Origin of the sequence: Streptomyces sp. NPDC006458, assembly GCF_040612135.1 — a bacterium.
Lineage (GTDB): Bacteria > Actinomycetota > Actinomycetes > Streptomycetales > Streptomycetaceae > Streptomyces.
Genome location: NZ_JBEXPR010000006.1, coordinates 168,424 through 223,651 on the forward strand (window position 1 = coordinate 168,424; position 55,228 = coordinate 223,651).

The 55,228-nt window shown below is 74.1% G+C and carries 50 protein-coding genes and 4 pseudogenes (1 of these 54 cut by a window edge); 25 read left to right on the top strand and 29 right to left on the bottom strand.

The window, feature by feature from the left end:
* The first annotated feature begins 161 nt into the window (after positions 1-161).
* From ABZZ79_RS10495 to ABZZ79_RS10510, 4 genes are all read left to right on the top strand, one after another.
* Positions 162-872: a helix-turn-helix transcriptional regulator gene (locus tag ABZZ79_RS10495; protein WP_356688512.1), complete on the top strand. Its 711-nt coding sequence runs from the start codon at positions 162-164 to the stop codon at positions 870-872.
* Positions 869-1,849 (top strand): pyridoxal-phosphate dependent enzyme, encoded by a 981-nt coding sequence (locus ABZZ79_RS10500; protein WP_356688513.1) that lies wholly within the window; start codon positions 869-871, stop codon positions 1,847-1,849. Before ABZZ79_RS10495 ends, ABZZ79_RS10500 begins: the two co-directional genes overlap by 4 nt.
* A gap of 213 nt (positions 1,850-2,062) precedes the next feature.
* The gene (locus ABZZ79_RS10505; protein WP_356688514.1) at positions 2,063-2,428 is read left to right on the top strand and encodes a cupin domain-containing protein; all 366 of its coding nucleotides are present in this window, start codon (positions 2,063-2,065) and stop codon (positions 2,426-2,428) included.
* A gap of 161 nt (positions 2,429-2,589) precedes the next feature.
* Positions 2,590-3,291 (top strand): SDR family oxidoreductase, encoded by a 702-nt coding sequence (locus tag ABZZ79_RS10510; protein ID WP_356688515.1) that lies wholly within the window; start codon positions 2,590-2,592, stop codon positions 3,289-3,291.
* Between the two features lie 93 nt (positions 3,292-3,384).
* Here ABZZ79_RS10510 and ABZZ79_RS10515 read toward each other — a convergent pair whose 3' ends face one another.
* Positions 3,385-4,242: a MoxR family ATPase gene (locus ABZZ79_RS10515; RefSeq protein WP_356688516.1), complete on the bottom strand. Its 858-nt coding sequence runs from the start codon at positions 4,240-4,242 to the stop codon at positions 3,385-3,387.
* A 166-nt stretch (positions 4,243-4,408) separates the two neighbouring features.
* On the opposite strand from ABZZ79_RS10515, the gene ABZZ79_RS10520 reads away from it, so the two are divergent.
* Positions 4,409-4,993: a TetR/AcrR family transcriptional regulator gene (locus tag ABZZ79_RS10520; protein ID WP_356688517.1), complete on the top strand. Its 585-nt coding sequence runs from the start codon at positions 4,409-4,411 to the stop codon at positions 4,991-4,993.
* Positions 4,994-5,053: 60 nt separating this feature from the next.
* On the opposite strand, the gene ABZZ79_RS10525 is transcribed toward ABZZ79_RS10520, so the two are convergent.
* Positions 5,054-5,731, bottom strand: a complete 678-nt coding sequence (locus tag ABZZ79_RS10525) for a VOC family protein (protein ID WP_356688518.1) — start codon at positions 5,729-5,731, stop codon at positions 5,054-5,056.
* A 54-nt stretch (positions 5,732-5,785) separates the two neighbouring features.
* Complete coding sequence (locus ABZZ79_RS10530; RefSeq protein WP_356688519.1) at positions 5,786-6,631, bottom strand: NAD(P)H-binding protein; 846 nt, start codon at positions 6,629-6,631, stop codon at positions 5,786-5,788.
* 131 nt (positions 6,632-6,762) lie between these two features.
* Here ABZZ79_RS10530 and ABZZ79_RS10535 point away from each other — a divergent pair, with 131 nt between their 5' ends.
* Positions 6,763-7,158 carry a helix-turn-helix domain-containing protein gene (locus ABZZ79_RS10535; RefSeq protein ID WP_356688520.1) on the top strand — a complete coding sequence of 132 codons (396 nt, stop codon included), beginning with the start codon at positions 6,763-6,765 and terminating at the stop codon, positions 7,156-7,158.
* Positions 7,159-7,205: 47 nt separating this feature from the next.
* Here ABZZ79_RS10535 and ABZZ79_RS10540 read toward each other — a convergent pair.
* Positions 7,206-7,382: pseudogene (locus ABZZ79_RS10540) on the bottom strand (LUD domain-containing protein); the annotation flags it as partial.
* Between the two features lie 285 nt (positions 7,383-7,667).
* Between ABZZ79_RS10540 and ABZZ79_RS10545 the strand changes: the two are divergent.
* The 3 genes from ABZZ79_RS10545 to ABZZ79_RS10555 all read left to right on the top strand — a co-directional run bounded on the left by ABZZ79_RS10545 (position 7,668) and on the right by ABZZ79_RS10555 (position 10,746).
* On the top strand, positions 7,668-8,969 hold the full coding sequence (locus ABZZ79_RS10545) for an alpha/beta fold hydrolase (RefSeq protein ID WP_356688521.1): 1,302 nt from the start codon (positions 7,668-7,670) through the stop codon (positions 8,967-8,969).
* A gap of 99 nt (positions 8,970-9,068) precedes the next feature.
* Positions 9,069-9,809: a PIG-L deacetylase family protein gene (locus ABZZ79_RS10550; protein WP_356688522.1), complete on the top strand. Its 741-nt coding sequence runs from the start codon at positions 9,069-9,071 to the stop codon at positions 9,807-9,809.
* Between the two features lie 40 nt (positions 9,810-9,849).
* On the top strand, positions 9,850-10,746 hold the full coding sequence (locus ABZZ79_RS10555; RefSeq protein ID WP_356688523.1) for a sigma-70 family RNA polymerase sigma factor: 897 nt from the start codon (positions 9,850-9,852) through the stop codon (positions 10,744-10,746).
* A 44-nt stretch (positions 10,747-10,790) separates the two neighbouring features.
* Here ABZZ79_RS10555 and ABZZ79_RS10560 read toward each other — a convergent pair whose 3' ends face one another.
* Both ABZZ79_RS10560 and ABZZ79_RS10565 read right to left on the bottom strand, forming a co-directional pair.
* The gene (locus ABZZ79_RS10560; protein WP_356688524.1) at positions 10,791-10,991 is read right to left on the bottom strand and encodes a DUF5999 family protein; all 201 of its coding nucleotides are present in this window, start codon (positions 10,989-10,991) and stop codon (positions 10,791-10,793) included.
* A 129-nt stretch (positions 10,992-11,120) separates the two neighbouring features.
* Positions 11,121-11,714: pseudogene (locus tag ABZZ79_RS10565) on the bottom strand (cytochrome P450); the annotation flags it as partial.
* Between ABZZ79_RS10565 and ABZZ79_RS10570 the strand changes: the two are divergent.
* A pseudogene (locus ABZZ79_RS10570) lies at positions 11,707-11,985 on the top strand (DUF2470 domain-containing protein); the annotation flags it as partial. The pseudogenes ABZZ79_RS10565 and ABZZ79_RS10570 overlap by 8 nt on opposite strands.
* Here ABZZ79_RS10570 and ABZZ79_RS10575 read toward each other — a convergent pair.
* From ABZZ79_RS10575 to ABZZ79_RS10585, 3 genes are all read right to left on the bottom strand, one after another.
* Positions 11,953-13,167 carry a lactonase family protein gene (locus ABZZ79_RS10575; RefSeq protein WP_356688525.1) on the bottom strand — a complete coding sequence of 405 codons (1,215 nt, stop codon included), beginning with the start codon at positions 13,165-13,167 and terminating at the stop codon, positions 11,953-11,955. The pseudogene ABZZ79_RS10570 and the gene ABZZ79_RS10575 sit on opposite strands and share 33 nt — an antisense overlap.
* 74 nt (positions 13,168-13,241) lie before the next feature.
* Entirely contained in the window at positions 13,242-14,279 is a 1,038-nt protein-coding gene (locus ABZZ79_RS10580) for a hypothetical protein (RefSeq protein ID WP_356688526.1), read from the bottom strand.
* 61 nt (positions 14,280-14,340) lie between these two features.
* On the bottom strand, positions 14,341-15,603 hold the full coding sequence (locus ABZZ79_RS10585; RefSeq protein ID WP_356688527.1) for an FUSC family protein: 1,263 nt from the start codon (positions 15,601-15,603) through the stop codon (positions 14,341-14,343).
* Here ABZZ79_RS10585 and ABZZ79_RS10590 point away from each other — a divergent pair.
* Positions 15,591-16,391: an ROK family protein gene (locus ABZZ79_RS10590; protein WP_356688528.1), complete on the top strand. Its 801-nt coding sequence runs from the start codon at positions 15,591-15,593 to the stop codon at positions 16,389-16,391. The two genes, ABZZ79_RS10585 and ABZZ79_RS10590, sit on opposite strands and share 13 nt — an antisense overlap.
* A gap of 78 nt (positions 16,392-16,469) precedes the next feature.
* A complete protein-coding gene (locus ABZZ79_RS10595; RefSeq protein WP_356688529.1) occupies positions 16,470-16,703 on the top strand; it encodes a hypothetical protein in 234 nt (77 codons plus the stop codon).
* A 21-nt stretch (positions 16,704-16,724) separates the two neighbouring features.
* Here the strand turns inward: ABZZ79_RS10595 and ABZZ79_RS10600 are convergent, their stop codons facing one another.
* Positions 16,725-17,753, bottom strand: a complete 1,029-nt coding sequence (locus tag ABZZ79_RS10600; RefSeq protein WP_356688530.1) for an SDR family oxidoreductase — start codon at positions 17,751-17,753, stop codon at positions 16,725-16,727.
* A gap of 173 nt (positions 17,754-17,926) precedes the next feature.
* Here ABZZ79_RS10600 and ABZZ79_RS10605 point away from each other — a divergent pair, with 173 nt between their 5' ends.
* Complete coding sequence (locus ABZZ79_RS10605; RefSeq protein ID WP_356688531.1) at positions 17,927-19,537, top strand: helix-turn-helix transcriptional regulator; 1,611 nt, start codon at positions 17,927-17,929, stop codon at positions 19,535-19,537.
* Positions 19,538-19,837: 300 nt separating this feature from the next.
* Here the strand turns inward: ABZZ79_RS10605 and ABZZ79_RS10610 are convergent, their stop codons facing one another.
* Positions 19,838-20,869, bottom strand: a complete 1,032-nt coding sequence (locus tag ABZZ79_RS10610) for a PHP domain-containing protein (protein WP_356688532.1) — start codon at positions 20,867-20,869, stop codon at positions 19,838-19,840.
* Positions 20,870-21,019: 150 nt separating this feature from the next.
* On the opposite strand from ABZZ79_RS10610, the gene ABZZ79_RS10615 reads away from it, so the two are divergent.
* A complete protein-coding gene (locus tag ABZZ79_RS10615; protein WP_356688533.1) occupies positions 21,020-21,256 on the top strand; it encodes a hypothetical protein in 237 nt (78 codons plus the stop codon).
* Here ABZZ79_RS10615 and ABZZ79_RS10620 read toward each other — a convergent pair.
* The 3 genes from ABZZ79_RS10620 to ABZZ79_RS10630 form a co-directional block, all read right to left on the bottom strand.
* A complete protein-coding gene (locus ABZZ79_RS10620; protein WP_356688534.1) occupies positions 21,237-21,815 on the bottom strand; it encodes a VanZ family protein in 579 nt (192 codons plus the stop codon). The two genes, ABZZ79_RS10615 and ABZZ79_RS10620, sit on opposite strands and share 20 nt — an antisense overlap.
* Before the next feature lie 63 nt (positions 21,816-21,878).
* Complete coding sequence (locus ABZZ79_RS10625; RefSeq protein ID WP_356688651.1) at positions 21,879-22,523, bottom strand: DUF4230 domain-containing protein; 645 nt, start codon at positions 22,521-22,523, stop codon at positions 21,879-21,881.
* A 190-nt stretch (positions 22,524-22,713) separates the two neighbouring features.
* Positions 22,714-23,094 (bottom strand): anti-sigma factor antagonist, encoded by a 381-nt coding sequence (locus ABZZ79_RS10630; RefSeq protein ID WP_356688535.1) that lies wholly within the window; start codon positions 23,092-23,094, stop codon positions 22,714-22,716.
* 242 nt (positions 23,095-23,336) lie between these two features.
* Between ABZZ79_RS10630 and ABZZ79_RS10635 the strand changes: the two genes are divergently transcribed.
* Positions 23,337-24,191 (top strand): hypothetical protein, encoded by an 855-nt coding sequence (locus ABZZ79_RS10635; protein WP_356688536.1) that lies wholly within the window; start codon positions 23,337-23,339, stop codon positions 24,189-24,191.
* Between the two features lie 40 nt (positions 24,192-24,231).
* On the opposite strand, the gene ABZZ79_RS10640 is transcribed toward ABZZ79_RS10635, so the two are convergent.
* The 3 genes from ABZZ79_RS10640 to ABZZ79_RS10650 form a co-directional block, all read right to left on the bottom strand.
* Entirely contained in the window at positions 24,232-24,534 is a 303-nt protein-coding gene (locus ABZZ79_RS10640) for a DUF4235 domain-containing protein (RefSeq protein WP_356688537.1), read from the bottom strand.
* Positions 24,535-24,568: 34 nt separating this feature from the next.
* Positions 24,569-25,597, bottom strand: a complete 1,029-nt coding sequence (locus ABZZ79_RS10645; RefSeq protein WP_356688538.1) for a glutathione S-transferase C-terminal domain-containing protein — start codon at positions 25,595-25,597, stop codon at positions 24,569-24,571.
* A 258-nt stretch (positions 25,598-25,855) separates the two neighbouring features.
* Positions 25,856-26,308, bottom strand: a complete 453-nt coding sequence (locus tag ABZZ79_RS10650) for a nitroreductase family deazaflavin-dependent oxidoreductase (protein WP_356688539.1) — start codon at positions 26,306-26,308, stop codon at positions 25,856-25,858.
* A 263-nt stretch (positions 26,309-26,571) separates the two neighbouring features.
* Between ABZZ79_RS10650 and ABZZ79_RS10655 the strand changes: the two genes are divergently transcribed.
* Entirely contained in the window at positions 26,572-27,018 is a 447-nt protein-coding gene (locus ABZZ79_RS10655; RefSeq protein ID WP_356688540.1) for a nuclear transport factor 2 family protein, read from the top strand.
* A gap of 13 nt (positions 27,019-27,031) precedes the next feature.
* Here ABZZ79_RS10655 and ABZZ79_RS10660 read toward each other — a convergent pair whose 3' ends face one another.
* Positions 27,032-27,664, bottom strand: a complete 633-nt coding sequence (locus ABZZ79_RS10660; protein WP_356688541.1) for a LysE family transporter — start codon at positions 27,662-27,664, stop codon at positions 27,032-27,034.
* Between the two features lie 501 nt (positions 27,665-28,165).
* On the opposite strand from ABZZ79_RS10660, the gene ABZZ79_RS10665 reads away from it, so the two are divergent.
* The gene (locus ABZZ79_RS10665) at positions 28,166-28,693 is read left to right on the top strand and encodes a flavoprotein (RefSeq protein ID WP_356688542.1); all 528 of its coding nucleotides are present in this window, start codon (positions 28,166-28,168) and stop codon (positions 28,691-28,693) included.
* Positions 28,694-28,697: 4 nt separating this feature from the next.
* On the opposite strand, the gene ABZZ79_RS10670 is transcribed toward ABZZ79_RS10665, so the two are convergent.
* Both ABZZ79_RS10670 and ABZZ79_RS10675 read right to left on the bottom strand, forming a co-directional pair.
* On the bottom strand, positions 28,698-31,082 hold the full coding sequence (locus ABZZ79_RS10670; RefSeq protein WP_356688543.1) for a SpoIIE family protein phosphatase: 2,385 nt from the start codon (positions 31,080-31,082) through the stop codon (positions 28,698-28,700).
* A 166-nt stretch (positions 31,083-31,248) separates the two neighbouring features.
* A complete protein-coding gene (locus ABZZ79_RS10675) occupies positions 31,249-34,059 on the bottom strand; it encodes a LuxR C-terminal-related transcriptional regulator (RefSeq protein ID WP_356688544.1) in 2,811 nt (936 codons plus the stop codon).
* A gap of 98 nt (positions 34,060-34,157) precedes the next feature.
* On the opposite strand from ABZZ79_RS10675, the gene ABZZ79_RS10680 reads away from it, so the two are divergent.
* The 4 genes from ABZZ79_RS10680 to ABZZ79_RS10695 all read left to right on the top strand — a co-directional run bounded on the left by ABZZ79_RS10680 (position 34,158) and on the right by ABZZ79_RS10695 (position 37,618).
* Complete coding sequence (locus ABZZ79_RS10680) at positions 34,158-34,613, top strand: pyridoxamine 5'-phosphate oxidase family protein (RefSeq protein WP_356688545.1); 456 nt, start codon at positions 34,158-34,160, stop codon at positions 34,611-34,613.
* Between the two features lie 296 nt (positions 34,614-34,909).
* Entirely contained in the window at positions 34,910-35,155 is a 246-nt protein-coding gene (locus ABZZ79_RS10685) for a hypothetical protein (RefSeq protein ID WP_356688546.1), read from the top strand.
* Between the two features lie 3 nt (positions 35,156-35,158).
* Entirely contained in the window at positions 35,159-35,536 is a 378-nt protein-coding gene (locus ABZZ79_RS10690) for a toxin Doc (protein ID WP_356688547.1), read from the top strand.
* 471 nt (positions 35,537-36,007) lie between these two features.
* A complete protein-coding gene (locus ABZZ79_RS10695; RefSeq protein WP_356688548.1) occupies positions 36,008-37,618 on the top strand; it encodes an RICIN domain-containing protein in 1,611 nt (536 codons plus the stop codon).
* 879 nt (positions 37,619-38,497) lie between these two features.
* On the opposite strand, the gene ABZZ79_RS10700 is transcribed toward ABZZ79_RS10695, so the two are convergent.
* Complete coding sequence (locus ABZZ79_RS10700; RefSeq protein WP_356688549.1) at positions 38,498-39,031, bottom strand: hypothetical protein; 534 nt, start codon at positions 39,029-39,031, stop codon at positions 38,498-38,500.
* A gap of 324 nt (positions 39,032-39,355) precedes the next feature.
* On the opposite strand from ABZZ79_RS10700, the gene ABZZ79_RS10705 reads away from it, so the two are divergent.
* Positions 39,356-39,790 (top strand): protease inhibitor, encoded by a 435-nt coding sequence (locus ABZZ79_RS10705; protein WP_356688550.1) that lies wholly within the window; start codon positions 39,356-39,358, stop codon positions 39,788-39,790.
* Between the two features lie 247 nt (positions 39,791-40,037).
* Positions 40,038-40,565: an SRPBCC family protein gene (locus ABZZ79_RS10710; RefSeq protein WP_356688551.1), complete on the top strand. Its 528-nt coding sequence runs from the start codon at positions 40,038-40,040 to the stop codon at positions 40,563-40,565.
* A 29-nt stretch (positions 40,566-40,594) separates the two neighbouring features.
* Here ABZZ79_RS10710 and ABZZ79_RS10715 read toward each other — a convergent pair whose 3' ends face one another.
* The 5 genes from ABZZ79_RS10715 to ABZZ79_RS10735 form a co-directional block, all read right to left on the bottom strand.
* Positions 40,595-43,408, bottom strand: a complete 2,814-nt coding sequence (locus ABZZ79_RS10715) for an NHLP bacteriocin export ABC transporter permease/ATPase subunit (protein ID WP_356688552.1) — start codon at positions 43,406-43,408, stop codon at positions 40,595-40,597.
* 1 nt (position 43,409) lies between these two features.
* Positions 43,410-45,605 (bottom strand): NHLP family bacteriocin export ABC transporter peptidase/permease/ATPase subunit, encoded by a 2,196-nt coding sequence (locus tag ABZZ79_RS10720; RefSeq protein ID WP_356688553.1) that lies wholly within the window; start codon positions 45,603-45,605, stop codon positions 43,410-43,412.
* Positions 45,602-46,408, bottom strand: a complete 807-nt coding sequence (locus tag ABZZ79_RS10725; protein WP_356688554.1) for an HlyD family efflux transporter periplasmic adaptor subunit — start codon at positions 46,406-46,408, stop codon at positions 45,602-45,604. Before ABZZ79_RS10725 ends, ABZZ79_RS10720 begins: the two co-directional genes overlap by 4 nt.
* A 169-nt stretch (positions 46,409-46,577) precedes the next feature.
* Positions 46,578-46,793 carry a type A2 lantipeptide gene (locus tag ABZZ79_RS10730; protein WP_356688555.1) on the bottom strand — a complete coding sequence of 72 codons (216 nt, stop codon included), beginning with the start codon at positions 46,791-46,793 and terminating at the stop codon, positions 46,578-46,580.
* 609 nt (positions 46,794-47,402) lie between these two features.
* Entirely contained in the window at positions 47,403-47,816 is a 414-nt protein-coding gene (locus tag ABZZ79_RS10735) for a PaaI family thioesterase (protein WP_356688556.1), read from the bottom strand.
* 190 nt (positions 47,817-48,006) lie between these two features.
* Between ABZZ79_RS10735 and ABZZ79_RS10740 the strand changes: the two genes are divergently transcribed.
* Positions 48,007-49,377: a S1 family peptidase gene (locus ABZZ79_RS10740; protein WP_356688557.1), complete on the top strand. Its 1,371-nt coding sequence runs from the start codon at positions 48,007-48,009 to the stop codon at positions 49,375-49,377.
* Between the two features lie 204 nt (positions 49,378-49,581).
* Here ABZZ79_RS10740 and ABZZ79_RS10745 read toward each other — a convergent pair whose 3' ends face one another.
* Positions 49,582-51,726 carry a SpoIIE family protein phosphatase gene (locus ABZZ79_RS10745; protein ID WP_356688558.1) on the bottom strand — a complete coding sequence of 715 codons (2,145 nt, stop codon included), beginning with the start codon at positions 51,724-51,726 and terminating at the stop codon, positions 49,582-49,584.
* An 884-nt stretch (positions 51,727-52,610) separates the two neighbouring features.
* Here ABZZ79_RS10745 and ABZZ79_RS10750 point away from each other — a divergent pair.
* Positions 52,611-53,219: a response regulator transcription factor gene (locus ABZZ79_RS10750; RefSeq protein WP_356688559.1), complete on the top strand. Its 609-nt coding sequence runs from the start codon at positions 52,611-52,613 to the stop codon at positions 53,217-53,219.
* Positions 53,220-53,444: 225 nt separating this feature from the next.
* Here the strand turns inward: ABZZ79_RS10750 and ABZZ79_RS10755 are convergent.
* Together ABZZ79_RS10755 and ABZZ79_RS10760 are read right to left on the bottom strand one after the other, a co-directional pair.
* Positions 53,445-55,010, bottom strand: a pseudogene (locus tag ABZZ79_RS10755) (ABC transporter ATP-binding protein); the annotation flags it as partial.
* A protein-coding gene (locus tag ABZZ79_RS10760; protein WP_356688560.1) for an ABC transporter ATP-binding protein crosses the window boundary here: on the bottom strand, positions 54,914-55,228 show its 3' end. Its footprint extends 1,365 nt past the window's final position; only the last 315 of its 1,680 coding nucleotides appear in the window; the start codon falls outside the window, past its right edge; the stop codon is at positions 54,914-54,916. The gene ABZZ79_RS10760 and the pseudogene ABZZ79_RS10755, both read right to left, overlap by 97 nt.

Below are 55,228 nucleotides of genomic sequence, written 5' to 3' on the forward strand. Positions count from 1 at the left end.
CTTCATACAGCCTGCGCCCCGCCGACGGCCCGGTCCAGCCACCCGAACGGAGGACTTGCGCGCCCCGCGTCCCCGGTGCTTAGACTATTCGTACAGCGGCTGGACTGTCAGTCCAGGCAGGAGAGGGAAGCGGAAGAGGGGGCGTGAAGGGGAGTGGACGCATGACCGCCGAAGAGGATCTGGAGCGCGAGCGGGACGCGGTCATCGCCGCGTTCACCCCGGTCGTGGCCGGGATCGCCGCGACCTTCGGACCCGTCTGCGAAGCGGTGCTGCACGACTACCGGCGGCCGGAGGAGTCCGTGGTCGCCGTTGCCGGTTCGGTGACCGGGCGCGCGGTCGGCGGGGCGATGAGCGAGATCGGCCTGCGCGCACTGGCCGGCGGTGACGAAGCGGCCGACGAGCTCAACTACCTCACGCGCACCCGCGACGGACAGCTGGTGAAGTCGTCCACCGTGCTGCTGCGCGACTCCACCGGCGCGGTCTTCGGCGCCCTCTGCCTCAACCTGGACGTCGGTGTGGTCTCCCAGGCCCATGCCCTGCTCGGCGCGCTCGCCGGGCTGGGCGGCACCCCGTCGGCCGGCCTGCCCGTGACCACCTTCGGCAACGACATCGACTCGGTGGTGGACGCGATGGTCGACAGCCACCAGCTCCACCGGCACCAGAACTGGGCCGGGCTGGACCGCGCCGGACGCCTGGAACTGTTCCGCGGCCTGGACGAGCAAGGTGTCTTCGCCGTACGCCGGTCCGTCGAGCAGGTCGCCACCCGCCTCGGCATCTCCCGCGCCTCCGCCTACCACTACCTGTCCCAGGCCAGAGCCTCGGGCCCGGACGGCCCCGGACCCGGCCCGACCCCGAACGGAGACCGCCCGTGACGGCCACCGCCCCCGTCGTGACCCTTGAGGACGTCCGCGCCGCCGCCGCCCGGATCGAGGGGGTCGCCCACCGCACCCCCGTGCTGCGCTCGCGCACCCTCGACGCCCTGGTGGGCGGCGAGGTCTTCCTGAAGTGCGAGAACTTCCAGCGGGTGGGCGCGTTCAAGTTCCGCGGCGCCTACCACGCGGCCTCCCGGCTCACCCCGGAGCGGCTCGCCCGGGGCATCGCCGCCTACTCCTCCGGCAACCACGCCCAGGCCGTGGCGCTCGCCGCCCGCGAGCTGGGCACCACCGCGGTGATCGTCATGCCCGAGGACGCACCCCGCTCCAAGCGGGCGGCGACCGAGGGCTACGGCGCCGAGATCGTCACCTACGACCGCTACACCGGCGACCGGGTCGCCCTCGCCGAGGCGCTCGCGGCGGAGCGCGGCCTGACGCTGATCCCGCCCTACGAGCATCCGGACGTCATCGCAGGGCAGGGCACGGCGGCGCTGGAACTGCTCTCGGAGACGGGCGAGTTGGACACACTGGTGGTGCCGGTCGGGGGCGGCGGGCTGATCGCCGGCAGCGCCACCGCGGCCAAGGGCCTGCAGCCAGGCATACGCGTCGTCGGCGTGGAGCCGGAGGCGGGGGACGACACCAAGCGGTCCCTTGAGGCGGGCCGGCGCGTCAGTATCCCGGTGCCGCACACCATCGCCGACGGACAGGCCCTGCACACGCCCGGCGAGCTGACGTTCTCCGTCAACCGGCGGCTGGTCGACGGCATCGCGCTGGTGAGCGACGACGAGATCCGGGCGGCGATGCGGTTCGCCTTCGAGCGGCTGAAGATCGTGCTGGAGCCGAGTGGCGCGACCCCGCTGGCCGCCCTGCTGGCGGGCCGCGCCGCCGGACCGTCCCGCCGCACCGGCCTCATCCTCTCCGGCGGCAACATCGACGCCGACCGCTTCGCGGAGCTGTGCGCCGGGGGAGGGCGGTAGGGGAGCAGGAGTGAGCGGGCGGGTGAGGGGCGCCGGCGGGCCGATGACGGCCGGTCGTCCGGCAGCGGCCGGGTCACTCGAATGGCGGCCCCCACCTTGACGGGCGGACGATGAGAGGTAGGGCCCGGCCCGCACCGGAGTCCGTTCCCGGCCCGGGAGCGGCAGGCGGGGACCGGACCCGGCCGTCCGGGACGGCCGGAAAGGAGGAGCGTCATGCTGGAAGTGAAGGCGCTCGACAAACCGGACGAGCAGCGTGAGTTTCCCAGTGGCCACCTCGAAGCGGTCCACCTCACCGGGTGCGACTTCTCCGTGGCCACCTTCGAGCCGGGCTGGCGCTGGTCCGAGTCCGTCGGACCGATCGCGGGCACCAAGACCTGCCAGATGAACCACAACGGCTATGTGGTCCAGGGCAGGATCCACATCCTCATGGACGACGGCAGCGAGACCGAGGCCGGCCCGGGCGATGTGTTCGTGTGCTCGCCGGGGCACGACGCCTGGGTCGTCGGAGACGAGGCCTGCGTCGCCTTCGACTTCGAGGGCCAGACGGCCAAGGAGTTCGCGAAGAAGCAGGGGAGCTGACGGCACAGGAGGACCGGGTGTGCGCCCGCCCGGCGGCACACCGCCTTGCACCGTGGAAACCGATCGGTTTACTCTGACGACGTCGGTAAACCGATCGGTTTCCGCCGTGTCCGTGCCCTCGCGCGCCCGCCCCCGGGTGCGCCCGCACCCGGGAGAGACTCATGACGACGATCGAAGGCGCCACCGCCCTGGTCACCGGCGGCAGCCGCGGCATCGGCCGCGCCCTTGTGGCCGCGCTGTACGAGCGTGGAGCGAAGAAGGTGTACGCCACCGCCCGCGACCCGCGCACCGTGACCCATCCCGACGCCGTGCCCCTCGCGCTGGAGGTGAGCGACCCCGCGTCCGTGGCGGCGGCCGCCGAACAGGCCCAGGACGTCACGATCCTGATCAACAACGCGGGCGCGGCGGTGAACGCCTCCTACCTCGACGCTCCCGTGGACGACGTACGCCGCGAGTTCGAGACGAACTTCTACGGTCCGCTCCTGGTCACCCGCGCCTTCGTGCCCGTCGTCGAGCGCAACGGCGGCGGCCATCTCCTCAACGTCCACTCCGTGCTGTCCTGGGTGGCTCTCGGCGGTTCCTACAGCGCCTCCAAGGCCGCCCTGTGGTCGCAGACCAACTCCCTGCGCCTGGATCTCAAGCCGCGCGGCATCGAGGTCACCGGCCTGCACGTCGGGTACGTCGACACCGACATGACCGCCGGCGTCGACGCGCCCAAGTCCACCCCCGAGAGCGTGGCCGCCCAGGCCCTGGACGGCATCGCGGCGAACGCCCCCGAGGTGCTGGCCGACGAGCTGACCCGGCAGGTCAAGGCCGGTCTGTCCGCCGACCTCACCGCGCTGTACCCGCAGCTCGCCGCCTGAACGGCCGGGAGCCCCGGGACGCCGGGCTTCAGACCGGCAGCAGCTTGCCGACGATCTCGCCCAACTGCCGGGTGGTGACATCCGACGGGGCCGTCACACGGCGTCCAGGTCGAGCTTGGCGGCCGCCTTCAGCAGGTCGTCCTGGTGCTTGAGGACCACGCCCAGGGTGTCCCGTACGACGGTCTCGTCCAAGGTGTCGGCGCCCAGCGCGAGCAGCGTCCGCGCCCAGTCGATGGTCTCGGCGACCGACGGCACCTTCCTGAGGTCCATGGCGCGCAGCGCGCCCGCCACCCGCACCACGGACGCCGCCAGTGCCTCCTCCAGCTCGGGCACCTTCAGCCGTACGATGCGCCGCTCCAGCTCCTCCTCGGGGAAGCCGATGTGCAGGAACAGACAGCGGCGGCGCAGGGCCTCCGACAGTTCGCGGCTGGCGTTGGAGGTGAGCACGACGAACGGGCGGCGGGTCGCGCGGACCGTGCCCAGTTCGGGGACGGTCACCTGGAAGTCGCTGAGCACCTCCAGGAGCAGGCCCTCCACCTCGACGTCGGCCTTGTCGGTCTCGTCGATCAGCAGGACCTTGGGGTCGTCGCCGCGGATCGCGGTCAGCAGGGGCCGGGGGAGCAGGAACTCCTCGCTGAAGATGTCCGTGCGGGTCTCGTCCCAGGACTCGTCGCGGCCCGCGCTGATCCGCAGCAGCTGCTTGGCGTGGTTCCACTCGTACAGCGCGCGGGCCTCGTCCACGCCCTCGTAGCACTGGAGCCGGACCAGCCTGGCGTCCGAGACGGCCGCCACGGCCTTGGCGAGTTCGGTCTTGCCGGTGCCCGCCGGGCCCTCGACGAGCAGCGGTTTGCCGAGCCGGTCGGCGAGGAACACGGCCGTGGCCACGGCGGGGGAGGCGAGGTATCCCGCCTCGGCGAGGCGTGCGGAGACGTCGTCGACGGAAGTGAACAACCGGGCCTCCGGCGGTCATGGGCGTACGGGGTTCTGAACTTCTATCTAAGCGCTTGTTCAGTGCTCGTGTCACCAGGTTCCCTGGCGCCCGGCCGTGCGAGGGATGCGGCACCCCGCGTACACCGATCGGTTTCCGTACCGTCCGGCCGCGCGGTAGCCTCGCCGTATGACCACGGACAAGGCCTCTCCCCGGGACCGGCTGCTGGACGCCGCGGGTGCGCTCTCCTACCGTGACGGCGTCTCCGTCGGCGTCGACGCGCTGTGCAAGGAGGCCGGAGTCTCCAAGCGGTCGATGTACCAGCTCTTCGGCGGCAAGGGCGAGGTCCTCGCCGCGAGCCTGGAGCGGCGTCTGCCCGGCTACGAGCAGCGGTTGCGGCCCCCCGCGGAGGAGGCCGGCACACCGCGCGAGCGCATCCTGTACGTCTTCGGGCAACTGGCGAAGGCCTCCGCCGAACCCGGCTACCACGGCTGCCCCTACCTCGCCGCCCTGGTCGAGCTGAAGGATCCCGCCCATCCGGCGAGTCAGGTGGCCGGCGCGGCGAAGGAACGGCTGCTCGCCGCCTTCCGCGCCGAGGCCGAGCGCGGCGGAGCCCGCGACGCGAACCTGCTCGCCCGCCAGCTCGTCCTGGTCTTCGACGGCGCGAGCGCCCGCGCCGGAGCGGGCGTGGAGAACCTTCAGGACGGCCTGGCCGCCGTGACGGCCGCCGCCCTGCTGGACGCGGCCGGGGTCGGGGCCGGCCAGGGACTGTAGCCCGGATCGGGCCGCCGTGAGGGAGGGCACGTCCTCCAGTCCCGAGCGGTGGCCCCCGGCTCACGCCCCGTCGCGGTCGAGGGCCGTGCAGACGCAGACCCGGTTGCCGTCCGGGTCGGCCAGGACCGTGTACGAGGGGGCCTTGGCGGCGTTCACGACGGTGCCGCCCGCCGCGACGGCCGCCTCGATGCGCGCGTCGGCCACCTCGGGCGCGAGCCACACGTCGAGGTGCCAGCGCTGGCGGGGCGTCTCGTGCGGGTCGGTGGACTGGAACCACATCACGGGCACCCGGTCGGTGGGGTCGAGAACCTCGTCGCCCCGCGCGTTGCCGGCGTCCCCGGTGAGCAGCGCCGACCAGAACGGTGTCAGCGCCGAGTGGTCGGCTGTGTCGAGCGCGAGTTCGACCTGGGTGACCTCGCCGGGTGCGGCGGTGAGCCCGTGCTCCCGGGCCAGATCGCTGATCGCGCCCGCCAGCTCCAGGTCCGCCGCGGTGACGCCGCGTCTGCCGGTGGCGTCGTCGACCGTGCAGAGCCTCACGTCGACGCCGCCGCGCCCCCAGCGGATCTCCGGCTCCAGCCCGGCGTCCCCCGCCGCCTTCGCCACGGCGGCCACGAAGACGGCCCCCGCCACCCGGTCGACGGGCCGGAAGCGCGCGGCCATCGGCTGGGCCAGCTTCCGCCAGTCACCGAGGCCGGTGTCGATCGCCTTGACGATGTCGCGATTGCTGAGAGTCTCCATGAGGCCATGCTCCCAGTGCGCCCCGGCCACGGCCCGGCGCAACTCCGAGAACCCTCACCGGAACGCCGGCGCGTTCCGCCGCGCCCACTCCTCGTACGACCCCGCGGGCCGGCCCAGCACCCGCTCCACATCGGGGCCGACCCGCCGCTCCGCCTCGTTCGGCTCGGCCAGGATCGACAGCGTCGTCTCGGCGACCAGCTCCGGCATGAACCGTGTCATCAGGGACAGCGCCTGCGCGCGCGACTGCTCCACGAACCGCACCGGCTCCCCCAGGGCGGCACCGATCGCCGCGGCCTGCTGCCGGGGCGTGACCAGGGCCGGGCCGGTCAACTCGTAGACCTGACCGCCGTGTTCGCCCGAGCGGAGCGCCAACGCGGCCACTTCCGCGATGTCGTCCGGGTCGACCACGGGCAGGGCCTTGTCACCGAAGGGCGCGGCGACCGTCCGCGAGGCGCGCACCGACTCCGCCCAGGCGAAGGTGTTGGACGCGAAGCCACCCGGCCGCAGGATCGTCCACTCCAGCCCGGACGCCCGCACGGCCTCCTCGATCGCGTGCGCCACCCGTCCGTGCGACGCCGAGTCCGGCCGTGTCACCACACCCTGCGAGGACAGCAGCACCACCCGCTTGACGCCACCGGCCGCGGCGGCCTCCAACACCGCCGCCGTGGGCAGCAGATGGGCGCTCGGTCCGCCGTTCTGGAGGAACAGCGCGTCCGCGCCGTCGAACACCGGGCGCAGCCCGGCCACGTCCGTCAGATCCGCGGGCCGCGCCAGGACACCGGCCGGCACATCGCCCTGAGCGACCCCGCGCGAGGTCGCGGTCACCCGCTCCCCGGCCGCCACCAGCGCACGCACCAGCGGCCGTCCCACGTTCCCGGTCGCTCCCGTCACCACGATCATGTCCAACTCCCGTGCTGTCAAAGGTGATTGATGGCCACCCACCGGATGAGAACCGCTCCCCGTGGCGCCGGGGACGACGCTAACAGCGCCGATATAGTAGGTACCTAGAGGAAAGTGACTATCTCGAAGGGATGCGCATGGCCGCCGACCCGATGCCGATCGCGCCCGCCGGCGCCGATCCGCAGCTCGCCTGCCCGATCGCCCCGGTCGTGGACATCGTCTTCAGCCGCTGGACCACCCCGATCCTGTGGGTGCTGCACACCTACGGCGTCCAGCGCTTCGTCCAGATCGAACGCCGGATCGCCGGCATCACCCCGAAGGTGCTCACCCAGCGGCTGCGTCAGCTGGAGCGCGACGGACTGGTCGTACGCACCTACCACCCGGAGGTCCCGCCCCGCGTCGAGTACGAGATCAGCGGACTCGGCCGCAGCCTCGCCCCGCTGTTCGCGCACCTCGCGGACTGGACCACGGAGAACCTGCCGAGGGTCGAGCGGGCCCGCCAGGCGTACGACGACGCCGGCCGGTGACCAGGCAGGCGTGGTCCGCGACGGGGCGGACGTTGCCTGCCGGGTCACTAGCCGCCGACCAGCACGACCTCCAGGGTTCGCGGGCCGTGCACCCCCTCCACCCGGTCCAGTTCGATGTCACTCGTCGCGGACGGCCCGGAGATCCAGCTCGACGGCCGTACGGGATCGAGCCGTTCCAGCGCCTGCGGTACGCACGCGACGACCTTCTCGGGCACCCGGACGACGCGACACTGAGCGGGTGCATGGGCGCCCTGGCCGTCGAACTGCTGCTGGAGGAGACCGAGCCGGAGCCGGACAGCGGCGGCAGGCCGCACGGACACCGGCGGGGTCGAGCTCCGGCCGGAACTCGTGGTGCGCCGCTCCAGTCTGTCGGCCCGCTGAGCGACGGTTCAGTAAAGCTTCATGATCCCCGGGGGTCGGCAACCGCGTTCCCATGTGCTGAACTGGGACGCGTTCCCGGTACCGCCCCCGGGGACGCGACCAGTACTCCGACCGCACCGGGAGCACCGTTGACCGTCAGCTACCGCCAGCCCGGCGTCGTCCTCACCGACCGCCGCTTCACCGTGCCGCTCGACCACGCCGACCCGGCGGGGGAGACGATCGAGCTGTACGCCCGTGAGGTCGTGGCGAGCGACAAGGCGCGGCAGGACCTGCCGTGGCTGGTCTACCTCCAGGGCGGCCCCGGCTTCGGCGCGAACCGTTTCATCGGCAGGCCGGCCTGGCTCGGCCGGGCCCTGAAGGAGTACCGCGTCCTGCTGCTGGACCAGCGCGGCACCGGCCACTCCACGCCCGCCAACCGACAGACGCTCCCGCTGCGCGGCGGCCCCGCCGAGCAGGCCGCCTACCTCACCCACTTCCGCGCCGACTCGATCGTCCGCGACTGCGAGGCCATCCGTCCTCGGGTGACCGGCGGCGCCCCGTGGACCGTCCTCGGCCAGAGCTTCGGCGGCTTCTGCACGGTGAACTACCTGTCGACCGCCCCCGAGGGACTGACGGCCGCCCTGGTCACCGGCGGCCTGCCCGCCCTGCACGCCCACGCCGACGACGTCTACCGCGCCGCCTACCCGCGCATCGAGCGCAAGGTCGCCGCGCACTACGACCGCTACCCCCAGGACGTCGAGCGCGCCCGCCGCATCGCCGACCACCTCCTCCAGCACGAGGTGCGCCTGCCGAACGGCTACCGGTTCACCGCCGAGGCGTTCCAGTCCCTCGGCATCCTGCTCGGCGGCGGCGACGGCAGTCACCGTCTGCACTTCCTCCTGGAACACGCCTTCGTGCCCACCGCGCACGGCCCGGCCCTCTCCGACGCCTTCCAGGAAGAGGTCCAGGGCCTGCTGTCGTACGCCGGCCACCCGCTGTACGCGCTCGTCCACGAGGCCATCTACGGCCAGGACACCCGCCCCACCGCCTGGTCGGCCGAACGGGTGCGGGCCGAGTTCCCCCAGTTCGACGCCGCCAAGACCCTCACCGGCGACGGCCCCCTGCTCTTCACCGGCGAGACCGTCCATCCCTGGATGTTCGACTGCGACCCCGCCCTGCGCCCCCTGCGCGAGACGGCCGGCCTCCTCGCCGCGCGAACCGACTGGAAACCGCTGTACGACCCGGCCCGGCTGGCCGCCAACGAGGTGCCCGTCGCCGCCGCGGTCTACCACGACGACATGTACGTCGACACGGCCCACTCCCTGGAGACGGCTCGTGCGATCAGGGGCCTGCGGACCTGGGTCACGGACGAGTTCGAGCACGACGGGGTGCGGGCGGGCGGCCCGCGTGTCCTGGACCGGCTGCTGTCGCTGGTACGGGACGAGGCGTGACCTCGTAGACCCGCACGGTCGGAGGGAACCTCGCGGCACACCGCCACGAACCGTCGGACAAAAGGTGGCAGTTCGCCCCCCGGGGCTACGCTGCGGGACATGACGGAGATCGCTCAGCTGCGGCCCCTGCCCGAGGACTTCAAGCGCGCCCTGGCAGTCGTGGCCCACCCCGACGACCTCGAGTACGGGTGCTCGGCCGCCATCGCCCGGTGGACCGCCGCCGGACGCGAGGTCGCCTACGTCCTCGCCACGCGCGGCGAGGCCGGCATCGACACCTTGGAGCCGGAGAAGTGCGGCCCGCTGCGCGAACAGGAGCAGCGGGCCGGCGCCGAGGCGGTCGGCGTGTCGACGGTCGAGTTCCTCGGCCACAGGGACGGCGTGATCGAGTACGGCACGGCCCTGCGCCGGGACATCGCCGCGGCGATCCGCCGTCATCGGCCGGAGCTGGTGATCACCCTCAACCACCGGGACACCTGGGGCGGCGTCGCCTGGAACACGCCCGACCACGTGGCCGTCGGCCGGGCCGTGCTGGACGCCGCGGCCGACGCGGGCAACCGCTGGATCTTCCCCGAGCTGATCGCCGAGGGCCTCCAGCCCTGGAACGGCGTCCGCCGGGTGGCCGTCGCCGGCTCCAGCACGCCCACCCACGCCGTGGAGGCCACCGCCGAGGGCCTGGAACACGCGGTGCGCTCACTGCTGGCCCATCGCAGCTATATCGACGCGCTGACGGACGAGGACCCGGAAACCTATGTGCGGGGCTTCCTCACCGGCAACACCCAGGCCGTCGCCGAGCGGTTCGGCGGGCGGCCCGCGGTGGCCTTCGAGGTCTTCGGCCGGTGATAATCGCCGCACAGTCATGATCACGAACGGGGGAACGGGCGTGCACGACAAGGACGTTCTTGCTCAGGTGTTCGAGGAACACCGCGGTCATCTGCGGGCGGTGGCCTACCGCATGCTCGGCTCGCTCGCCGAGGCCGACGACGCCGTGCAGGAGACCTGGCTGAAGTACAGCGGGGCCGACGTCAGCGAGGTGCGCAACCTCGGCGGCTGGCTCACCACGGCGATCAGCCGGGTCTGCCTCAACCTGCTGCGCTCGCGCACCGCGCGGCGCGAGCAGTCCATGGACGAGGCGTTCGTGCCCGACCCCGTGGTGCGCCCGCTGTCGGAGATCGACCCGGAGCAGGAGGTGCTCCAGGCGGACGCGGTCGGGCTCGCCCTGCTGGTGGTGCTGGAGACCCTGGAGCCCGCCGAGCGCCTGGCGTTCGTGCTGCACGACCTGTTCACCGTGCCGTTCGACGAGATCGCGCCCGTCGTGGAGCGCAGCACGGACGCCACCCGGCAGCTCGCCAGCCGGGCCCGGCGACGGGTGCGCGGTGCCACCCCGTCCGCCGACGCCGACCTGGGGCGCCAGCGCAAGGTCCTGGACGCCTTCCTCGCGGCCGCCCGCGGCGGCGACATCGAGGCACTGGTCGCCGTGCTGGACCCGGACGTAGTGCTGCGCGCGGACTCCGGCCCGCTGCTCGGCGGGGCGGCCGCGTCCAAGGTTGTCCGCGGTGCCCGCCGGGTCGCCGAACAGGCCATGACCTTCCGGCGGTTCGTCCCCCACGGCCGGCTCGTGCTGGTCAACGACGGGATCGGGGTGGCGAACCTGGTCGACGGGCGCGTGCAGTCGGTCATGGGGGTCACGGTCACCGGGGGCCGGATCACCGGCATGTACATCCTGGCCGACCCCGAGCGGCTCGCCCGGCTGGACCTGGCCGCGATCGGGGAGGACTGACCCGCCCCGTCGCAAGACGGAAGCCCGGGGCGGGCCGAGGACCGTCAGACGGCCGCGGCCATCGCCCCGGGAGCGCGGTGCGGGTCCACCACCCGTCCGTCCGGCAGGAGTTCACCGGTGTCGTCGAAGACGATCGTCCCGTTGCACAGCAGGCTCCAGCCCTGTTCGGGGCGGGCCGTGACGACGGCCGCGCTCTGATGACGCGGGCTGTCGGCGGTGGGGCACTGCGGCTGGTGGCTGCACATGGCGTCTCTCCTCGATCCGTGGGGTTCCCGCCTCGGCTCGGCCGGCAGGGCCTGTCCGGCAGGCCCTGTCCCCAGTGGTAGCCGACGTTGTTTTCGCCCGGATGAGGAGACCCCCACAAGGCCGGAAACTCAGCGGTGAGTTCGTGCTCCGGCGGGGGCGCGGCCGGCCGCCGGAGCACCGCGCCGCCGCAGACGCATCCGCAGCCCCTCCGGCATCAGGGTGAGCCGCTCGGCCACCCGCAGCCGGTACGCCGGGTCGGGCTCCAACTCGTAGCGGCGCAGCAGCAGTCCGAGCACCAGGGTGGCCTCGTGCAGCGCGAACTGCCGTCCGATGCAGGCCCGCGCGCCGGTGCCGAACGGCTTGAAGGCGTGCGGCGGCCGGGACCGTACGGCGGCCGCGTCGAAGCGGTCCGGGTCGAACCGCTCGGGTCGCGGCCCCCACACCTCGGGGTCGCGGTGCAGGGAGGCGATCAGGATCAGCGCCCAGGCGCCCCGCCGCATCGGATGCGTCCCGCCGAGCACCGTGTCCTCGCGGGCCTCACGGGCGAACGCGGGAGCCGTCGGCCACAGCCGCAGTGACTCGTCCAGCACCCGCCGCACGTACCGGAGTTTGGCCACTTGCTCATATCCCGGGGTGTCCGCGTCGCCCCACACCCGGTCGACCTCGGCGCGGGCGCGGGCGGCGGCCTCGGGGTGCTGGGCCAGGTGGTGCAGGGCGAACGCCCACCCCGACGCCGTCGAACGGCTCACCCGGCTCGTGGAACCCGACAGCCTCCACGGCGCCGTCCGGGTCCGCCCCCTCGCGGTCGACCGGCACGGCCTCACCCTGCGCATCGAACGCGCCCGCGCCCACGGCGACGTACGCCTGTCCTTCCACGCCCCCGCCGACACCGTCGCGCAGCTCACCGAGCGGGTCCATGTACTGCTCGGGCAGGCCGCTGCCGCCGCCTGCCCCCGCGCGCTACAACGGCAGCGCGCAGACCGCGACCGGTGACGCGAACGGCCGTCCCGCGAGCCGCAGTCCACCGCTCGCCGCGTCCACGTGGAACACGCTCACCGTGGACGACCGCTGGTTCGCCGTGAACAGCAGCCGCCCGTCCGGCGACAGGGCGAGGTGCCGCGGGAAGTCCCCGCCCACCGGCACCGTGTCCAGCAGTCTGAGCCGAGCCCCCGCCTCCTCCACGGCGTAGCGGGTCACGCTGTTGTGGCCCCGGTTGGCGAGATAGGCGAAGGCGCCGTCCGCCGTGACCACGAACTGCGCCGGATAGCTCGTGCCCGGCCCCGTCCCCGTGGGCTGCGGATCGCCCACCGTCAGCCTGCCGTCCTTCCGGTCGTAGGCGCACACGGCCACGGTGTTGTCGGCCTCGTTCGCCAAGTAGGCGTACGCGCCGCCGGGATGGAAGGTCAGATGGCGTGGGCCCGCTCCCGGCCGGGTGCGCGCCCGGCCGGACTCCTCCAGCGTGCCCCGGCCAGGATCGAGGCGGTAGCTGTAGACCGTGTCCGTGCCGAGGTCCACGGCCAGCACCGTCGACGGGTCGGGCCCGGCGACGAACTGATGCGCGTGCGGTCCGTCCTGGCCGGGGCCGGGCGGCGGACCGGAGTGGGTGACCACGTCCGTGCGCTCACCGAGCGCGCCCGAGGCGTCGATCGGGTGCACGGCCACGCTGCCCGACGCGTAGTTCGCGCTCAGCAGCCAGCGCCCGCCCGGATGCACCGACACCTGGCACGGCCCCGCCCCGCCCGTGCCGCGACTGCCCAGCACCCTGCGGTCGGCGAGCCGTACGGCCGTCACGGCGCCCTCCTCGCGCTCGCTCACCGCGTACAGCGTCCGCCCGTCGGGATGCACGGCGAGATACGACGGGTCGGCGACCTCCGCGAGCAGACCGACCGGGCCGACCCGGCCGGTGTCCGGGTCGTAGGCGGCCAGGCCGATGCCCCGGCCGCCGCCCTCGGCCGAGGTGTACGTGCCGAGGCAGAGCGGGCGGGGGCCGGTCCCCTCGGCCGACGGACGGGGCGCGGACGTACGGCCCCGGGGCGAGGAGACCCGTGGCGTGCTCGCTGACGGTGCGTCCGACGGCGGCGACCCGGTGCCGCACGCGGCCAGCGGCAGGGCCGCCGCCGCGGTCGCCACGAAACGCCGCCGGCTCCAGCCGCCCCCGGCCCTGCCACTGTCCATGCCCGCACCTCGCCCGCCTCAGAACCTGACAGCCACCCTGGCGTGCCACACGCTCCGGGGCAAAACCGGGTCCGTCACCAGTCGCCGTCCTGCACCTGCTGGCCGGGAGCGTCGCCCAGCGGCTTCACCTGGTGCGGGGCGGGCGGCTGCCAGGGCTCGTGGTCCTCGCCCAGCCAGTCGCCGACCGGCTTGACGGCCGCGAGGGTGTCGGTCGGGGCGAGGTCGTCGGCCTCGTCGTCGTAGTAGTCGAACCAGGGCAGCCCCGCGCGCGTGTAGGCGGCCCGGTCCACGGGGGAGGGCGGCGCTTGCTCGCCGGTGACGCGGCGCCACTCCGGAGGCGTGAGCAGATGCACGAAGACCCGGCCCGAGGCCTCGGTGGACCAGTCCGTCGCCGGACGGCCGTCCTGGTAGACCTCCTGCCGCATCGAACCGCCCACGCCAAGGCCCATCGCCGCCGCGCGGCGCGGCCGGCCCGCCGGGGCCGCCGCGGGGGCCGGTACCGCGCCCGGGGCGGGCGGCGCGCCGAAGGCTGCCGCGCCGTACATCGGCGGCGGGACCGGGGCCCGCTCCGCACAGCGCAGCTCCTCCTCCCGCCACGCGGCCGCCGCCGCGTCGGTCAGCGGGAACGACCGCAGCTGCACCCCGCCCCACGACTCCTCACCGGTGACCTGGCCCTCCACGGTCGCCCCCAGCCCCAGTGGTACGGCCACGAACTGGCGGACCGTGCCCTTGCCGGAGTTGATGCCGTCCAGCCAGGGCTGACGCGGCAGCACGAGGTAGTTCTGCGGGTCCCGGCGCAGCCGGTCGCTCCACGGCTTGCCGGACACCGCGCACACCTTGCCCACCCCGACCTGGAGCGCGGCCGGCTCGGTGGTCCCGGCGAAGCTCAGCCACATCGCCTCGCGCAGATACACCGGCAGCATCACCCCGCCGCGCGCGAGCCACTCGGCGGGCGCGGTGCCGGGATAGTCGGTGACGCGGCGCAGCGGGAACTCGCCGAGCCCCGGAGGCAGCGGATGCGTGCCCTTCTCGGGCAGCCGCAGGGTACGGATGAACCGCACCGCGACCCCGCCCGGCAGCCGCAGTGTGTTCCCGTCGATCCGCACGCTCATGTACGCCCCCTCCTGTGCCGGAACCCCGGTCCGTCCGAGCGCGGGCGGCCGGGCACGTTCCTCAGGAAGAACGCCTGCCGGCCGCCGCCCGGTTCCGCCGCAGCCCGCCCAGCCACTTCCGCCGCAGCAGGCGCCGGCGCTCGCGCAGCCAGGCCAGCCGCTCCCGCTGCTCGGTGGCACAGCGGTCGAGTTCCTCCAGCAGCCGGCGGGAGCGGTGCTCGGTGTCCATCTCGTCGAGGAGGCGGTTGACCTCGGTGAGCACGGCCCCGCGCAGCTGCCACTGCTCGGCGTCCTCGCGCACGTCGTCCAGCAGCAGCGCCGCCAGCTTGTCGCGGGTGGCGCCCGCCTGCCGCAGTTCGGTGGTGAGCCGGGCCTCGGCGGACTCGGCGCTCACGCTCACATGGGTGGTGACCAGCACGGCGAAGCTGACCACCGCGTCGGCGATCTCGGACAGCAACTGCTCCAGGACGGCGCCCGTCTCCTTCGGGAACAGCGGCTCCGGCTCCCGCGCCTTGGCGAGGTCGGTGAACGTGCGGGCCAGCACCCTCAGCACGACCGCGCAGATCTCCAGCGTGTCCAGCCCGGTGCGCAGCACGATCCGGTACAGCAGTCCCTCGCGCACGCGCGGGTTGAGCCGCAGACTGTCCTCGGCCTGCCGCAGGTCCGCGTCCACCCCGACGATGTCGTGGTCCAGCCGCCGCGCCTCGTGCAGCCGGGCCGCCGCGCGGGCGTGCGGGGTGCGGCCCGCGGCCTCCTCGCCGATGCGCAGCAGCAGCTGGCGCAGGCGGCGGGCCAGGCCCTCCAGGGACTGGCCCGCCTCGCCCACCCACACGGGCGGCGGCAGCAGCACATTGATCGCGAGCCCCACCACCGCGCCGATCAGCGTCTCCAGCACCCGCGCCCACGCCGTGTCCCCGACCGCGGTGACGCCCAGCACCAGCATGGCGCTGATCGCCACCTCCGGGACGTACTCGTCGACCCGGACCAGATGCCCGACGGCCAGCGAGGCCACGATCAGCAGCGCCAGACTCCACCAGGTCAGCCCCACCAGCAGGCTGAACGCGATGGCCACCAGCACGCCCGCGACCACGGAGTTCACCCGGCGGATGCCGTTGGTGAGGGTGGCGTAGAGCGTGACCTGGACGACCAGGAGCGCGGTGAGGGGCGCGGTGAGCGGGGGCGCGTCCTCGGGGCTCAGGTGCAGGGCGAGGACGTACGCGATCGTCGCCGCGGCGGTCGACCGCAGCGCCTGTACGACCAGGGGTTGCCTGCACCGCCTCGCCATGCGCACGAGGGGCGCGGGCCACTCACGTGCCACGCGCATCCTTGTGGCTGTTCCCCGTCGGGCGACGTACCGAACGCCTCTCAGGTGTACAGCTTGTCCACGAACGCGGCGAGGTTCCCCGTGGTACGGGCGACGGCGCCCGCACGCTCGGCCAGGCCGAGATGTGGTTCGGCGGCGGCCGTGGCGCCCGCAACGCCGTCGTGGTCCTCTTCGGCTCCGGCGTCGGCGCCTGCATCGTCACCCCCGAGGTGGAACACGGCCGGGCCGTCGAATGGGGGCACCTGACCGTACGGGTCCGGGGCCGCCGCTGCCGCTGCGGAGCACTCGGCTGCCTGGAGGCCTACGCCGGCGCCGAGTCCCTCCTCGAACGCTGGCGCGAGGCGGGCGGGCAGCCGCCCGAGGGCACCGACGAGGAGACCGCCCTCACCGCCATGCTCGCCATCGGCTATCCGCAGGCGGGCGCGGAGCCCGACCCGGTCGCCCTCGCCGTGCTGGAGGAGACCGCCGAGTACCTCGGCGCCGGACTGTCCGACCTGATCAACCTCTTCCAGCCCGAGCGCATCCTCATCGGCGGCTGGGCCGGGCTCCAGCTCGGCCCGCACATCCTGCCCGCGGTACGCCGTCACGCCGTCTCCTACGCCCTGCGCCACCCGGCCGAGAAGGTCACCGTCGAGCTCGGCCGCCTCGGCCCGGACGCGGTCACCGTCGGCGCCGCGATCCTGCCCCTGGCCGACTTCTTCGCCCGCGGCGGCCGCCGCCGGGAGCCCACCCCCGAGGAGCCCGCACCGGCCTGGCGCGCGGCCCTGGAAGAGCGCGCCCTGCACTGAGCCGGCCCGGCGTTTCGCCCGGCACGCGCCGCGGTACCCGCGGGGAACGCACCGAACGCCGGGCGAAAGGAGCACGTCATGGACGACCACCGGGAAGAGATGCCGGGCGGCGACGGTACGCCCACGCCCCGGGACATGCCCGACCAGGAGGCCGGGGACCGGGACCGCTGGGACGCGCCCGTCGACCCCGACGACCCGGACTCCCACGACGACGTGCCCGACACGGACGAGGCGGGCACGGGCCGCCGCGACGGCGCGCGCAGCGCGGGCACCCACCCGGACCAGCCGGTCCCCGACGAACCGTCGGGGTAGCGGCCAGGCCGCGCCCCTCCGTCACCCCACCTTGCGTCCCCGCAACGGCTCCGTGTCCGCCCCCGCCCCCTGCCGGAGCCCCTCCAGGAACTCCTCGACCGCCTCGGTCGCGGAGCGCCGCGGCTGCCAGCCCAGCTCGGTACGCGCCCGCGTGCAGTCCATCAGCGGCAGCCGCAGCACCGCGTCGAACAGATGCGGCGAGGCCGGCAGCAGCCGGATGCCCCAGGCCGCCGCCAGCGCCGTCCGCGCGGCCGCCGGCGACAGCCGCACGGTGCGGGTGCCGGTCATCTCGCCGAGCAGCGCCGCGTCCACGGTCGGCTCCGCGGCCAGGTTGAACGCCCCGCGCACATTCTCGTGGACCGCCAGCCGGTAGGCCTCGGCCGCGTCGTCGGTGTGCAGCACCTGGACCCGCAGCCCGGGGATGTCGGGCAGGAACGGCAGCAGACCGGGGCGGGCCAGCGGACCCGGCAGGAAGCGCCCGCCGAAGATGCGCCGCTGCTCGCTCGCGGACTCCCGCTTGAACAGGAAGGCCGGCCGCATCCGCACCACCCGCACCTCGGGATGCTCCCGTTCGAACGCGTCCAGCGCCCGCTCCAGATACGCCTTCTCCCGGCAGTACGCGGCGTCCGGCCAGCCGTGCGTCGGCCATGACTCGTCGACCGCGAGGTTCTGGGCCCCCGGCGAGTACGCGCCGACCGACGAGGCGTGCACCAGCACCGGCACCCGCGCCGCCGCCACCGCCTCGAACACCCGGATCGACCCCAGGACGTTGGTCCGCCAGGTGGCCGCCGGATCGTGCGTCGGCTGGAACGCCCAGGCCAGATGGACCACCGCGGAGGCGCCCGCGAACTCCTCGGCGAGACCCGCCTGCTCGTCCGCCACGTCCACCGCCGACCACTCGGTCTTCGCGGGCGACCAGGCGGGGCGCCGTCGCGCCAGCCCGCGGATCGACTCGATCCGTGGATCCTCCGAGAGCAGGCGCACCACACTCGTACCGGCGTTTCCGGTCGCCCCGGTGACCACGACCCTGTTGCCCGTTGTGCTGCTCACTGTCGGCTCCTCTCGGCCGTTCGTCGTGGACAGGCCGACCGAGTACCCGGCGGCGGCGGTCCGAACGCGCCAGTGGGTAGGGTGCGTGGCGTGGCACGGAACTTGGGAGCGCGGGTGAGTACGTCGGTCGCCGCGCCGGCACAGGTCGGGCGTGCGTCGCGGGCGGTGGCCCGATGACCGGCTTCGACGCGATCGACGCCCTCCTGGCGAGCGCCCGCCAGGAGGTACCGCTGCCCCCGGCCGGCGAGCGCCGTCCGCTCCGCGAGGGGCTGAACGTCTCCCGCGCCCAGCTGGCCCAGGCCCTCGGCGTGAGCCCGTCCACCGTCGCCGGCTGGGAGACGGGGCGCGACCCGAGCGGGGAGGTGCGCGAGAAGTACGCGTACTTCCTGGAGGGGGCCCGTACGAAGCTGGAGGAGCGGTCCCGGGCGGCCGCCGCGGCGGATGCGGCCGAGGACGCCTCGGACGCCGGTGACACGGAGGTGTCCGAGGGCGGGACGGCCGCCGTGGAAGACGCTTCGCCCGAGGCCGCCACCGCCACCGACCTCGACGACGAGGTGGAAGCCCTCCCCGCTCCCCGTCCCTGCGTGCTCTGCGGCGCCCCCGCCCGGCATCAGGTCGCCGGGTTCCCGCAGCACCTCGACCCCGCCGACTGCGGTGCCCCCGCGCCGCCGGAGCCCGCCCCGGAGCGGACCCCCGCCGCCCCGGCCGCCGAGAGGCCGGCCCCCGCCGCCCCGGAGCGGGCCCCGGCGCCCGGGCGGGCGCAGCCGAAGCCCGTCCGGCTGGTCCCCGTCGGCCGCCGGATGCGCACCGCGGCCAACGACGCGCCCGACCTCGTGGGCGAGGCCGTGACCGCGGCCCTGGCCAAGCACGGCGGCGACCTGGAGGCGGCGACGGCGGCGCTGGTCAAGCGGGCCATCCCGGACGCGATGGCGCTGCTGGACGAGACCCGCAAGGGCGGCCGCTACGACGTCGTGGCGCACCCCTGGATCCCGGAGGTCCTGCGCAAGCAGACCGCGCGCGGCGCGGACCAGGTGTGGGAGGCGCGCCCCAAGTGGGCCCGTCCGGCGCTGCCGTCCGGCGCGCACGAGGTGACGGCGCTCGACGTCAACGGCGCCTATCTGTCGGCGCTGAAGACGCATCTGCCGATCGGCCAGCTGGAGCACTCCACCGGGTTCGAGCACGACCGCCGCCGGGCGGGCGTCCATCTGATCACCCCGCCCGCCTGGGAGCACGGCGACGAACTGCCCAACCCCATCGGCAACCGCGACGAGCCGGGCCCGCTGTGGGTCACCGAGCCCACACTGCGGCTGCTGCTGCGGCTGTCCGGGCCGAAGTACGGTCTGTGCGACCCGCCGGAGATCCACGAGTCGTTCACCTCGGGCGCCACCGAGAACCTCCTGGAGAAGTTCCGGGTCGCCCTGAAGGACGCCCGCGACCGGGCCATCGCCGAGGACGACGAGGTGACGCTGGAATACGTCAAGGCGATGTACTCCAAGTTCGTCTCGACCATGGGTGAGTCGAACTACAACCGCGAGCTGTACCGCCCGGACTGGATGCACATCATCCGCTCCCAGGCCTTCGCGAACCTCTGGATGAAGGCGTACAAGGCGTACGAGGAGGGCCTGCTCGTGGTCCGCGCGATGGGCACCGACGAGCTGCACCTGGTCGGTGACTGGCGGCGGGTCTTCCCCGAGGGCCGGGGCGTCTCCGAGGTGAAGATCAAGGACGTCTACGTCGTCGGAGAGGACCTCGATCCCGCGGCGGCGGGCGATCCGGAGAGCTGACCCGACGGGGCCGGTCGCTGATCCGACCCGGCCGGCCGGCGGGGCGTCGGCGACGCCCGGTCACCGCGGCGCCGGCGGGGTCGGCCACCGGGCACGGGAAAGCCCCGGCCGCGACGGGGGAATCACGGCCGGGGCGGCTCAGTCGTGGGCGCGGACGGCGGTCGCCGCTCGGCGAACGGCTCCACAGGGCTTCAGCCGGACGATCGTCCCTGTGGGCAAGAGGTGAGGCCCGGGGACACTGTCCCGTCCGCACCCACAGTCCGTTCAACGGGCAACCACCCCCGGGTGTTCCATAGGATGTCACCTTTTGGCGTGAGGTGTGTCACCTTGTGTCCATGAGAGGAGTTTCTCCGCGGACCAGGTGGTGACCACCCGCTCCGCGGGCACCCCGCACTCCGCCGCCCGCGCGCAGCCGAAGATCTGCCAGTCCAGCTGGCCCGGCGCGTGGGCGTCGGTGTCGATCGAGAAGAGTGCGCCCGCCGCCACGGCCCGGCGCAGCAGCCGGCGCGGCGGGTCCAGCCGCTCGGGCCTGCTGTTGATCTCCACGGCGGTGCCGGACTCGGCGCACGCGGCGAACACCTCGTCCGCGTCGAACTCCGACTCCGGGCGGCCCCGCTCGGTGATCAGCCGCCCGGTGCAGTGCCCGAGGACGTCCGCGTGCGGATCGCGCACGGCCCGCACCATGCGGCGGGTCATCGCCCGGGCGTCCATGCGCAGCTTGGAGTGCACGGAGACGACGACCACGTCGAGCCGGGCCAGCAGTTCCGGGTCCTGGTCGAGGGAGCCGTCGTCGAGGATGTCGCACTCGATGCCGGTGAGCAGCCGGAAGGGCGCCCAGGTCTCGTTCAGCGCGGCCACCTCGTCCAGTTGCTCGCGCAGCCGCTCGGCGGACAGGCCGCGGGCCACCGTGAGGCGGGGCGAGTGGTCGGTGAGGACGGCCCAGTCGTGGCCGAGCGCGGCAGCGGCCCGGCCCATCTCCTCGATCGGGCTGCCACCGTCCGACCAGTCGGAGTGCAGATGGCAGTCGCCGCGCAGCAGCGCGCGCAGCGCCTCCCCGCCCGCACGGGGTGCCGCGGGGACGACCTCGGACTCCAGCTTCGTCAGATACTCGGGGACCTGCCCGGCCAGCGCCTCCCGCACCACCTGGGCGGTCTTGGGGCCGATGCCCTTGAGCGACTCCAGCGTGCCCGCCCCGGTCCGCCTCCGTACCTCCTGCGGGCCCAGGTCGCGCAGGGTCCGCGCGGCGCTGCGGAAGGCGCGGGCCCGGTAGGCGGGCGCGAGCGAGCGCTCCAGCAGCAGGGCGATCTGCTCCAGTGCCTGCACGGGTTCCATGCGCACCTCCCCCTCCAGGGTTGCCCGCCGCCCGTCCCTCCGCACGACGGGCGGCCGGAGCGCGGCCCCGTGGCGCGGTCCACTGCCGCGGCCCGCTCCCGGCACATCCGATCCAGTCATATCGGCCGATTCCGCTCTACGCTCTATGACATGACCGAAATCGCGAGCCCGTACATCTCCCGTCCACGGATCATGGTGCTCGGCGTCCAGCCGGGTACCCCGCCGTTCCGGATCGTGGAGATCGACGGAGAGGTCGTCGGTGAGGCGAAGGCCGTCACCGACGTGCTGCAGGCGGCCGCCGCCTTCGGCATCACGGTCCACGACCTGGACGACCCGGACGTGGTCCGATGGGTGGGCGGCGACAAGTTCACCTGGCGGCTGCGCTAGGGTCCGCGTCGCCGGACGGTTTCCCGGAGCCCGGCCGGGCGTCCGGTGTCCGGTGCCGGCGCGCGTGCACGGCCCGGCCCAGGCGGCGCCCGAGCAGCAGGTGGCCCAGGAGCGCGCCCGTGGTGTTCAGCAGGACGTCGTCGATGTCGAAGACCCGCCCGGTGACCAGCGCGCCCTGCGTCAGTTCGACCAGCAGCATCACCGTCATGGTGAGGAACAGCACGCGCAGCATCCCGCGCCGGGCCGGCTCCAGCACCGGCACGAGGATCCCGAACGGGACTCCCAGCAGCAGGTTCCCGCCGATCTGGCGGACCGCGTCCACCGGGTCCGGGCCGCCGAGGTAGGCGCGCAGCGAACGGCCGGGGTGGACGTTGCTGTGGGTCAGTGCCTCCGAGGCGGGTGAGGGGTCCAGCGTGAGCCGGGCCAGGACGACCGCGAAGGCCACCATGCACGCGAAGGCGAGCAGCATGGCCAGCAGCCGGACCGGCAGGGGCAGACCCTCGCGGGCGGCGGGGCGGGGGTGGGCCCGCGCACGTGCGGCGGACAGGACACGGACCATGAGTTCCTCCACTCTTCGACTTCCGTGCGGGTCGGGGCGGTTGCCCGGGGCGCGGGCCGGCGGTCAGGTCCCGGGCGTCGTGGTGCCGTAGGTGACGCGGACCGTGGTGAAGCCGAGCGAACGCAGCAGACCCGAGAGCATGCCGGTGGTGTTCCGCTCGGCCCGCGTGGTCAGTTCGCTCTCCTTCGCCGCGTCCGCGATGTGCTTCGCGGCGAGCCGCTGCACGGCCTGTTCGCCGTTGGGGTTGTCGGAGAACAGATCGCCCAGCCGGTCCAGCAGGCCCCGCTGCTTGGAGACGGCGTAGGAGCGGTCGGGGTCGAGCGCGGGCCTGCCGAGGACGGCGTGGGGCAGCCGCAGGGTGGCCGAGGTGCGGTCGTCGTCGACCACGATGTCGTCATCGCCGACCTTGCCGAGGTCGACGTAGGCGTCGACGGTGCCCGCCCCCACGTACAGCGTGCGGGTGCCGCGGATGGCGTCCGGCAGGTACTTCGCGTCCTTCTCCAGGTCGACCACCACCTGGAAGGAGCCGGAGGCGGCGTCGTAGCGGCTGATGTCCTGGATCGACTCCAGCAGGGCGGGACCGGACCGGTCCCGGGTCTCGGTGCCGAAGACGTCCTTCAGCCCCGGCAGCGCGCTCAGGCCGAGCCCGGCGGCCAGCAGCACCAGCACCAGGAGCACGGCGGCGGCCGCCGAGGCCCGGCCGGACAGGCGGCGGGGCGCGCGTTCGCGAGTCGTCCTCACGGGTCCTCCTTCTTCCGGTGCTTTTCCGTCTGCCCGTCAACGGGCGTTCCAGACGGACCAGTTGGAGCAAGGAGGCGGAGCGCGACGTGCGCCCCCGCGGGCGCGGCCCGATGCGCCGTCCTGCGGGCGGAGTCTCAGGCGGCCCGCGCGGTACGGCTCACCACGAGCCCGAGGCGGTCTCGGGCTGTTCCAGGGCGGCGTCCAGCGTCGGCCGCGGCGGCAGGAGCAGACTCATCCCCGTGACCCGCAGGACGCGCAGGGTCAGCGGATGGGTGCACACCAGACGTACCTGCCCGCCGCCCTCCAGCACGCGGGATCTCGCGCGGGCGAGCAGCCGCAGCCCGGAGCAGTCGAAGAACTCCACCCGCCCCAGGTCGAGTACGACCCGTGCGCCGGGCCGCGCCGTGGCGGCGTCCAGGTGCGGCAGGATCTCCGCGGCGGCGGCGATGTCGATCTCGCCCCGGAACTCCAGGACGGTGTGTCCGCGGTCCGACCGGAGGCGAAGATGCCGGGTGAGTGGCGGGGGATCGTGCTGCACGACGACTTCGCCTCCAACGCGGACCGGGCCCAATTCCGTTCTATGTTCTGCAAGTTACCCTCGAACACCGGATCTGCAGCATGTTCGGTTGACATATGTCGTCGAATCGCGGCCGAGATCGTCCCCGGCGTTCATCCCCGGTTCGGCGCCCGAGTGGCCGTGACGGGAACGGGATCGAACGGTTCCGGCCACCGCCACGTCGTAGGAGGGACACACAGGCGTCGGACAGAGGGGGAGCGACCATGCGCCGGGGAATCCTGATGGCGGGTGCGGCACTTGTGGCGGCGGTGACGGCGACAGGATGCGGAGCCGGGGACGAGGACACGGACCGGGTGATCACCGGCACCGCGCCGGCCACGCCCTACCGGGGCCCGCTGTACGTCCCGGCGCAGCACGTGGACGAGGACGGCCCGGAGGCTGCGCGCATCGAGTCGGGGGCGGCCGGGCGCGCCCTGGAGTGCACAGGGGAGATCTTCTCCGGCGGGGGGCCGGGGGAGTGGAGCGAGCGCGACGGAGGGAAGACGCCGGAGGAGGGCCTGGAGACGTACTTCGACATCGAGCAGCCGGACGTGCCGCGCGGCGGCTACCGCGTCGAACGCGGGGAGAAGGACCGCGTGCTGTTCTCCCTGGACGTCGACGGCCGCACCAAGGTCGCGGTCGTGGTCGCCAAGGACCGTGCGAACGCCCCTGGCTGGGGCCCCGAGGCCAGCGCGGCCTGCGATCCCTCGGAGCTGCCCGAGAGTTTCGTGGCGGACCAGCCCTACGAGCTGTGGACCGACGCCGGTGGCAACCGGCTGCCGTACACGCGTATCCACAGCTATCGGGGGCAGGAGCACTGCGACTGGCAGGACGCCGACTTCATCGCCCTCGGCGACGCCTCCTACGGCCGTGACCCGGACGGCGTGCTCCCCGACGGCGCGTTGACCGCCGCGTACGACGGTGCCGCCCGACTGCCCGCCGACGCCCGCGACACCGGCTACCGCCACGGAGACCGCGCCCTGTGGCGCTCGGCGGACGACCCGTCCCGCGTCTACGTCCGCGACGCCGACGGCGTACAGGCCTGGCCCCGCGTCAAGGACGGCTTCGGCTGCCGCTGACGCGGGGCCCTGGTGGTTCCGGTGCCTCGGCGTCCGTCAGTCAGACCCGCCCCTTCTTGTCGGCGGCGGGCCAGGTGCCCGTCGAGCGTTCGATGGCCTTCGCGCCGCCGCGGTCGACGGCGCTGCGGACCGCGGCGAAGATGGCGCCCTGGAGAGCGGCGGCGAAGATGATCTCGCCCCAGCCGCGGTCGCGGTCCAGCGGGTCGGGGGCGTCGTCCTCGTGCCGCAGCGCCCGCCAGGTCCGGCGGAAGGCCACGCCGGACAACGTGCCGCCGGCCCAGCCGAGGGCGAAGCCGATCGGCTTGTAGGCGAGCGGGAGCTTCTGCTTCTTCTTCCTGGCCACGGAGGGCTCCTTCTCGGGATGGACGGGTACGGGATCAGGGCCGGCCGGCCGCCGGGACCACCTCCGCGGACGGGACCGGGCCGGGCGGTGTGCCGTCGCCGAAAGGGTGTCCCCCCAGGATCTCGCGGTGGTGCGGGGCCGACCAGCCGGAGCTGTCCGGGCCGAGGGGGACGATCCGGGTCGGGTTGATGCCGGTGTGGACCCGGTAGTAGTGGCGCTTGATGTGGTCGAAGTCGACCGTGTCGCCGAAGCCCGGGGTCTGGAACAGGTCGCGGGCGTACGCCCACAGCACCGGGTTCTCCGTCAGTTTCCAGCGGTTGCACTTGAAGTGGCCGTGGTAGGCGGCGTCGAACCGGACCAGGGTGGTGAACAGCCGGATGTCCGCCTCGGTGAGGGTCTCGCCGACGAGGTAGCGCTGCCCCCGAAGCCGTTCCGCGAGCTGCTCCAGCCGCCGGAAGACACCGGCGCAGGCCGCCTCGTACTGCTGCTGCCCGGTGGCGAAACCGGCCCGGTACACACCGTTGTTGACGTCCTCGTAGACGCCCGCCATCACCTCGTCGATCTCCCCCCTCAGTCGCTCGGGATACAGATCCGGCGCTCCTTCCCGGTGCAGGTCCTTCCACTCGGTCGCGAGATCCAGGGTGATGCGCTGGAAGTCGTTGGTCACCAGTTGCCCGCTGGGCACGTCCACGATCGCCGGTACGCTCACCCCGCCCGGGTAGTCCGACTCCCGGCGGTCGTAGGCCTCGCTGAGGTAGCGGATCCCGAGGACCGGGTCGCGGTCGTCCTGGTCCAGGGTGAAGCGCCAGCTGCGGTCGTCCTGGAGCGGATCGGCGATCGCCATCGACAGGGCGGGCTCCAGGCCCAGCAACCGCCGCGAGATCACCGCGCGGCTCGCCCACGGGCACGCGCGGCTCACCACCAGCCGGTACCGTCCGGCCTCCACCGGCCAGCCGTCCCGGCCGTCGGCCGTGATCCGGTCCGTGAAATGGCTCCTGGACCGCTGGAACGGCTTTCGGCCGTACCCGCTGTTGCCGTAGGAGCTGTCGTTCATGCCGGTCATCCTCCCCACCGCGCGGCTTCCGCGTCCGGGTACCCCGATCTGGGCGGCGGAACGGTATGACACGCGGCCGGCGGGGCAGCCGGCGGAGATGACCCTCGACGTGACCGACCGGCCCGCCGGGGAGGCATACGGAAGCCCCGCCGCGACGGGGGAACGCGGCGGGGCCTGAGGCTCGCATGCCCGGGTCGGGCGCGTTCATGCGTCCGGGGTGCGGAAAATCCGCGAGGTCGGCGGAATCGGTGCGGTGATCCGGCGCGATCAGTGGGGTCCGTCGACCGGCTCCAGGACGAAGACGGGGATCTCGCGGTCCGTCTTCCGCTGGTAGGAGGCGTACTGCGGGAAGGCCGCGACCGCGCGCTCCCACCACTCGGCCTTCTCCGCGCCGAAGACCTCGCGGGCCTTCATGTCCTGTCGGGCGGGGCCGTCCTGGAGCGCGACGCGCGGGTCGGCCTTGACGTTGAAGTACCAGACCGGGTGCTTGGGGGCGCCGCCGAGGGAGGCGACGGCGGCGTACCGGCCCTCGTGCTCGACCCGCATCAGCGGGGTCTTGCGGATCCTGCCGCTGCGTGCACCCCGGGTGGTGAGGATGACGACCGGGCGACCGGTGTTCCGCAGGGTCGTCCCCTCGGTGCCGCCCGAGCTCTCGTACAACTCCACCTGATCGCGGACCCACTTCGTCGGGCTGGGCTCGTACTCGCCCTCAAGAGGCATGGCAACTCCGTCCGGTCGTGGCGTGCGGGTTTCGTGCCGCGGCTGACGTGCCGCGGGGACTCGCATGCTGCTGCAACAGCGGCCGGTGCCGGATTCATCCCGCGTCGCGGGTCCGCCCCGGCAGCCGGATCCGGCCACCGCCGCGGGCCCCGGACGGCGCGGCCGGGCGGCGTGATTGCCACACGCCTGATCGCGCCGGACGGACCGGTCGGGCACAGTCGTGATCACCGCGTGCGACACCGGCCGAAGGAGAGCGAACGCCCATGAGCGCCACCCCCGACCCGACGACCCGCTTCGTCGTCGAGGAACTGCTGCGCCGCATCGGACAGGGCGACCCGGACCGTATCGCCGAGCTGTACGCCGACCACGTGGACTGGCGTCTGAACTGGCCCGAGGACGAGCACGGCCGGGCCGCGACCCCGTGGATCCGGCCCCGCTCGACCCGCTCGGACGCGGGCGCCCACTACCGGGAGCTGACCGAGCACCATGTCGCCGAGCGGGCGGCCACCCGTGTCGAGCGCATCCTGGTGGACGGCGCCGACGCGGTGGTCGTGGGCGAGATCCGGCAGACGGCCAAGGTCACGGGACGTCCCTATCGCGCCAGATTCGCCCTCCACCTCACCGTCGAGAACGGTCTGGTCGTACGCCACCACGTCTACGAGGACTCCCTCGCCGTGCTGCGGGCCTTCACCGCCGCCGGCGCCGAGTAGGCGGGCCGGGCGCTCAGCCCGGCGCGATCACCATCCGGACCGCCAGCGCCGCCATCACCGCGCTCGACACCAGGGCCGTGACGAGCCGGCCCCGTTGTCCGGTCAGGGCCCGGCCGAGCAGTGCGCCGCCGCCCGCGAGCAGCAGCTGCCAGCTCGCGGACGCGGCGAAGGCGGCGAGCACGAAGGCCGTTCGTTCGGCGGTACCCGTCTCCCCGGTGTCGCCCGCGCCCAGCACCAGGGCGGCGAAGTAGATCACCGTGGTGGGGTTGAGCAGGGTGACTCCCAGGAGTCCCAGGTACGCCCGCCCCGGGCTCGGCGGGGGCGGGTCGGAGCGGGTGGCCGCCCGGTGACCCCGGTGGCGGCGCAGCGCGCCGTACGCGCCCAGCGCCGCGAGGGCCAGCAGTACCAGGACCGAGAGCCAGCGCAGGGGTTCCAGGACCGGGCGCAGCAGGGCGGCCAGCGCGGAGCCGCCGAGTACGGCGCAGAGGGCGTACAGGCCGTCGGCGGAGGCCACGCCGAGTGCGGCGGCGGCGCCGGTGCGGAGAGTGGTGCGGGCGGTGAGGGAGACCAGGTAGGTGCCGACCGCGCCGACCGGGATCGCGATGCCGTAGCCCGCGACGAGGCCGGCGAGCAGGGCGGTGCTCATGAGCGCGGAGGTGTCGGTCCCTCCGGGTGGCCGGCCTGCTGTCGGGTCCGCGGGGTGTGGGGGGTGGGGCGGGGTGCGGGCGGCAGGTGGGTCGTGGTGTTCATGGCGGGATCCTGCGGGGGGTGTGGTGGCGGGGGCAAGTGAATATCGCGGCTGCGTGTGGGGGGTGCCGGGTTTGTCGCCGCTGACCGCGCGTGGCGGTGTTCGCGCAGTTCCCCGCGCCCCTGGGGGGGTGTGTGGCGGTAGGGCGTATGGACCTGGCGTCGTGCTTCTGGGAGGTTGCCGGCGTCTTTCGGCTGGCCGCGCGTGGTGGTTGCTCGCGCAGTTCCCCGCGCCCCTGAGGGGGTTGTGTGGCAGTAGCGCAGGTGGACACGGCTTCTCGCCCCTGGGGGCGTTGTGTGGCGGTAGTGCAGGTGGACACGGCTTGGCGCCTCTGGGGGTGTTGCGTGGGGGGTTGGTTCCGGGCAAGTGGTCTGGTCCGGCTGACAGTAGGGTGCTCGGATGACCGAACAGGCCGTAAAACCCTTCCTCTACGTCGTCGTGTGCGCCGCCGGCATCGCGTCCGGTGTGGGCGAACTCGTCGCCGTGGCCCGGCGGAAGGGCTGGGAGGTCGGAGTCTTCGCCACCCCCGTCGCGATGAACGGGTTCTTCGACACCGCGGCCCTGCAGACGCTGACGGGCCGCCCCATCCGCTCGGCCTGGCGCTCACCCGGCGACCCGCGGCCGTTCCCGCCGCCGGACGCGGTCGTCGTGGCGCCCGCCACGTTCAACACCGTCAACAAGTGGGCGGCCGGCATATCCGACACCCTCGCCCTCGGCACTCTCAACGAGGCCTGCGGACTGGGCGTGCCCATCGCGGTCCTGCCGTGCGTGGCCGACGCCCTGGCCGCGCATCCCGCCTACCAGGAGAGCCTGACCCGCCTGCGCGGCATGGGAGTCCGCTTCGGCGAACCCCGGTCCGGGGAGACCGCCGTCGGACCCGGCTTCGGGTGGGAGCGGGCGCTGGACCTCATCGACGCGAGGCCCTGAACCGCTACGGAGCCCCGTCCTCGTCCAGCACGCCGAGCTCCGCCCAGATCGTCTTCCCGTCGGCCGTGTGCCGGCTCCCCCACCGCTGGGTGAGCTGGGCGACGAGGAGCAGCCCCCGGCCCCCTTCGTCCCAGGTCTTGGCCCGCCGCAGGTGCGGCGCGGTGTGGTTGGTGTCGGAGACCTCGCAGATGAGGGTCTCCGTGTCATGGATGAGACGCAGCCGGATCGGCTGGGCGCCATAGCGGATCGCGTTGGTGACGAGCTCGCTGACCACCAGCTCGGCGGTGAAGGACACCTCGTCCAGCCGCCAGGACGCCAGTTGCTCGCCGACCTGCCTGCGGACCGGCGAGACCAGCGCGGGATCGGCCGGGATGTCCCAGGTGGCGACGCGGCTCGCGGGCAGCCCCCGGGTGCCCGCCAGCAGCAGGGCGACGTCGTCGGCGATGCCGTCCGGCGGCAGCAGCGCGGCGAGGATCCGGTCGCAGGTCGCGTCGAGGGCCCCGGTGTGCTGGTCGAGCGCCTCCCGCAGCAGCCGCCGGCCGTGCTCGGCGTCCCGGTTCCGGGACCAGATCAGACCGTCGGTGTAGAAGGCGAGCAGCGTGCCCTCGGGCAGATACAGCTCGGAGCTCTCGAACGGCAGCCCGCCCAGCCCGAGCGGCGGCCCCGCGGGCACCGCCACCTCGTGCGCCGTCCCGTCCGGCTGGAGCATCACCGGCGCGGGATGCCCGGCCCGCGCCAGCGTGCACCTGCGGGACACCGGGTCGTACACCGCGTACAGACAGGTGGCGCCGACCTCGCCGGGCCGGCCGGCCTCGCCGCCGCCGTCCTCCGAGAGCCGGACGACGAGATCGTCGAGGTGGGTGAGCAGCTCGTCGGGGGCGAGGTCGATGTCGGCGAGCGTACGGACCGCGGTGCGCAGCCGCCCCATGGTGGCCGAGGCCTGCACCCCGTGCCCGACGACATCGCCGACGACCATCGCCACCCGCATGCCCGACAGCGGGATGACGTCGAACCAGTCCCCGCCTACCCCCGCCCGCGCCGCCGGAAGGTAGCGGGAGGCCGCGTCGACCGCGGCCGTGCGGGGCAGGCGGCGGGGGAGCAGGCTGCGTTGCAGCGCGAGGGCCGTCTCCCGTTCCCGGGAGAAGCGACGGGCGTTGTCGATGCACACGGCCGCGCGTGCCGTGACCTCCTCGGCCAGCAGCACGTCGTCGGGGGTGAACGGGTCGGGCCGTCGGAAGCGGGTGAGCACCGCGACGCCCAGTGTGGTGCCCCGGGCCTGGATGGGCACGGACATCGTGGAGTGGATGCCGTACTCCTCGACCCGCTCGCGGCGCGCCCGGGAGCGGGCCAGCCACTGGTCCAGGTTGCCGCCGGCCACCGTGGCGACGGTGGTGCGGCCCGCGACGAGCGAGTCGGCCTGCGGCGAGGAGGCCGGGTAGGTGTCGAACTCCCCGGGCTTGACCACGGCCTCGGGGTTGCCCGGGTTCACCGACTGGTGGGCGATCCGGCGCAGCCCGACGGGCACGGTCACCCGCGTCGGCGGGTCGCCGCTCTGCTCGTCGGCGTCCAGCAGGTCGACGCTGACGAAGTCGGCCAGCGCGGGCACGCACACATCGGCCAGTTCCTGGGCGGTGCGGGTGACGTCGAGAGTGCTGCCGATCCGCACGCTCGCCTCGTTGACCAGCTGGAGCCGCTCGCGGGCGAGATAGCTGTCGGTGAAGTCGTGGGCGGCCATGCACACCCCGCGCACCCGGCCGGTGCCGTCCATGACCGGGGTCATCCGGGCCAGCCAGGCGTGCGCCCGGTCCTCGCCGCCGGTGCGCAGATACGTCTGCACATCGCGGGGCAGGCCGCTGGAGAGCACCTCCAGCGCGTTCTTCTCCAGGTCCTCGCTCTGCGGCTTCCCGCCGATCTCGGACAGCCTCAGCCCCCGGATCTCCTCCTGGGGCAGCCCGAGCGTTCTGGCCATGGCGTCATTGACCGAGTGCAGCCGCAGGTGCTCGTCGTAGACGGCCAGCGCGCACGGGGTCTGGGCCAGCACCGACACCTCCAGCGGGTCGCCGGGCGGGCGCGCGGTGGGGCGTTCCAGCGGGGAGACCACGAGCCAGTGCGCCGGGCCGGTCCTCGGGTGCCACTGATGGTGCGCGAGCAGCCACACCGCGAGCGTACGGCCGTCGCGGTGCCGCAGGGTGACGGACCCGTACCAGCGGTCGCTGCGGACCTGGGGGGCCGCGTCCGCTACGAACTCCCGGGCGGGCCGGCCAAGGACCTCGCCCTCGGTCCAGCCGAGCAGCCGTCGGGCTCCCTCGTTCCACGAGGCCAGCGTGCCGTCCTCGGCGATGACAACCCGGGCCGTCGCGGCCTCGTCGAACGGGTAGACCAGGCTCATCGTCACAGCTCCATCGCGCCCACTCTTGGTCAACGGGTGCGTCTCTTCCGTTCCAGCCTAGTGGTTCCGGCGGTTCCGGCGAACGGGGCAGGGCGCGGTCCGGGCCGGGGGAAGGCGCGTGCCGGGCCGGAGCGGCTCGCCCGGCCGGCACGACTCGTAGCGTGCCTCAGCCAGCCGGGTCGGCGCCAGGCCCGAGACCGAGTCCGGCCAGCGCGGCCCGGCCCGCGGCCCGGTGCGCGCCCCCGGCCAGCAGCAGGGTCCGTGCCGCCTGATAGGGGCTGCCGGCCGCCTCGAAGGCGGCCGCGGCGGCGAGCAGCCGGGGCGGGTTCCCGGTGAGCAGCGCCTCGGCCCGGTCGACCTGGGCGGTGGCGACCGGGTTGCCCGCGACCACCTTCCGGGCCGCGTCGATCCGGGCCCGGGCCGCGGGGTGCCCGGCCAGCACGGCTGCCTCCGCCCGCAGGGCCGCGTACCAGTGCAGCCACACCCAGGACACCCACTTCCACACCTCCTCCGGCTCCGGGGCGACCCGGTCCAGGGCGGCGTCGATCTCGCCCTGGTGCAGCAGGACGAGGGCGTCGAAGACCGCGCCGTAGCCGTGCCGGTGCTCGGGCGCGTTGCCCGCGCGGCCGACCACGGCGAGCCAGGTCGAGCGGGCGTCGTGGTCGCCGCGCAGACCGTGGACCGCCGCGACGGCCGCGGCGGCGGGACCGAGGGAGAAGGACCGCTGCCGTCCGCTGCGCTCCCAGGCGTCCAGGAACCGCACCCCGGCGGCGAGCACCTCCTCGCCGTGTCCGGCGAACGCGTCCGCGACCAGCAGCCACGACGTGGCGTGATGGCCCACCTCGGCCAGCAGCGGATGCTCCGCGAGCCGCCGGCCCCAGCGCCGTGCCTCGGGCAGCCGGCCCGCGCCGACGGCGGTCCCGGCGGCCATGGCCAGGGCGTCCATCAGCTCGTGCGCGGCGGCCGGGCCCGGCGGGGCCGAGGCCAGCACGTCGAGGCGCCGCCGCGCGGCGGACGCGGCGCCGAACGGATCGCCGTCCCAGCTCCGGGCGCCGGACAGCGCGTCGAGCGCGGCCGACTCGGCCACCGGGTCCCCCGTGCGCCGGGCGAGCCGGACGGCGAGCCCGGCCCGCTCGACCGTCTCGCGCACGGTGTTGTCGGTGTCGCCCTGCACCGACCCGAACGCGTCGGTCACCACCGCCGCCTCGGCCAGCGCCACGGCCGCCTCCGCCTGCGGGTCGGCGCCGGACAGCTCGCGGGCCCGCGCCAGCAGGGCCGTCACCTCGTCCCTGGGCGGGACCTGGGCGAACGTACTGGAGAAGCGGTACGCGATGGTGGCGGCCGCCGCCAGATCGCGGCCGGCGCCCGCGGTGTCCCCGGCCCGCCGAGCGGTCTCGGCGGCTGCCCGGTGCAGCCGCAGCATGTCGTCCCCGAGCCTGCGGCACCCGGCGACCGCGGCGGCCAGTCGAAGCGCCTCGGCGCGTTCGCGTGCGGCGCCCCGGGTCCCCGCCTCGTCGTCGGCCGCCACGGCCGCCTGCTCGTACCGTTCCTGCGCCTCGCCGAGCAGCGTCCGGGTGAAGGCGAGCCCGGCCAGGGTGAGGGCGAGGCGGTGGGCCTCGGGACGGCGTTCGGGACGGGCGGCGGCCCAGGCCAGCGCGGCCCGCAGGTCGTCCGCGACGGCGTCGAACCGCGCCCGCCAGTCCGGCCCCTCGCCGTCCCCGAGCGCGGTCGCGGCGGCCAGGCACCAGGCCGCGTGCCGGGACCGGACCCCGTCCCGCTCACCGGCCTCGTCGAGCCTGTGCTCGCCGTACTGGCGGATGGTCTCCAGCGCCTGGTACCGGGTGCCGTCCCCGGACGGCGTCACCGCGAGCAGGCTCTGCTCGGCGAGCCTGCCCAGTCCGTCGGCGACCCGGGCCCGCTCCAGCGGGGTGAAGCCGGCCACCTCGGCGGCCGCGTCCGCGGTGAACGGCACCACGAACACCGACACCCGGCGCAGCAACGCCCGGTCCTCGGGCGCGAGCAGCTCATGACTCCAGTCCAGCACCGCCCGCACCGACCGGTGCCGGTCGTCGGCACGGGAACCGCCGGACAGGATCCGCAGCTGGTCGGAGAGACCTGCGGTGAGCCCGTCGAGACCGAGCGAGGGCAGCCGGGCCGCCGCCAGCTCGATGGCCAGCGCCATGCCCCCGAGGCGGTCGCACAGGGCCACGACCCGGTCCCGTGCCGCCGGGCCGGGCGACAGGCCGACCGCCGCCGCCCGGTCCAGGAACAGCGCGACGGCGTCCGACTCGCCGCCCCCGTCCCGGGACAGCGGCGGCACCGGGAAGACCCGCTCGAACGGCACCGTCAGCCGGGCCCGCGAGGTGATCAGCACCCGCACCTGCGGGCAGGCCGACAGCAGCCGTTCCACGAAGGGCGCCACGCCGTCGCGCACCTGCTCGCAGTTGTCCAGCACCAGCAGCGCCCGCCGGTCCGCGAGCGCCGCCAGTACGGCCTCGTCGACACCGCGTCCGGGCTGCTCGCCGACCCCGACGGCGGCGGCGACCGCCGCCCCCACCCGGCCGGGATCGGTGACCGGGACCAGGTCGACGAACCACACCCCGTCGGTGAACTCACCGGCCGCGTCCGCCGCCACCGCCAGGGCCAGCCGGGTCTTGCCCACCCCGCCCGGACCCACGGCGGTCACCTGGCGGTACGCCTTCAGCGCCGCGGCCAACTCCCCGCGCTCGCGGGCCCGTCCGACGAAGTCGGTCAGCGGCGCGGGCAGGGCGGGTGCCGCGAGCGACCGCCGCACGCCCGCGCGCCGGGACAGCGCCCTGCGGTCCGGCAGCTCCAACTTCCGCAGCAGCGAGGAGACATGGGACTCGACGGTGCGTACGGAGATGAACAGCCGTGCGGCTATCTCCGCGTTGCTCAGATGTTCCCCGAGCAGCGTGAGGACTTCGGCTTCCCGGGCGGAGACGGCAGGCGTGGTCACCTGATCATTATCCGTGGTGTTTTCCGTGGCCGGCACGGAGGCGGCGGCCACCCCGGCGGGGAGAGCCTGTGCACACGAGCCCGGCCGAAGGAGGACCCATGAGCACCGCCGCACCCCGCCCCCGCGCCCAGCGCCGCCGCGACACCGAGCAGCGCCTCGCCCGCGACGTCGACGTCTGGGTGGCCACCGCCTCGCCGGACGGTGTGCCGCATCTGGTCCCGCTGTCCTTCGACTGGGACGGCGAGGCGCTGCTGCTCGCCACCCCCGCGGACAGTCCCACCGGCGCCAACCTGGCCGTCGGCCGGGTCGCCCGGCTGAGCCTGGGCCACACCCGCGACGTGTCCATGATCGAGGGCGAGGTGGAGGTGCTGGCCCTCGACGCCCTGCCGCCGGAGCGAGCCGACCGGTTCGCCGCCCGGACCGGCTTCGACCCGCGCACCCTGACCACGCCGTACCGGTGGTTCCGGGTCACCCCGCGCCGGGTGCAGGCCTGGCGGGAGGTCGAGGAGATGACCGGCCGCGAGCTGATGCGCGACGGCCGCTGGCTGGCCTGAGCGGCGCCCGGACGGCGCAGGCCCGACGCGCCATCGTGTCCGGACGGTTGACGGGGTCTCATGCCAGCCACCAGCATGTGCCCCGTCCGTCACTTTGGGAGCGCTCCCATCATTCGCCGACATCCAGTCGTGGTCGACGAACGAGCACACCATCAACTGGAACGCGGCCCTGACCCGGATGGCGTCCTTCGTCGCCGACCAGGGCTGACCCGCTCCACATGCCGGCCGGTACCGTATCGGAGTGCTTCTGACCTGGGTCTATTTACGGTCGAGTACCTGAGCGGTACCGTGGCGTCATGCCAGCCCTCAATGTGGAGTTCAGTGAGCGCGAGCTGGAGGACCTGCGGCAGATCGCCAAGGAGCGCGGTACGTCGATGAAGGCCCTCGTCCGTGAGGCCGCCGCGGCCGACATCGCCCGGCACCGTGCGCTCAAGGAAGGGGCGGAGGCGTTCCGCCGCTTCTTCTCCTCCCACGCCGACGAGTTCGCCGCCGCCTTCCCCGAGGACGAGGTGCCCGCCGGGGGCCCGCGGCGGGGCTTCTGACCCATGACGCCCGTCGTCCACATCGACGTGCCCTGGCTGCTCCAGCGCCACGAGGAAGTGCTGCCGGAGCAGCCCACGATCAACGACTTCTCCGCGCTGGTGGCCGCCGTCGCCCGGCATCGCGTCGACCCGCCCCGGCTGGGCGTCGACTCCGACCCCGCCTGGCGCGCCGCCGCCCTGCTGCACACCATCGCCCTGCTCAAGCCGCTGCCCTCGGCCAACGCGCGCTTCGCCTGCGCGACCGCGGTGGCCTACATGTTCGTCAGCGGCGTCGGCATCGACCCGCCCTACGGGACCCTGGTCGACCTCGCCCGCGATCTGATCGACGGCAAGACGGACGTCTACGGCGCCGCCGACCGGCTGCGTTCCTGGCAGATCTAGGGGCCGTCGCGCCGGGCCCCGGTGGAGGCTCCGGGCCGCCGGTCCCGTGGAGGCGTGGAGGCCACCGCCCCCGGCCGGGAGCTCGGGGCCGCCGGCCGAGGGCGGGAGAACGGGGCCGGCGGCCGTTTCGCGCGGGAGAGCCGCCGTCCCGCGCGGGGCCTGCCGAGGAGGCCGGTACACAGTCCACTCCTCGCCCTCGGATGCCGGGAGCGTGCGTGACCGGCCGGCGTGTGCGTGTCTTTCACACGGGGCGCTCGGAATGGCGAAAAGCAGTGCGATTCGGCGGGCGTATGTCACACGTAAGTCCGGGGGAAAACGCTTCCTGACTTCCTTTCAGTGATACGGATGTTCCCCAAGTGCCTTGTTGGCCCTGAGTTCGCTGTGCAAGGGTGAAGCGCCCGGTGTCCGGGCTCTTTTTTCAGTCGGCCGAACTCCTCGTGCGTCGCATACGCGTGGGAAGGAATCCGTTCAGTGCCACCCACCCCCCACCCTCCCCGTCCGCCCTACCCGCCGCCCGGCGCGTTTCCCGGAGAATCCGACGAGTTGCTCGCCGGCCGTCTGCGGGGCAGCCCGGACGACGACGTCTCCCGTTCCACCGCCCTGTTGATCGCGCGGCACTGGCGACCCGCGTTCGAGTACGCGGCCATCTGCCTCGCGGACTCGGGGCCGGCCGCGGCCATGGTCACCGGCGCGGCCGTCCATCAGCTCCTCGACCGTCTGACGCTCGGCGAACCCGGTGTCGCCCTGCGCCCCCGGCTGCTCGTCGCCGTACGGGACACCGTGCGGCTGTGGGCCACCGAGGAACGGATATCCGCCGTTCTGCCGGGACTTCGCAAACCGGCCGGAGGCCGCGGCATGCGCACGGCGTCGCCGGGGCCGCCGGAAAACCGCCGGCTCACCGAACGCGCATTCCTGTCCATGCCGCGAGTCGACCAGTGCCTGCTGTGGCACACCGAGGTCGAGGCGGAAGCGGTCGGCGTTCCCGCGGCGCTGCTCGGCATGGACGCCGAAGTCGCCGCGGCCGCCGTCGAACAAGCGCGTGAAAAACTCCGTGAAGGCTTGGTCCGCGCACATCGGGAACTCGCCCCGACAAACGAATGCCGTTTCCACAACCGCCTTCTGGACATCCCGATCCGGCGCGGCGGGTCCTTGCTCCCGGATGTGCGCAGGCATCTCGCGGAGTGCCGCTACTGCCGTGCCGCCGCGGAGCAGCTGAGCCATTTCGAAGGCGGGCTGGGCGACCTGCTCGCCGAGGCGGTGCTCGGCTGGGGCGCCCGCCGCTATGTCGAGTCCCGGCCGGGCCGCGGCGGGCATGTGCCCCGCCAGCGCGGCTCCACCCGGCACGGCGCCGGCCGGACCCGCTCCGGGGCCGCCCGGCATCGGGTGCTGCCCCGCGCGCACGCCCCCGGCCGCCGGGCGGCTCCCGGTGACGGACGCTCACCACGCGCCCTGCTCACCGGAGTCGGGCTCGCGTCCGCGGGCCTCCTGGCGATCCTTCTGGGGGCGGGGCTGTGGGGGAGCGGCGGCGACACCGAGCCGATGGCCTCCACCGGCGCGAGCGACAGCGATCCGTCCGGCGACGACTCCCCGGACCCGTCGGGCGCGCCCACGTCGCCCGACAGCGCGGGCCTCTCTGCCCCCGGCCGCTCCGGTCTGCTCAACGCCGGCGCGGGCCTCTGCCTCGGCATCGAGGGAGAGGCGCGGGCGGGCGCCGGGATCGGGCTGGCGGACTGCTCCACCGCCCGCACCCAACTGTGGTCCTACGCCACCGACGGGCTGCTGCGCAGCGTGGCGGCGCCGGGACTGTGCCTGGACTCGCACATGGACGCGGGCGTGGCCATCCTCGCGCGCTGCGTCGGCGGCGACTCCCCACGCGGGGACGACGTCCGCTACGAGCTCACCGACGAGGGCGAGTTCCTGCCGCTCTGGGACAAGCGCCTGGCCCTGGCGGCGACCACCGCCGACGCGGACGCTGACATCGTAGTCAAGGTCCGGGACGGCTCCCCGTCCCAACGCTGGCTCCCGGCACCCCGCCCGAACCCGGCCACGGCGTCCGTGCGCTCGGCGGGCATGGCGGGCTGAACAGCCACGCGGGGACGCGATTCCGCGTCCCCGCGCGGCGCGGTGTCGCCGCGCGGCGCGGGCGTGCGAAGTCGGCCTGCGGCCGTGCGGAGCGGGTCGGCGGCGGCATGCGATTCCGTCGCGTGGTGCGGGCGGGCGTTCGTGTGCGGCTTGGCTGTCGGTCGGGCTTGGGGTCGTGTGTGGGTCGGCGGTGTGGGGACAGTGGCCGCGTGTGCTTCCGTCGCGTGGCGCGGGCTTGTGTTCGTGTGCGGGTCGGCGGTGTGGGGGCGGTGGCCGCATGCGGTTCTGTCGCGTGGCGCGGGCGGGCGTTATGTGCGGCTTGGCCTTTCGGGCCTGTGGCCGTGTGCGGCTTGGTTGGCCGGCGCGGGCTCGCTGCCGCGCGAGGCATTGCCGTGAGGGGCGGCGGCCCCATGTGCTTCGTCGCGTGGCGCGGGTCTGTGTTCGGGTGGGGCTGGCCGTTCGGTGTGGGGTCTGTGTCCCTGCGGTGCTGGTCGCATGGGCCAGGGCGGTGCTCGTGCGCGGTTCGGTCGCGCCGCGTGGACGTTGTCACTGTGCGGCCCGATCGCGTGACGTGGGGTCGTGGTCCTCACGCCCCGCGACGACGCCACGCGCGGGACCGTGCCGCCCGGCACGACGGAGCCGCGCGGCGGAGGTCCCACGCCGCCGAACCGCGCGGTTCGCGCGGGAACGCCGCCCCACGCCCCACGACCGAACCGCGCACGGACGCCGTCCCGCGCGACACGACGAAGCCGCGCGTGCGGCACGGTCTCGCCCGCGGCCTCGGCGCCGGGCGTCGGGCCCCGCACCGGTGGCGTGTGCCACGGCCGGGGACGGGTGTGCGGTCCTGGTGCGCCCCAGGGGCGGGGCCAGTCGGCGCGTTCAGGCGTCGGCGTCGGCGTCGGGGCCGCGGCCCCGGACCTCCTGCACGTGTTCCAGCGAGTCGCGGAGCTCGGTGAGCCAGTCGTCCGTGTGGCGTCGTACCAGGCGTACGCACCACGCCAGGGCGTCGCTGCGGCTGCGGGCGACGCCGGAGGCGACCAGCGTGTCGAGGACCTGCCGCTCGCTCTGCCGGAGCCGCGTCATCACCGGCACGGCGAGATGCGTGAACAGGGCACGCTCCTCCCCGCACTCCACACCCCAGGACACCTTTCGGCGGAACCGGTGCTCGGCCTCACGGGCGACCGCCATCCGGTCCTCCCTCGTACGCTCCCGGAACTCCTCGATCCGGCCCTGTACGGCCGCCTCCCGCTCCGCGGTCGAGGCGTCCTCCGCCAGCCGGGGCTCGGGGACCCGCCCGATGACGGTGATCTCCTCGCGGTCGACCGAGACCTCGGTCAGCTCCTCGAAGAGGCCGTCGGGCAGACGGCCGGCGAACCAGCCGCGCAGTTCCTCGTGCTGCTGTTTCGTAATCATGTAATGACCATTACTCATGGCTTCCATGAACACAAGGGGTCGCGGAGGGGTCTTTCGGGGGTGGATCCGGAATGTTTCCAGCCGATTACCCAGAGTAAAAATACCGGTCATTCGGCCACTCCAGATGATCATCGAGCGGACGAATCGGAGGTTTGGAACGTTCGATTCCGTCACTTCACGCCACTGTTTCAACACGCAAGGTTACCGAAACCCGTGGGTTCGATGTGAATTCCGGCTGCGTTCTCGGCAGAGTGGCGCTCGCCGGTTCGGCACCGAACCCGGGGCCGTCCGGCATCCCCCGAATCGAGCGGAAGGATGCACACAATGCGGAACACCGCGCGCTGGGCAGCAACCCTCGGCCTCACCGCCGGCGCCCTCTGCGGACCCCTGACCGGGGCCGGCCAGGCCGCCCCCGGCAGCGCTCCAGCGTCGCTGTACGCCCCGTCGGCCCTCGTGCTCACGATGGGCCACGGCGAGACGGCGCTCGGCGTCACCCCGGAACGGGCCGTCACGCTCACCTGCGCCCCGACGCCCTCCGGCACCCATCCGGCGGCCGCCCCGGCCTGCTCCGAACTGCGCGCGGCAGGCGGCGACCTCAACGCGCTGCGCGGCACCGAGGGCGTGATGTGTACCCGGGAATGGGACCCGGTGGTGATCACCGTCGACGGCGTCTGGCAGGGACAGCGCGTCTCCTACGAGCGCACCTTCGCCAATGAATGCGTGAAGACCCTCTACGGCCCGAGCGTCTTCGCGTTCTAGAGACCGGGACCGCACGGAACGCGTGACACGCGACCGGACCGCCGATGGGGAGTGCGGGCACGGGCGCGGGATTCCTTGCGGTACCCGCACCGGGGACCGGCCGGGCGGAGTGGGGCCGCCCGGCCGGACCCCGGCTTTCCACGTTTCACGGCGACCGCACCCCCTGCCTCGACGGGCAGGGGGTGTACTCATGCCGCCTTCGCGGGAGGTATGGGGGCACAGCACGGCTCCTAAGGAGTGATCCAGCATGCCCGCCGATCTCACCGGAAGCTTTCTCGCCCTGGACGACGGCCGCCCGGCCGTCGTCCTCGGCCGCGTCTACGCCCGTCCCGCCGAGCGCGTCTGGTCCCTGGTGACCGACCCCGGCGAGCTCGCCCGATGGTTCCCCTCCCGGGCCGAGTTCGAGCTGCGGCCCGGCGGCACCGCCCGGTTCAGCGGCGACCCGAACCAGCCCGACTCCACCGGCCTCGTCCTGGCCGTCGACGCGCCCCGCCGTCTGGCCTTCGAGTGGGGCGGCGACGAGATCCGCCTCGCCCTGGCCGCACAGGACGACGGCCGCACCCGGCTCACCCTCACCGACGTCCTCGCCGACCCGGAGTCCGCCGCGCGCAACGCGGCCGGCTGGGAGGTCTGCCTGACCGCGCTGGACGCCGTGGCCCGCGGTGAGACCCCCGCGGGTCCGCACACCGGAGCGGGCGCCCTGTGGCGCGAGGCGTACGAGGGCTACATCGAGGCCGGGTTCCCCTCCGGCGCACCCGTCCCCGGAGTGGACTGACCTCGCCCCGGCCCGCGGCGGCGGCACCGTCAGGCCAGCTGCCGCCGCACCAGCTCGTGCAGCCGCCCGCCCGTGTCCGCGAGCAGCCGCGCCGGCGGCCCCTGCTGGACGACCTTGCCGTTCTCCATGACGATCACCCGGTCGGCGTCCAGCACCGTGGACAGCCGGTGCGCGATCACGACGCGGGTGGCGTCGAGCGCCTTGGTGGACTCGATGACCCGCCGCTGGGTCTCGTTGTCCAGCGCGCTGGTCGCCTCGTCGAAGAAGAGGATGCGCGGGCGGCGGATCAGCGCCTGGGCGATCATCAGCCGCTGACGCTGGCCGCCCGACACCGAGCCCCCGGCGGCGACGATCGTGTGCAGGCCCATCGGCATCCGCCGGATGTCCTCCGCCAGACCCGCCAGCTCGGCCGCCGCCATCGCCTCCTCGGGCGTGTACGGCTCGGTGCCGCAGATGACGTCCAGGACCGAGCCGGTGAACGGCTGCGCGTGCTGGAGCACCACCCCGCACTGCCGCCGTACCGCCGACCGGTCCAGCGCGGCCAGGTCCTGGCCGTCGTACAGGACACTGCCCGACACCGGACGGTCGAAGCCGATGAGCAGCCGCAGCAGCGTCGACTTGCCGCAGCCGCTGGGGCCGACCACCGCCACGAACTCGCCCGGCCGCACCTCGAAGGACACGTCGTCCAGCACCAGCGGCCCGTCGTCGGAGTAGCGGAACGACAGCCGCCGCGCCTCCACCGCCCCGGACAGCGGGCCGGGCCGGGTGCTCGCCGTCCGCACTTCCGGGGCGGCGGCCAGCACCGGCTCGATCTCCTCGAACAGCGGCAGCGCGGCCACCACCGACACGAACGCGCCCGTCAGCTGGGTCACCGAGGTGAGCAGCATGGTCACCGCGGTGTGGAAGGCGAGGAAGTCGGCCGCCGGCATGGCCCCACGCGCCGGACCCGCCAGAAGCATGAACATCAGCAGCGAGCACAGCGGCAGATACACCGCGCCCAGCACCGCCGAGAGGTTCTTGATCCGCCCCACCCGCTGCTGGAGCTCCCGGCTGCGCGCGAACTCGCCCGCCCAGGAGGCGTACGCGTAGTTCTCCGCGGCCGCCACCCGCAGCTTCGGCAGGCCGCGCAGGGTCTGGAACGCCTGGTTGTTCAGCCGGTTGGAGAGCCGCACCAGCCGCCGCTGCCAGCGCACCTGCCACAGCCCGAGGCCGAGGAAGACGGCGGCGACCGCCACCAGCATCCCGACCGCCGCCAGCGCCATCGGCACGCTGTAGTAGAGCAGCAGCGCCAGGTTCATCGCGCCGACCGTCACCGACTGCGCGACCGTCGGGCCGACGCCCGCCAGCAACCGCCGGATCGCGCTCACGCCCATCGCCGCGCTGGCCAGCTCGCCGGTGGACCGCCCCGCGAAGAAGTCCGTCGGCAGCCGCAGCAGCCGGTCCCACACGGCGGGCTGGAGGGTGGCCTCGACCCGCCCCTCCAGCCGCAGGATCGTCAGGTTCTGCACCAGCGTGAACGCGGCCGCGACCACGCTGCTCACCATCACCGCCAGACACACCTGGCCGATCAGCCCGGCCTGGGCCTTCGGGACGTACTCGCCGAGCACCTTGCCGGTCGCCACCGGCACCAGCGCGCCGATCGCCACCGTCACCAGACCGGTCAGCACCAGGGCCGTCACATCGCCCCGCGTGCCGCGCAGCACGAACCGGACCAGCCCCAGCGGGCCGAGCCGGCGCTCGGGCAGCGGACGGTAGAGCATCACCGCGCGCGGTTCGAACTCCGCCGCGTCGGCCTTCTCCACCGGAGTCTCGCGCCCGGTGGCCGGCTGTACGGCGACATAGCCGCCGCGCCGCCACAGCAGCGCCACCGGCGCCCCCGACAGAGCGCGCCGGCCCACCAGCGGGCCCACGTCGTCGCGCCACCAGTGCCCGTCGAGCCGTACCGCCCGGGCGCGCACCCGCGAGCCCAGGGCGATGCGCTCGACCGGGTCGAGACGCTCGCTCTCCGTGCCGCCGTGCGCGGGCTCCGCCAGCGCGATCCCGGCCGCGTCCGCCACCAGCTTGCAGGCGGCGTACGTCGCGTCGGCGTCGGCGGCGGTCCTGCGGCGGAACGAGCCCCTGCCGATGGACGCCAGCAGCGTGCGGTCGGCCTGCGCGCGCACCGCCTCACCGGCCTTGATCCCGGCGGCCGTCCGGGTCTCGTGCGCGTGCTCCAACTGCTCGATCCAGCGGTCCAGCGTGGACAGCAGCCGGTACTGCTGCTCGACCATGCTCTGCCACAGCCCCGGATCCATCAGCAGATCGGCCGCCGCCTCCGCGCCGTACAGCGAGCCGTACCGCACACCGCCGGGCGGCACCCGCATCCAGAACACGTCGTCGTCGGCCGTCGCCGCCGAATCGGCGGCCATGGGCGCCTGGAACAGCACGGACAGCCCGCGTCCCACGCCGAGCGCGAGCGCGTGCTCCAGCGCACTCGCCGAGGGCGGCGCATACCGCGGATTGCCCCACTCGTCGTACGTCCAGCTCTCGGTGTGGGCCGGCTCGTACAGTTCCCGCAGCGCCACCCGGTGCACCACGCAGTCGCGCGACGGCCGTGCGATCAGCGTGTGCCGAGGACCCGTCACCGGGCCGAGCAGCAGCGCGCCCGGCTCCAGACGGCCCACGTGGTGCCAGTGGCCCTGCCGCGAGGCGTCCACCGCGAACAGGTCCAGCTTGCCGGCCGCGACCAGCCACAGCACCTGCGGACCCTCCAGGTCCAGCGTGCCGAAGCCCGCGCAGTCGATCTGGGCACCCAGTCGCCCGAGCGCCGCCAGCACCAGATCGCCTTCGTGTACGGCCGTCATCTCACCGCTCCCCGACCAGCGCCGCGTACGCCCCGCCGCGCGCCACCAGTTCCTCGTGCCGGCCGCGTTCGACGACCGCGCCGTGCTGGAGGACGACGATCTCGTCGCTGTCGCGCACGGTGCTCAGCCGGTGCGCGATCACCACGCACGCGCAGCCGCGCCGCCGCAGGTTGTCCATCACTACCTGCTCGGTCTCCGCGTCGAGCGCGCTGGTCACCTCGTCCAGCACGAGGATGCTCGGTCTGCGCACCAACGCCCTCGCGATCTCCAGGCGTTGACGCTGGCCGCCGGAGAAGTTCCGCCCGTCCTGCCCGACCCGGCTGTGGATGCCGCCGGGCCGGCGCGTCACCACGTCGTACAGCGCCGCGTCCTTCAGCGCCTCCACCACCGCCTCGTCCGGGATCGACGGGTCCCACAGCGCCACGTTGTCCCGCACACTGCCCTCGAACAGGAACACGTCCTGGTCGACGAAGGACACCGACGCCGCCAGCGACCCCCGCGGAATGTCCTCAAGGCGCCGCCCGTCGATGCGGATCACGCCCTCCCAGGGCGTGTAGAGACCCGCGATCAGCCGCGACACCGTGGACTTCCCGCTGCCCGAGCCGCCCACCAGCGCCACCTGCCGCCCCGGCCCCACCGTCAGGTCGAACCCGGTCAGCAGCGGCCTGTCCAGCGGGCTGTAGCCGAAGGTGATGTTCTCCAGCTCCACATGCCCCTGGAGCCGGCGCGTCGACTCACCGCCGCCGCGCGTGTACAGCGGATCGGCCCGGAAGTTCTCCACGTCCTTCAGCCGCGCCACGTCCGCCGCGAAGTCCTGGATCCGGCCGACCACGCCGTTGAGCCGGGTCAGCGGCGCGGTGAACCGGGTCACCAGCGCCTGGAACGCCACCAGCAGACCCACCGAGACATGCCCCTCCACCGCCCGCAGCCCGCCGATCCACAGGATCAGCGCGCTGTTGACCGTCGCGAGCGCCGGAGCCACCACACCCAGCCACGCCCCCGGCACCCCGAGCCGCTGCTGCTCCTCCAGCGTGGTGGCGTGCTGCCCCGCCCACTTGCGGAAGTAGCCGTCCTCCCCGCCGGTGGCCTTCATCGTCTCGATCAACTGCAGCCCGGTGTAAGCGGTGTTGGTCAGCCGCGCGCTGTCCGCCCGCAGCTTCGCGGTCCGCGTCGCCCGCAGCCGTACGACGATCCGCAGCGCGAGGATGTTCAGCAGGGCCACGCCGATGCCGACGAACGTCAGCTGGGGGTCGTAGATGTAGAGCAGGAGCGCGTACAGCACCACGACCACCGCGTCCACACCGGCCGCCGCCAGGTCGCGGGCCAGGGTCTCGGCGACCGCGTCGTTGGACTGCAGGCGCTGCACCAGGTCGGCCGGGCTGCGCTGGGCGAAGAAGGTGACCGGCAGCCGCAGTAGATGCCGCAGGAAGCGGGCGCTGGACAGGGTCGAGGAGATGATCCGGCCGTGGTGGAGGTTCGCCTGCTGGAGCCAGGTCAGCACGACCGTGAGCAGCACGCAGGCGCCCATCGCGGCGAACAGCACGCCCAGCAGCGAGGTCTGGCCGCCGATCAGGAACGTGTCGATGTAGGTGCGGCTGAGCGCGGGCACCGCCGCGCCGACCAGCACCAGCAGCAGGCTCGCCAGCACGGCGGCGGGCAGCGTGCCCGCGGTGCCGCGCAGCCGGGCGGGCATCGCGCCCCACACGCCCGGCCGGCGGCCGCCGCGGGTGAAGTCCTCCGAGGGCTCCATCACCAGCACCACACCGGTGAAACTGCCGTCGAACTCCTCGATCGGCACGAAACGGCGGCCCTTGCCGGGGTCGTTGACGAACACGCCGCGGCGGCCGAAGCGGCGGCCCACGCCGTCGTAGACGACGTAGTGGTTGAACTCCCAGAACAGGATCGCCGGGCCCCGTACGCCCGCGAGCGCGGCCAGGTCCATCTGCATGCCCTTGGCGGTCAGACCGTAACCCCGGGCCGCCTTCAGCAGGTTGGAGGCGCGCGAGCCGTCGCGCGAGACACCGCAGGCGATACGCAGCTCCTCCAGCGGGACATGGCGGCCGTGATGGCCCAGCACCATCGCCAGCGCGGCGGCGCCGCACTCGACCGCCTCCATCTGGAGCACGGTCGGGGTGCGCACGGCCTTCACGCGGCTCTTGGGTACGGCGGTCGCGGCACGGCGCCGGGTGGCGGTCACGGCAGCAGCCAGTCGACGGGACGCTGGTCGGCCAGGTGTATGGAACCGTCCGCCAGGGTCATGGATTCGAGCGGGTGCGGCGGGCCGCCGGAGGTGGACCAGCGGTAGCCGCTCCGGGTGCCGGACGCCCGGTCCAGGCGGACCAGGACCGCCACCGGGCGTCCGTCCCGGGTGAGTTGCTCGCCGAGCTGGGAGTCCCCGAGGAACGCGCCGATCTGCCGCGCCGACTGCGGTGTGCCGTCCACCGACTTCACCCGTCCGCGCAGTACGCCGTAGCTCTGCGCCGGGACCGTCTGCAGGGTCAGGTCCACGACGGCGTCCACGGGGATCGACGCGGCGTTCCTCGCGGGCACGTACACCGTCGCGTACAGCGGTGCGTCGGCGTCGGTGACCTTCTCGACCGCGGCGAGGTCGGTGCCGGTGGCGACGATCTGTCCGACGGAGGCGGCGAGCGCGGTGACCCGGCCCGCGGCGACGGCCCGCACCACGCTCTCGCCCTGGGCGGTACGGACCTTCAGCACCGGTGCGCCGGCGGGCAGTTGCCCGCCCTGCTCGGCCAGGACCCGGGTGACCTGGCCCGCGACCGGGCTCTGCAGGATGTAGCTGCCCCGGCCGTGGGTGAGCACGGCGGGCGCGCTCACGGTGGAGGACACCGAGCCCGTCACCGCCCACACGGACGCGGCCGCCATCGCGACCAGCGTCACGGACAGCACGAGCCAGCCCTGCGGGCGGGCCAGCCGCACCGGTAGGTCCAGCTCCTCCGGTGACTGGAGCCTGGCGAGGGCCTGTTGGCGGAACTGCACGGGATCTTCCTCACCGGGGGACGCGCGTCGGGACAGCGGTTCGGAACCGCGGTTCGGGAAAGCGATTCGGAACCGCTGTTCGGGAAAGCGATTCGGAACAGCGGAGAATCCCGGGGCCGGTCGCCCGGCCCCGGGACTCAGGAGCACTGTCAGGTGTGCTCGGAAGCGGTCAGAGACCGGCGACCAGGCCCGTGATCGGGGCGGTGTTCAGGCCGGTGACACCCTCGACGGTGCCGACGGCGGTGTTCACCAGACCGGAAACCGGGGCGATGCCGTCCACCAGGCCGGTGACGGTGCCGAGCGAGTTCACCTGCAGGCCACCGGAGACGTTGTCGAGGTCGGCGTCAGCGATCTCGACGGTCTCGACCTGGGGGGTGGAGTTCATGATGGAACATCCCTTCATATGGATATCTCACAAGGAGGTGAGCGGCCCTCTCCCCGAACAGGCGGACGGCCGCGACCGCGGGCGCAGGACGCCCGTTTCCGGTGCCCCGAGCGGGCCCCGCGGTGCGATGGATCAAAGCACGCCGCCGCCTCGGGATTCCACCCAAGCAACGCTCTCACCTGCGCACTTGCGACCCAACAGCGGCGTATTGGTGCAGGAGCGCGCACTGCTCGGTGACTGCTTCTTCACAAGCCGGCCGATGCGGGGGTGAGGGGGCCGCGGGGCGGGAACGGTGAATTCCGGCACTCCCGCCTCAAAGGCGTATCCGGCGCGGCGTGCTTGTGCAGATCCGCCGACCGCCGTGCGCCGGTTGGGTATGGGGTGTGCAGATTCGCTGAAGCGGGGATTCCGCCCACCGTCCGCGACCGCCCGCTTCCGCGTGGTCGCTCTCCGTGTCGAACGTGCTTCAGCGGCGCAGGGCCTGTCGTCACCTTCCCGTCCGCCCCGCGACGCCGGCATCCGCGCGGTGCGTGGGCCGCGCTCGCCGGGTCGCTCGGCCTGGCGGCGCGTGGGCCCGGCGGCGCGTGGGCCCGGCCGGGCCGAGGTCGGTCAGCCCAGCAGCGCGTACACCGTGCTCGCCTTCGCCGCGAGTTCGCCGCTCGCCGCGTCCGTCATCGCGATCTCGGCGAACGCCATCCGGCGGCCCAGCTTGGTCAGCACCGCCTCGATCAGGACGTCCGCCCCGGTCACCGCGCGCTGGAAGGACGTCGACTGCTGGACCGTCGTCATCGGCACGAAGCCGCCGCGGGCGGCCGACACCGCGATGACCGTCGCCGTGTCCGCCGCGGCCATCAGCGCCTGCCCGGACAACGCCCCGCCCTCGCGGGCCAGGGCCGTGGACCAGGGCAGCCGCAGCACGGCGCGCCGCTCGCCCAAGGCCTCGACCGTGAGGCCGAGTTCCAGCACCCAGGGAGCGAAGTTGGCGGAGAGGATCTTGTCGGCATCGGCCGTGGTCATCGTCATACGGGGGATTGTGACCGGCCCCCGCCCGCCCGACGAGAGGCATGGCCGGATCGGCGTGGCGGACGGCCCTGCACGGAAACGGAATTGAACGGCCCGGGCGCCCCCTGCGTACCACTGGCCATCCAGGCGCCCCAGACCCGGTCGCCACCCGGCGACCCACGAGACCCCGTCCCCCAGGAGGTCGAGAAGTTTGAGTCACAAGCGAATGCCGAAGCGCAAGGCCGCGATCGCGGCGGGCAGCGTTGCGGCGCTGGGAGCGGCGGCCCTGCTGCTGCCCCACGCCAACGCCTCCCAGGACGGTGCGGCAGACGCGGCGGCGCCCAGGACCCTGAAGGCGGCAGACGCCTCCTCGCTCTCGGAACAGCTCGCCGCCGCTCTGGGCGACGCCTTCGCCGGTTCCTATTACGACGCCGACCGGCAGCAGCTCGTCATCAACGTCGTCGGCGACAACAACCAGCTCGTCGTACAGGCCAAGCGGGCCGGTGCCGCCGTGCGCCAGGTCGACAACAGCACCGCCGAACTGGAGGCGGCCGCGCGGACCCTGAAGACCGAGGCGACCATCCCGGGCACCGCCTGGGCCGTCGACCCGCGCACCAACAAGATCCTCGTCACCGCCGACCGCACGGTCACCGGCGCGAGGTGGAACACCCTGGAGTCGACCGTGGAGGGCCTCGGCTCCGGCATGGCGACCATCCGCAAGTCCAGTGGGACCTTCAAGCCGTTCGTCTCCGGCGGCGACGCCATCTTCGGCGGCGGCTCACGCTGCTCGCTCGGCTTCAACGTCACCGCGGCCGACGGCAGCCCGGCCTTCCTGACGGCCGGTCACTGCGGCGTCGCGGTCGAGCAGTGGTCCGACTCCCAGAACGGCGCCCCGATCGCCACCGTCGACCAGGCCGTGTTCCCCGGCGAGGGCGACTTCGCGCTCGTCAAGTACGACGACCCGGCGACCCAGGCACCCAGCGACGTCAACACAGGCAACGGCCAGACCGTCGCCATCAACCAGGCCGCCGAGGCGGCGGTCGGCCAGCAGGTCTTCCGCATGGGCAGCACCACCGGCCTGAACGACGGCCAGGTCACCGGCCTCAACGCCACGGTCAACTACCCGGAGGGCACCGTCACCGGGCTCATCCAGACCAACGTCTGCGCCGAACCTGGCGACAGCGGCGGCTCCCTGTTCACCCAGGACGGCAACGCGATCGGCCTCACCTCGGGCGGCAGCGGCGACTGCACCTCCGGCGGCGAGACCTTCTTCCAGCCGGTCACCACGGCACTGGAGGCGGTCGGCGCGACGCTCGGAGCGGGCGAGGGCGAGGGCGCGGGCGCTGGCGACGAGGCCGGAGCCGGCGGCGAGGCCGGAGCCGGCGGTGACGCGGTCGGCGGCGGCGCGGAGGCCGGGGCAGGCGGCGAGGCCGGCGAGGAAGCCGGTGGCGAGGCCGCCGGGGAGGCCGGTGGAGAGCAGGCCGGAGCGGGGGACGGCGCCGACGGCGCCATGAACCCCGGTGACGGCGACGGCGCCGACGCGGGCCAGGAGGACGCGCCCGGCCTGGAGGGCGGCCACTGACCCCATCCTCGGCACGCCCGAGCCCCACTGGCCGTACCCACCAGCGGTCAGTGGCCGCGGCCCGGTCCTCCGGCGGGAGGACCGGGCCGCCTCGCGTCTCCACCGAGCCGCTTCGCGTCTCCTCCGGGCCCTCCCGCGCTCCCGCGCTCCCGCCCGGCCGCCCCACGCCCCCGCCCGGCCGTCCCGCGCCCCCGACGAGCGCCCTCACCGCTGCGCCCGCAACAACAGCAGCGCCACGTCGTCCAGCCGCTCCTCCGCCGCGGCCAGGTCTCCGACCAGGATGTCGGCCAGCCGGTCCAACGGCTGTTCCCCGGCGCCCGCGAGACGCTCACCGAGGGCCGCCAGGGCGTCCTCGATGTCGACGCCCGGGGATTCGATGAGGCCGTCGGTGTACAGGACGAGGACGGAGCCTGGAGGCAGCGCGACCTCGGTCGTCGGGTAGACCGCCGAGGCGTCGATGCCCAGCAGGGGCCCGCCCGCAAGGTCCAGCACCCGCACGCGCCCGTCGGGCCGCAGCAGCAGCGGCGGCGGATGCCCGGCCCGCGCCATCACGGCCCGGCCGTTCGCCGGGTCCAGCCGCAGATACAGACAGCTGGCGAACAGGTCGGAGCCGAGGTCGATGAGCAGCCGGTTGGTGCTGCCCATCACCTGCTCCGGCGCCTGGCCGACGGTCGTGTAGGCGCGTACGGCCGTGCGCAGTTGACCCATCAGCCCGGCCGCCGTCACGTTGTGCCCCTGCACGTCCCCGATGACCGCGGCCGCGCCCTCCGGTGTCGGCACCAGGTCGTAGAAGTCGCCGCCGATGTCCATGCCGCGGGTGCCCGCCAGATAGCGCGCGGCCGCCGTCACCCCGGGCAGCGGCGGCAGCGAGTGCGGCAGCAGCGCGGCCTGCAGTCCGTGCGCGAGCTGGTGCTTGGCGTCGTAGAGCAGAGCCCGTTCCAGGGCCAGCGCGATCAGACCGCTGAGGCTGGTGAGCACGGCCCGTTCCTCGGTGGGGAACGTGTGCGGCTCGGTGTACGTGATCACGCAGGTGCCGACCGGCCGGCCCGAGGCGATCAGCGGCAGATAGGCCCAGGCGGCGAAGCCGTCCGGGGTCGCGTGCCGGGCCGGGTACAGGCGTTCCAGGTGCTCGCGTGACTCGAAGAACGCCGGCACCCCGCTGCTCAGCGCGTGCACGCCCGGCGTCTGGGCGGTCAGCGACGTTCCGTCGAAGCGTTCCACGATGTGCGGGTCCGGAAAACCGTGGTGCCCGAGCACACGCAGCCGGCCCGAGCGCGAGGCGAGCAGGACGACCGCGTGGCCGCCGACCGCCGGGACGATCTCGTCCGCCACCAGTTGCACGACGTCCTGCACGCCCACCGCCTCGGTCAGCGCGCCCGCGAGACTCAGCACCTGGGAGATGGTCACCAGCCGGGGCGGGGCGTCGGCGGCGTCCCCGGAGCGCGGCCCGGACCGCCCCATTCGGGCCACCCCCCGCGCGCGCGTGATCCGCACGCTGAGTCCGGTCGTGCTCGGGTACAGCCGGAACGACAGCCAGTCGCCGGGCGGGCGCAGCGCCACGAACGAGGTGACCTGCTGGCTGAACAGCGCGGCCCGGTAGCGGTCCTCGTAGACCGGGTCGTTGAGCCAGGTCACCGACGCCCAGGGCTGGGTGCCCAGCAGCCGGTTGACGGGGACGCCGAGCAACTCGGCCGCCGCCGAGTTGGCGAAGACCACCCGGCCGTGCAGATCGAGCGAGCACAGCCCGTACGGCAGCCGGGCCGCCATCCGCGCCGCCTCGACCGTGCCGAGGGTCGCGGCGACGCCGCCGACGGGCGGGGCACCGACCAGATCCGGCTCGGCGGCGAGCGGCACGCTGTGCTCGGCGGCGCGCTCCAGCCGCACCGCGAGCCGGTGGCAGGCCGCGGTCAGGTGGTCGCGCTCGTGCTCGGACAGCTGCGCCGGATGCGAGCCGGGCCACGTCACGAAGACCGCCCCGTAGACGGTGCCGGCCGTCGCCACGGGCAGCGCGGCGAGCGCGAACGGATAGGGCAGGACGACGGCGATCCGCGGATACAGCCGGGCCATCTCCTCCTCGCCGCCGACCCACACGAGCCTCCGGTCGTTGACCGCGTCGGCCACGGGGACGTGCGCGCTCAGCCCGAGCCGCTCCCAGGGCGCGGCGAACGACCGCGGCAGTCCGGCCATCACCGCCATCTCCAGCAACGGCTGGTCGGGCGAGAGCAGATAGACCGCACCGGAGTGCGCGTGCACCTCGTCCATCATCGCCGCGAGCGACAGCGACAGCAGCGGCCGGCCGACCGGCGCGTGGTGGGCCGCCGGTGCCTGCCCGTCGGACACGCCGACCACCTCCTCGCCCTGCCGTGCGCGAGAACCCGCCCCGCGCGCGCCGCGCGAGGGCCCCGGCATTCAAATCTGCCCCCACCGGGCCCGCGGCGCACGGCGAGGAAGCGACGGGCCCGGCCCGGCGGGCCCCGCTCCGCCCGCTACGTACGGCCACCCGGGCCCGCGAGGCCCAGCGGGGCCAGGCCCGCGCGCGGCCGTACCGAAGTGCGGGTTCCGTCGCGCCGGCCATGCGCGAGGCCGTGCCGGCGTGGAGCGAGGGCGTATCGATGCCCGTGCCCGTGCCCGTGCCCGTGCCCGTGGGTGGCGGTGGGCGGGGTGTGCGTGAGGTGCGTGGGGATTCGGGTGTGCGGGGCCGCGCGGGCGTGCGTGGGGTCGTATCCATGTCCATGTCCATGTCCATGTCCATGTCCATGTCTGTGCCCGTACCCGTACCCGTGCCAGTGTCCGTGGGTGGCGGTGGGCCGGGCACGCGCGAGGCGCCCCGGTCTCCCGGTACGCGGGCCCCGGCGGGGCGGCGTGCGCCGAAGCCGCACGGACACCCCGCTCCCGCATTCGCTCTCCCCAACGGGCGAGCATTCGCCAGGCCGTGCGGGATCCGGCGTTGGCGCGGGCTCACCCGTGCCGGTGTCCGCCGCGCCGCCCGTGCGCGCCGCGTCCAGGCAGTCCAACGGCATACCCGCGGCCGCGCAGCCCTTGCTCCTGCCCGCTCGGTCGCACCGCATTCCGGCCCACCCGTTGCACGCGCGGGAGCGCGGACGCCCTGTGCGCGCCCCCGCGCCTCTCGATGGCCGGATCTCTCGCGCTCATGAACGGCTGGCGGCGCCAAGAATGGGGCACGCGTTCAAAACTGTGAAACCGGCGGGGGACGGCGAGCTGAAGGGGCGGCAGTGATCCGGGTACTTCTGGTGCATGACGCGTGTCTGGTGCGATCGGTCCTCGCGGAGTGGCTGCGGACCGTCCCCGACCTGCGGGTGGACGACACGGCGTGGCACGCGGCGCCCGGCCGGGCGCGGGCGGTGTGCCCCGATGTGTGCGCCGCGGACCTGGAGTGCGACGCCGGCGACGGCGTGCCGCCCCTGGGCGAGCTGTGCCCCCGCGGGACCGAGCCGGGCACGCCGCGATTACTCGTGCTCGCCGCCGCGCACAGACCCGGCCTGCTGCGGCGGGCCTGGGAGGCCGGGGCGACGGGCTATGTCGACAAGGCGGGCTCGCCGCAGCGCCTGGTGGACGGCATCCGGCGGGTCGCCGCGGGGGAGCGGTTCGTCGACAACTCCTTAGGCTTCGGCTTCCTCAAGGCCGCCGAGATGCCGCTGACCCGGCGCGAGCTGAGCGTGCTGACCCTCGCCGCCGAGGGCGCCTCCATCGCCGAGATAGCCGGGAGTCTGCACCTGTCCCACGGGACCGTGCGCAACTACATGGCCGCCATCACCCGCAAGACCGGCGCCCGCAACCGCATCGACGCCATCCGCATCTCGCAGGGCGAGGGCTGGCTGTGACGCCGCCCAGCCGCCGACCAGGCCGCGGTAGAGCGCCGAGCCGGACATCAGCCGCTCGTGCGTGCCGTATGCGGTGCGCGGTCCGTCCATGACCAGCACCCGGTCGGCCCGGCGTGCCGAGCTGATCCGGTGCGCGACGACGACCAGCGTGCCGCCGGGCCGCTCGGCGAAGGCCCGCTCGGCGCGTTCCTCCGCCGCGGGATCGAGATGACAGGTGGCCTCGTCGAGCAGGACCAGCGGGGCGTACGACAGGTAGGCCCGGGTGAGCGCCACGAGCTGTCGCTCGCCCGCCGACAGCGCGGCGGGATCGACCTGCGCCCCGGGCCCGCCGAGCGCCTCCAGCAGCCCGGTCGCCCCGACCGCCTCGGCCGCCGCGCGCAGCTCCGCCTCGGGGACCGGGTCCGGCCGCAGCAGCGCGAGGTTCTCGGCGAGGGTCCCGGTGTGGACGTACGCCTCCTGCGGCACCAGCACCCGCCGCCTCGCCGCCTCCGCTCCCGGCACCGGCCGCCCGCACACCCGGATCTCCCCGCTCCGCGCCTCCAGCAGCCCGGCGGCCAGCGCGGTCAGCGTCGACTTCCCGATCCCGCTCGGGCCTACGACGGCGAGGTGCCCGCCCGGCGGTACGACGAGGTCGAGCCGGTCCAGGACGGGCGTGGCGGCGGCGCCGTAGGCGAAGGAGACGGAGGTGAGGGCGAGAGCGGGCGCTCCCGCCGCGGCGGGGCCGGGCGCGGCGCTCCGGTGCCCCGGCGGCAGCGCCCCCTCGGCGTCGGCCCCCGCGGGGACCAGCCTGCGCAGCACCACCGCCAGCCGGGAGCCGCTCGTGCCCAGGCCGTGGACGAGGTCGCGCAGGGCCGGGAGCAGGGACTGGGTCACGTAGGACACGGCGCCGACGAAGGCACCGGTGGTGACGCCGTGGGACAGGAGCCAGGGCGCGGTGGCGAGCAGCAGGACCAGGGGGAGCTGGCCGCCCACGGTCAGGGACGCGACCCGCAGCACGGACCAGCGGGCGAGCGAGCGGGCGGCGCCCAGCTCGCCGTCGATCAGGGTGCCGGTGTCGGCCGCGATCCGGTCCTCCGCGCCCGCCGCCGTGATGTCCCGCAGGCCCGGACAGACGGCCCCGAGCCGCTCCGCGAGGGCCTCGTCGGCGTGCAGGAACGTCTCCTGGCGGCGGGCCAGCGGGCGCAGGGACGCCGCGAACAGGCCCACTCCGGCGAGCAGCGGCGGCCCGACGACCAGCAGCAGGACCGGGGCGAGCGAACACAGCCCGACGAGCGCGCCGAGGGCCGTGAACACGAACGAGCGCGAGACCAGCACCAGCCCGGCGAAGGTGTCCCGCGCGATCTCCACCTGCTGGGTGAGCCCGGAGAGCGTGCCCCGGTCCGCCGTGCGCACCCCACGCTCGACGACCCGCTCGACGAGCCGGTCCCGCAGCGGCTCCACCAGCTCCGCGACCGCCCGGTAGACCCGTCCCGTGCCGTACGCCCCGGCCACGACCCCCAGCGCGGCCACCCCGAGCCAGAGCAGCCCGGCCTGGGTACGGCCCGCCAGGAAACCGTCGTCCAGGGCGCGGGCGGGCGCGTACCCGGCGAGGAACGCCTGCCCGGCCTCCAGCACCGACCACCCGCAGAGCCGGGCCACGATCCGCCACCGCGCCCGCAGGAACCCGAGCCCCTCCCGCCACGGCGTCGGCCCGCTCACCCGGCCTCCTCCCCGAACACGGCCCGGTACTCCGGATCCCGCCACAGCTCGGCATGCGGCCCGACCGCCCGCAGGTGCCCCCCGTCCAGCCACGCCACCGCGTCCGCGCGGGACGCCGTGGCCGCGCGGTGGGCGATCAGCAGGCGGGTGGCGGTGGGGCCCGCGCCCAGGAGGGCGTCGGTGACCCGGGCCTCGGTGACCGTGTCCAGGCTGGACAGGGCGTCGTCGAGGATCAGCAGCCGGCCACCGTGCGCGAAGGCGCGGGCCAGGCCCAGCCGCTGGGCCTCCCCACCTGAGGTGGGCGTGTCGGC

What these genes read in the sequence shown, in the direction of transcription:
- ABZZ79_RS10710 (WP_356688551.1), top strand. Translation starts at nt 40,038, where the DNA reads ATGCCCGCCGATCTCACCGGAAGCTTTCTCGCCCTGGACGACGGCCGC.
- ABZZ79_RS10605 (WP_356688531.1), top strand. Translation starts at nt 17,927, where the DNA reads ATGACCGGCTTCGACGCGATCGACGCCCTCCTGGCGAGCGCCCGCCAG.
- ABZZ79_RS10505 (WP_356688514.1), top strand. Translation starts at nt 2,063, where the DNA reads ATGCTGGAAGTGAAGGCGCTCGACAAACCGGACGAGCAGCGTGAGTTT.
- ABZZ79_RS10620 (WP_356688534.1), bottom strand. Translation starts at nt 21,815, where the DNA reads ATGGTCCGTGTCCTGTCCGCCGCACGTGCGCGGGCCCACCCCCGCCCC.
- ABZZ79_RS10495 (WP_356688512.1), top strand. Translation starts at nt 162, where the DNA reads ATGACCGCCGAAGAGGATCTGGAGCGCGAGCGGGACGCGGTCATCGCC.
- ABZZ79_RS10715 (WP_356688552.1), bottom strand. Translation starts at nt 43,408, where the DNA reads ATGACGGCCGTACACGAAGGCGATCTGGTGCTGGCGGCGCTCGGGCGA.
- ABZZ79_RS10535 (WP_356688520.1), top strand. Translation starts at nt 6,763, where the DNA reads ATGCGCATGGCCGCCGACCCGATGCCGATCGCGCCCGCCGGCGCCGAT.
- ABZZ79_RS10700 (WP_356688549.1), bottom strand. Translation starts at nt 39,031, where the DNA reads ATGATTACGAAACAGCAGCACGAGGAACTGCGCGGCTGGTTCGCCGGC.
- ABZZ79_RS10735 (WP_356688556.1), bottom strand. Translation starts at nt 47,816, where the DNA reads ATGACGATGACCACGGCCGATGCCGACAAGATCCTCTCCGCCAACTTC.
- ABZZ79_RS10530 (WP_356688519.1), bottom strand. Translation starts at nt 6,631, where the DNA reads ATGATCGTGGTGACGGGAGCGACCGGGAACGTGGGACGGCCGCTGGTG.
- ABZZ79_RS10595 (WP_356688529.1), top strand. Translation starts at nt 16,470, where the DNA reads ATGGACGACCACCGGGAAGAGATGCCGGGCGGCGACGGTACGCCCACG.
- ABZZ79_RS10615 (WP_356688533.1), top strand. Translation starts at nt 21,020, where the DNA reads ATGACCGAAATCGCGAGCCCGTACATCTCCCGTCCACGGATCATGGTG.
- ABZZ79_RS10705 (WP_356688550.1), top strand. Translation starts at nt 39,356, where the DNA reads ATGCGGAACACCGCGCGCTGGGCAGCAACCCTCGGCCTCACCGCCGGC.
- ABZZ79_RS10650 (WP_356688539.1), bottom strand. Translation starts at nt 26,308, where the DNA reads ATGCCTCTTGAGGGCGAGTACGAGCCCAGCCCGACGAAGTGGGTCCGC.
- ABZZ79_RS10580 (WP_356688526.1), bottom strand. Translation starts at nt 14,279, where the DNA reads ATGAGCGTGCGGATCGACGGGAACACACTGCGGCTGCCGGGCGGGGTC.
- ABZZ79_RS10550 (WP_356688522.1), top strand. Translation starts at nt 9,069, where the DNA reads ATGACGGAGATCGCTCAGCTGCGGCCCCTGCCCGAGGACTTCAAGCGC.
- ABZZ79_RS10670 (WP_356688543.1), bottom strand. Translation starts at nt 31,082, where the DNA reads ATGAGCCTGGTCTACCCGTTCGACGAGGCCGCGACGGCCCGGGTTGTC.
- ABZZ79_RS10680 (WP_356688545.1), top strand. Translation starts at nt 34,158, where the DNA reads ATGAGCACCGCCGCACCCCGCCCCCGCGCCCAGCGCCGCCGCGACACC.
- ABZZ79_RS10685 (WP_356688546.1), top strand. Translation starts at nt 34,910, where the DNA reads ATGCCAGCCCTCAATGTGGAGTTCAGTGAGCGCGAGCTGGAGGACCTG.
- ABZZ79_RS10730 (WP_356688555.1), bottom strand. Translation starts at nt 46,793, where the DNA reads ATGAACTCCACCCCCCAGGTCGAGACCGTCGAGATCGCTGACGCCGAC.
- ABZZ79_RS10690 (WP_356688547.1), top strand. Translation starts at nt 35,159, where the DNA reads ATGACGCCCGTCGTCCACATCGACGTGCCCTGGCTGCTCCAGCGCCAC.
- ABZZ79_RS10635 (WP_356688536.1), top strand. Translation starts at nt 23,337, where the DNA reads ATGCGCCGGGGAATCCTGATGGCGGGTGCGGCACTTGTGGCGGCGGTG.
- ABZZ79_RS10525 (WP_356688518.1), bottom strand. Translation starts at nt 5,731, where the DNA reads ATGGAGACTCTCAGCAATCGCGACATCGTCAAGGCGATCGACACCGGC.
- ABZZ79_RS10660 (WP_356688541.1), bottom strand. Translation starts at nt 27,664, where the DNA reads ATGAGCACCGCCCTGCTCGCCGGCCTCGTCGCGGGCTACGGCATCGCG.
- ABZZ79_RS10585 (WP_356688527.1), bottom strand. Translation starts at nt 15,603, where the DNA reads ATGCGCGTGGCACGTGAGTGGCCCGCGCCCCTCGTGCGCATGGCGAGG.
- ABZZ79_RS10645 (WP_356688538.1), bottom strand. Translation starts at nt 25,597, where the DNA reads ATGACCGGCATGAACGACAGCTCCTACGGCAACAGCGGGTACGGCCGA.
- ABZZ79_RS10655 (WP_356688540.1), top strand. Translation starts at nt 26,572, where the DNA reads ATGAGCGCCACCCCCGACCCGACGACCCGCTTCGTCGTCGAGGAACTG.
- ABZZ79_RS10665 (WP_356688542.1), top strand. Translation starts at nt 28,166, where the DNA reads ATGACCGAACAGGCCGTAAAACCCTTCCTCTACGTCGTCGTGTGCGCC.
- ABZZ79_RS10510 (WP_356688515.1), top strand. Translation starts at nt 2,590, where the DNA reads ATGACGACGATCGAAGGCGCCACCGCCCTGGTCACCGGCGGCAGCCGC.
- ABZZ79_RS10610 (WP_356688532.1), bottom strand. Translation starts at nt 20,869, where the DNA reads ATGGAACCCGTGCAGGCACTGGAGCAGATCGCCCTGCTGCTGGAGCGC.
- ABZZ79_RS10520 (WP_356688517.1), top strand. Translation starts at nt 4,409, where the DNA reads ATGACCACGGACAAGGCCTCTCCCCGGGACCGGCTGCTGGACGCCGCG.
- ABZZ79_RS10560 (WP_356688524.1), bottom strand. Translation starts at nt 10,991, where the DNA reads ATGTGCAGCCACCAGCCGCAGTGCCCCACCGCCGACAGCCCGCGTCAT.
- ABZZ79_RS10575 (WP_356688525.1), bottom strand. Translation starts at nt 13,167, where the DNA reads ATGGACAGTGGCAGGGCCGGGGGCGGCTGGAGCCGGCGGCGTTTCGTG.